Origin of the sequence: Mesorhizobium sp. B2-9-1, assembly GCF_006439455.1 — a bacterium.
Taxonomy (GTDB): Bacteria; Pseudomonadota; Alphaproteobacteria; order Rhizobiales; family Rhizobiaceae; genus Mesorhizobium.
Window position 1 is genome coordinate 169,437 of record NZ_VFTP01000005.1, and the last position, 57,671, is coordinate 227,107.

Below are 57,671 nucleotides of genomic sequence, written 5' to 3' on the forward strand. Positions count from 1 at the left end.
CCGGAAAAGGTCTTTGTCGAGGAAGACGGCACCCGGGACGCTCAGCGCGAAGTGCTGGACCTGCTCGTCGCGCATCTCGAAGCCGCGCATCCCGGCACGCACCGCCGCAGCGGAGTGGACGTCGAGCCGATCGGTTTCGAGACGGCAAGCGACAGGCTGCCTCCTGCCCTGCGCGAGGCGCCGCTGGCTAAGACTTCGCTGCTCGTCCAGGAAGATCTGATCCTGATGCGTCGCGACGAGCGCGGCTGGCGGCTCGCCGCCGGCTCGCTCTGCTTCCCTTCGTCCTGGTCGCTGCAGGAGAAATTCGGCAAGCCGCTGCAGGAGATCCACGAGCCGGTGCCTGGATTCGGACCCGGCACGCGGCCGGCCGAGCTCATCAACCGTATGTTCGACGGCCTGCAGGGCCAGGCGGTCGAGCGCTTCAACTGGTCGATCCAGGCCGGCGATGCGCTCTATCATCCGCTCTCCAATGTCGAGCGCACCGACCGCGCCACGAACCGCCCGAGCCGCTTCGCAGACGGCGATGTCGACGCCCACGCCTTCATCCGCGTCGAACGCCAGACGTTGCGCAAGCTTCCCTTGTCGCGCGACATCCTCTTCACCATCCGCATCCATCTCGATCCACTCAAGCTGCTCATCCGCCATCCTGACCGGGCAGCCCTCGCCGTCTCCTTCGCGGAGCAGCTCCTGGCCCTCGACCAGCAACAACTTGACTATAAGGGTCTGACCGCGGACCGGGACCGGCTGGTCGAATTCCTCAGCGGCATGGCCTGCACGCCTTAACCAAGGTGCCAGCCTGGCCTGGCCGGCGGTTGGTGCTTTTCGCTGGTTTATGACAATGATCTGTGGTGTAGCGCTTGGCCGTCGGGCAAAGGGCCCCGGTTTTGCGCGTGTTTGAAGGAGTGTGCGAAAAAATGGCGAACGAAAACTGGCCCGTTTACGGTGAAATAACCGGCCCTGTCGTGATGATCGGCTTCGGCTCGATCGGACGGGGAACGCTGCCGCTGATCGAGCGCCATTTCAAGTTCGACAAGTCGCGCATGACGGTCATCGACCCGCGCGACACCGACCGCAAGTTGCTCGACGAGCGCGGCATCGCCTTCATGCAGGACGCGGTGACCGAGAAGAATTACAAGAAGCTGCTGACGCCACTTCTGACCAATGGCGGCGGCCAGGGCTTTTGCGTCAACCTGTCGGTCGACACCGGCTCGGTGGACCTGATGAAATTATGCCGCAAGCTCGGCGTGCTCTACATCGACACCGTCGTCGAGCCGTGGCTCGGCTTCTATTTCGACGCCGAGGCCGACAACGCCAGCCGCACCAACTACGCGCTGCGCGAGGCGATGATCAAGGAAAAGCAGGACAAGCCCGGCGGCCCGACGGCGGTCTCCACCTGCGGCGCCAATCCCGGCATGGTCTCGTGGTTCGTCAAGAAGGCGCTGGTCAACCTCGCCACCGATCTTGGTCTCGAGTTTTCGGAGCCCGCGCAGGAAGACCGCGAGGCCTGGGCCAGGCTTATGAAGAAGGCCGGCGTCAAGGGCATCCATATCGCCGAGCGCGACACCCAGCGCACCAAGAAGCCGAAGCCGATGAACGTGTTCTGGAACACCTGGTCGGTCGAAGGTTTTATCTCGGAGGGCCTGCAGCCGGCCGAGCTCGGCTGGGGCACGCATGAAAACTGGATGCCGAAGAACGGCAAGAAGCACAAGCACGGCTCCAAGGCCGCAATCTTTCTGGAACAGCCCGGCGCCAACACGCGCGTGCGCAGCTGGTGCCCGACGCCCGGCCCGCAATACGGCCTGCTGGTGACGCATAACGAGTCGATCTCGATCGCCGACTTCTTCACCGTGCGCTCGAAGAAGGGCAAGGTCCAATACCGCCCGACCTGCCACTACGCCTACCATCCCTGCAACGACGCCTTGCTGTCGCTGGACGAGATGTTCGGCGCCGCCGGCAAGCCGCAGCCGGTTCACCACGTGCTCGACGAGAACGAGCTGGTCGACGGCGTCGACGAGCTCGGCGTGCTGCTCTACGGCCATGACAAGAACGCCTATTGGTACGGCTCGCAGCTGTCGCTGGCCGAGGCGCGCAAGCTCGCCCCGTACCAGAACGCCACCGGCCTGCAGGTCACCTCGGCGGTGCTCGCCGGCATGGTCTGGGCGCTGGAGAACCCGACTGCCGGCATCGTCGAGGCCGACGAGATGAACTACCGGCGCTGCCTCGACGTGCAGTCGCCCTACCTCGGCCCGGTCAGGGGCTACTACACCGACTGGACGCCGCTGGACAATCGGCCGGGCCTCTTCCCGGAGGACCTGGACAAGGACGACCCGTGGCAGTTCCGCAACATCCTGGTCCGATAGCAGCCGGACCTGCCGGAGCAATTCGAGCAAAAGTGTGAAACGGTTTTCCGTCTGGATTTGCGTGAAAACAAGGGGATAGGACGGCTCGCCGTTTCCGTGAAACGGTGGAGACGCTCTCCCTCGCCGCCTTGCAATCGCCCGGAAATCGGGCGATTGAGTATCGGCGGACTGAGGAGAGGATTTTCAAAATGACCATTGCGCGCAAACTGCTTTCAGCAGGCGCCGCGGCAAGCCTTCTGGCTGCGGCCGCCTGCACCACCACCGGCCCCGCGGACCAGCCCTCGATGGCGGCGCCGAAGGGCGTCGAGGGCAACTGGATCGACGCCAAGGGCACCGGCCTGTCCACCTTCGCGGCCGGCAGCTTCACCACCGTCGCCACCGATACCGGCCAGAAGCTGTCGGAAGGCAGCTACACCATGACCGGAGCGACCTCGGTCGAGATCCACGGCACCTCGCTGATCCGCCAGACGCCGGTCAGCTTCAACTGCCTGATGATCTCCACCAGCCAGCTCAACTGCACCAGCGCCAGCGGCCAGAATTTCGTGCTAACGCGCCGGGCTTGAGAGTTCGCAAATCTTCAGCTGACAGGGCCGGCGGCGCAAGCCGCCGCCCTTTTTGTGCCGGCAAACATCTCCCTGATTTGTGCTTGCATCGACCGGAACCCGATGTGAACATGACCGGAGCTGACTGTTATTTTCCAGTCAAGCGAGGGCGTTAAGCATATTCGAAGTCAGCTTATCCGGGAGACGAAGATGAAGAAGATTGCCGCGATCCTAGCCCTGTCGGCATCGGCGCTCGGCCTGTCGGCGGGCGTGTCTTTTGCCGACTACACGCTGAACATCCTGCATTTCAACGATTGGCACAGCCGCATCGAAGGCAACAACAAATACGAGTCGACCTGCTCCGCCGACGAGGAGACCAAGGGCGAATGTATCGGCGGCGCCGGCAGGCTGGTCACGGCGATCGTCCAGGAACGCAAGAAGCTCGAAGGCCAGAACCTGCTGCTGCTCAATGCCGGCGACAGCTTCCAGGGATCGCTGTTCTACACCACTTACAAGGGCGCCGTGGAAGAGGAATTCCTCAATCAGATCAAGCCCGACGCGGTAACGCTCGGCAACCACGAGTTCGACGACGGCGAGACCGCTCTGGTTCCCTACCTTGACAAGGCGAAATTCCCGATCGTCAGCGCCAATGTCGTCCCCAACGACAAGTCCGGCGCCAAGGACAAGATCAAGCCTTCGATCGTCCTCGAGATCGGCGGCCAGAAGATCGGCATCGTCGGCGCTGTCACCAACGACACGCCCGAACTCGCCTCGCCCGGCCCGAACATCGCCATTACGGACGACGTCAAGTCGATCACGGCCGAGGTCGAGAAGCTCAAGGCGCAAGGCATCAACAAGATCATCGCGGTCACCCATATCGGCTACAGGCGCGAGCGCGACGTCATAGCGAAAATCCCGGATGTCGACGTGGTGGTGGGCGGCCACAGCCACACCCTTCTGTCGAACACCGATCCGAAGGCCGAGGGCCCCTACCCGACGATGGTCGACAACCCCGACGGTTACAAGGTGCCGGTCGTGCAGGCCGCGTCCTATTCGAAATATCTCGGCGAGTTCAAGGTCGTGTTCGACGACAACGGCGTCGTCAAGGAGGCAAGCGGCGCGCCGATCTATCTCGACAAGTCGATCACCCCCGATCCCGCCGTTCTTTCCCGCATCAAGGAGCTCGGCGCGCCGATCGAGGCGCTGAAGAACAAGGAGGTGGCCGAGACCACCAAGGCCATCGACGGCAGCCGCGAGAATTGCCGCGCGCGCGAATGCGAGATGGGCAATCTCGTCTCCGACGCCATTCTCGACCGCACCAAGGGCCAGGGCGTCGAAATCGTCATCTCCAATGGCGGCGGCCTGCGCGCCTCGATCGACCAGGGCACGGTGACCATGGGCGAGGTGCTGACCGTGCTGCCATTCCAGAACACGCTGGCTACTTTCAAGATCTCGGGCAAGGACCTGGTTGCGGGCCTTGAAAACGGCCTCAGCCAGATCGAGGACGGCGCCGGCCGCTTCCCGCAGGTTGCCGGCATCAAATATTCCTTCGACAGATCCGTCGCGCCCAATGCCGGCCGCGTCAAATCGGTCGAGGTGATGGAGAACGGCGCCTGGACGCCGATCAGCCCGGACAAGCAGTACCTCGTCGCCACCAACAACTACGTCCGCCAGGGCGGCGACGGCTACAAGGTTTTCGCCGACAAGGCGACCGACGCCTATGACTACGGCCCCGGCCTGGAGCAGGTGGTGGCCGACTATCTCGGCGCCCACCGCCCCTACACGCCGAAGCTCGACGGCCGCATCACCGAGCTTGCGGCAACGGCGGCGGCGGCCAAGCCGGCCAAGCCCGCGGAACCGGCGAAGCCTGCCGAGACCGCTCCCGCCACCCAGGCGCCCGCGGCCGGGGCAGCAAAACCAGCCGAGACGTCGCCGGCAAGCGGCGAACCCGCCATGCCGGCTCCGCCTTCCGGTTCCAGCGACATTGCCGGCACGCCGCCGGCCGTTTCTACTGAAACCGCTCCGGCCGCGCCCACCGAGACCGCGCCCGCGGCGCCGGCCGCGGAACCGGCAAAGCCCGCCGAGACCGCCCCGGCAACGCCTGCTCCCGCAGCCGAGCCGGCCAAGCCGGCGCAGGCAACGCAGGCCGAAGCGAAACCGGCCGAGACCAGCCACACCGTTGCCGCCGGCGATACCTATTGGGACTTGGCCAAGAAAGCCTATGGCGACGCAACCAAGTGGAAGCTGATCTCCGAAGCCAACAAGGATTATAAGCCGCGTCGCCTGCCGCTCGGCGCGACGCTGACCATCCCGCCGGCCACGAATTAGCCGGTCATCCGGACCCATGACACCCGCCCGGTTGCCCGGACGGGTGTTCCTTTTTCAGAACGTAACGCGGTAAGGTGCGGCCAGACGCAGCATTGAAAACCGGCAGGGCATCGCTAGTTTCCGCGGCGCTACCGGAGACTGTTGATGACTCTTGCCAATCCCACCGATGCCAAAGCCGCAAAGGCCACCGGTCCGCTGTCCGGCGATGCCGCGCCGGTCAGGCCGGGCAAGATCGGCGTCATGCTGGTCAATCTCGGCACGCCCGACGGCACGGACTTCAGGCCGATGTGGCGCTACCTGCGCGAATTCCTCTCCGATCCGCGCGTCATCGAGCTCAACAAGGCGATCTGGTATCCGATCCTGTATGGACTGGTGCTGACGACCCGGCCGAAAAAATCCGGCGCCAACTACGCCCGTATCTGGAACCTGGAGATGAACGAGTCGCCGCTGCGCACGTTCACCCGCGCTCAAGGCCAAAAGCTGGCCGCCGCACTTGCCGATCTGCCCGATGTGGTGGTCGACTGGGCGATGCGCTACGGCGATCCCTCGACGGCAAGCGTCACTCAGAAGCTGGTCGACCAGGGCTGCGACCGCATCCTCACCTTTCCGCTCTACCCGCAATATTCGGCGACGACGACGGCGACCGCCAACGACCAGCTGTTCCGTGCGCTGATGAAGATCAGGCGCGCGCCGGCGATCCGCAGCGTGCCGCCCTATTATGACGAACCGGTCTATATCGACGCGCTTGCGCGTTCGATCGAGCAGCACCTGGCGACCCTCGACTTCGTGCCGGAGGTGGTGATCGCCTCCTATCACGGCATCCCCAAGCCCTATTCCGACAAGGGCGATCCCTACGGGGCGCATTGCCTGGAGACCACGCGGCTGCTGCGGGCAAGGCTCGGCTGGGACGAGAAGAAGTTCATCGCCACCTTCCAGTCGCGTTTCGGCGCGCAGGAATGGCTGCAGCCTTACACCGATGTCACCGTCGAGCAACTGGCCAAGGACAGCGTGAAATCGATCGCCATCGTCAATCCCGGTTTCTCCGTCGACTGCATCGAGACGCTGGACGAGATCGGCCGCGAGGCGGCCGAAACCTTCCATCACGCCGGCGGCGAGAATTTTGCGCATATCCCCTGCCTCAACGACAGCGCCGAGGGCATGGCGGTCATCGAAGCGCTGGCGCGACGCGAGCTTTCCGGCTGGGTGTGACCGGTTTCACCGGCTAATGCATGTCGTCCAGAAGTGTGCAGCGGTTCTGGGACAACGACATGCATCAAGACAAAGACCTAAAGCGCGTCGACTGAACCCCTTTCAGCGCGACGCGCTTTAGCTAGAAACCGGTGCGCAAAAGCCTTCGCTAACCAATATTCCCGATCACCTGATTGTAACGCTGCGGAAACACACTTAAGTGATTCCGTGAGGTCGCCGCCTTTTGAGGGAGAAACGAAATGGGCTTCAGCGGTTTCGATATTGCCATCATTGTTCTTGTCTTCCTGGTCATCATCCTTCTTTTCAAAGGCATCAAGACGGTGCCGCAAGGCTATAATTACACGGTGGAACGCTTCGGCCGGTACACCAAGACGCTGACGCCTGGCCTGAACATCATCAACCCCATCTTCGAGCGCGTCGGCGCCAAGATGAATATGATGGAGCAGGTGCTCGACGTGCCGACGCAGGAGATCATCACTCGCGACAACGCCATCGTCGGTGTCGACGGCATCGCCTTCTACCAGATCCTCAACGCCGCGCAGGCCGCTTATCAGGTGGCCGGGCTGCAGAACGCCATTCTCAACCTGACCATGACCAACATCCGTACCGTCATGGGCTCGATGGACCTCGACGAATTGCTGTCCAACCGCGACGCCATCAACGAGCGCCTGTTGCGCGTCGTCGACGAGGCGGCGCATCCGTGGGGCATCAAGATCACCCGCGTCGAGATCAAGGACATCAATCCGCCGGCCAATCTGATCGAATCGATGGGCCGCCAGATGACGGCCGAGCGCAACAAGCGCGCCCAGATCCTGGCCGCCGAAGGCCTCAAGCAGTCGCAGATCCTCGAGGCCGAGGGCCGCAGGGAAGCTGCCTTCCGCGACGCCGAGGCGCGCGAGCGCTCGGCCGAAGCGGAGGCCAAGGCGACGCAGGTCGTGTCGGAAGCCATCGCCAAGGGCGACGTGCAGGCGCTCAACTACTTCATCGCCCAGAAATACACCGAGGCGCTGACCAGGATCGGCTCGGCCACGAACAGCAAGGTGGTGCTGATGCCGCTGGAAGCCTCGTCGCTGATCGGAACGCTCGGCGGCATCGGCGAGATCGCCAAGGAAGTTTTCAGGAGTGAAGGTACGGCCGGCGCGCAGCGGCAGGCCGCACGCCCGCCGCTGGTTCGGCCGAACGAAAACTGAGATCATAGGAGGCTGCTCCCATGTTCGACCGTATCGTTTCCGAACTCGGCCCGTGGAACTGGATGGTTCTGGGCTTCGTGCTCCTGGTGATGGAGATCGTCGCGCCGGGCGTCTTCATGCTGTGGATCGGCATCGCCGCGCTCATCGTCGGCGCCGTGTCGCTGGCGATATGGGACGCCGCTTTCTGGATCTGGCAGGTGCAGGTGCTGGCGTTCCTGATCCTGTCGCTGATCTCGGCTTTCGTCGGCAAGAAACTGATGGCCGGCCGCCACGACGATGCCGACCAGCCGCTGCTCAACCGCCGCGGCGCGCAGATGGTGGGCAAGCTGGCGACGCTGGCCGAGCCCATCAAGGACGGCCGCGGCCGCATCAAGCTCGGCGACACGCTGTGGCGCGTTTCCGGCCCTGACCTGCCTGCTGGCACGCAAGTGCGCGTTGTCGGCGCCGCCGACACAGACCTGGAGCTGACGGTCGAGGCGGCCTGAACCGAGATAGGTATCGGACGGGCTGAGACTAAGGCAATTCCAGGAAAAGTGCGTGGCTAGGCTGCGCCAATGCGCAGCAGGTCGTGGAAGTGAACCACGCCCACCGGCATTTTGTCTTTGGTCACGACCAACGCGCCGATATTGTGCTCGTTGAGCATGGCAATCGCCGTGCCCGCCAGCGTCTGCGGATCGATCGTCTTGGGCGTGCGGGTCATGACCTCATCGACGGTCACGTCGGCCAGATTGCGATGCAGATTGCGTGCAACGTCGCCGTCGGTGACGATCCCGACCAGTTTGCCGTTCGCATCGACGATGCAGACGCACCCGACTTTCTTCTGCGACAGCGTCATCACCGCTTCCGGCATCTTGGTGCCGAGCAGGGCGAGCGGCACCTGATCGCCGGTCCGCATGATCTCCGACACCAATGTCAGGTTGGCGCCAAGCTGCCCGCCGGGGTGCAAGGTTCGGAAGTGATCCGGCGTGAAGCCCCGCGCTTCGAGCAGAGCGATGGCCAACGCGTCGCCCAGCACGAGTTGGAGAAGCGTCGATGTCGTCGGCGCCAGCCCGTGCGGACAAGCCTCGGGCACGACCGGCAGCAGCAAAACCACATCGGCCGCACGCGCCAGCGCCGAGCTCTCGCCGGAAGTAATGGCGATCAGCGGGATGGAAAAACGCCTCGAATAGGCGACGATGCCCATCAATTCCTTGCTTTCGCCCGACCAGGACATGGCGATTATGGCGTCGTCCTTGGCGATCATGCCGAGATCGCCGTGATTGGCCTCGGCCGGATGGACGAAAAAGGCTGGCGTGCCGGTCGAGGCAAGCGTCGCGGCGATCTTGGCGCCGATATGGCCGCTCTTGCCGACGCCGGTGACGATGACGCGGCCCTCGATCCGCGAGATCAGGTCGATCGCAGCGGCAAAAGGCTCGGTCAGCCCGTTTGCGAGCGCGGCGGCCAGGGCCGCCACGCCGGTCTGCTCCGTGGCCACCGTTCTCAGCGCCGATTCGATCGCGGCCTGCCTGTCCGGCTGCTTTCTTTCTGGGGACCCCGCATGCATGGAGCAAGCGATTAGCGCTTTGCCGCGCCCCTGTCCAACGGAATTGCCTTCAACCTCCGATTGGGGAGCTCTGAGGCGGCTCTCTCAACCCTCCGTTAACCATCCGCATTTACGGTTCGGTAAGTATGGCGCAACCGCGCCGCGCAAGCAGTGGTGACGATGTCCGGGGGCCAGCCTGAAACGAAAATCGGTCGGAAAGGCATTGCCGTTGCAGCACTGCTGCTGACGGCAAGCGCGCTTGCCTTGTTGCATCCCGCGCCGGCATTCTCGCAGGAAACCGAGCTGCGCGGCGAGGTCTCCGATTCTGCCATACTCGCCGACCAGCAGCGCAAGGCCAGGCAGTTGCGGGCGCAGGGATCGCAGGGTCAGACCCCGCCCGCCGCCGCTGCCGTCCAGGATACGGCATCGACGACCTACCAGCCGTCAAGCCCCGGCGCCGTTCCCGATGACGATCAGACGGCGGGCGCGACGGACAGCATCTTCGACCAGCCGCAGGCAACGGACGATCAATTGGCCGACACGAAGGCCCCGGTAAAACGCCGCCGGCCCTCGACCGCGAATCAGCGCGCTCGCGACGCCAAGGCCGGCACCAAGACCGCCGACAAGAAGAAGGCCAAGAAGAAAACCGGCGAAGCGACGGACAGCACGACCACCGCAGCGACCGCCGGCACAGTCAGCCGGACCGACGCCACCGCCACCGGCGATGAGGACGGCAGCAACCGCCGTGCCGTTACCATCGACAGCGTCGACAAGCAGAAGCTGGACCCCGGTCAGGAACGCACCGCATCCATCGAAGGCCTGAAAGTCAAGCCGGAGGATGACCCCTTCGCCGCGCCGGGCGTCAAGGTCGGCACCTTTCTCTTCCGGCCGACGCTCGAGCAGGGCTTCACCGCGACCTCCAATGCCGATTCCAGCAGCACCGGCAAATCGGCGGTTCTGTCCGAGACGGCGCTGCGCTTCACCGCGACTTCCGACTGGCGTGAGAATTCGGCTTTGATCACCGGCTACGGCCAGTTTCGCAACACCGTCTCTGGCCAGAAGATCAACGACGCGCAGGGCCGTATCGAGGGCCAGCTCAATATCGACCTCGACAACGAGCTGCGCGCCATTGCCAAGCTGGGCTATGAGGCCGCGCCAGAATCGGCCTCCTCGCCGGATGCGATCGCCGGTGTCACCCAACAGCCGCTGCGCCAGACAGTCGACGGCAGCCTTGGTCTCGAAAAAACTGTCGGCAAGATGCGCTACGCGCTGACCGGCGCGGTCTCGCATGATTTCTACGGTGATGCCGAGCTCTCCGACGGCACCACCGTTTCGCAGAAGGATCGCGATTCCACGCTCTATACCGCGACCTTGCGCACCGGTTACGAGATTTCGCCGGCGCTGACGCCGTTCACGGAAGTCGAGGCCGGGCGGCGCCTCTATGACCTGCGCGTCGACACCGACGGCTTCGAGCGATCCTCGACCAGGCTTGGCGCGAGCGCCGGCCTCGAGCTCGACATGGGCGAGAAGCTGTCGGGCGAATTTTCCGTCGGCTGGCTGCGCGAGGCGATCGACGACAACCGCCTTCCGGCGGTAGCGGGTCCGAGCATCGATGCCGATCTCAAATGGTCGCCCGAGCGCGGCACCACTATAGGCCTGACCGGCAGGACCAGCGTCGAAACAACCACGACGGCCAATGAGAGCGGCGATATCCTCTACTCCGGCCGTCTGACCGGGGAGCGCCAGATTCGCGCCAATCTGACGGCGAACTCGGCGCTCGGCCTCGACTGGCGCGATTACACCGGCTCCGACGGCCACGATTTGATCCTGAGCGCCGAGGCCGGACTGACCTGGTGGCTGAACCGCTATGCCGGGGTCACCACCAGGGTGAGGACGGAGAAGCTGACCAGCAACCTGCCTGGCCGAGACTATACGACCAACAGCGTCTATCTCGGCCTGAAGGTCCAGCGCTGAAGAGCAGCAACGGCCCAAGCCTATGCCGAGATTCAGGTCAGGCCGAGTCGAGAACGGTGGGTTCCGAGAACCGGCCTACGCCGGCCGAAGCCCTTATAGAGCGGACACACTTTATGAGGCTTCGGCCAGCGAAGCCCGGAGCGGAGCGTACTCAAAGTACGTGAGCACCGGAAGCGCAGGAACCTGCCGTTCGCAGACCGGCCTCACCTGAATATCGGCATAGGCTAAGACGCTGCGCCGCGCCGCTCTGCCGGCTGCACCTCGTCCAGCAGCGTTCGGATGACGCCGGCCATGCTTCCGTTCATGTCGCTGCGCCAGAGCGCGAAGGCGACATTGGCCTCGACGAAACCTTCCGGCGAGCCGCAATCGAAGGTGCGCCCCTTGTAGTGATAGCCGTAGAAGGCCTGCTGTTTCTCCAGCTTCAGCATCGCGTCGGTCAGCTGGATCTCGTTGCCGGCGCCGCGTTCCTGGCTTTCCAGGATGCCGAAGATTTCCGGCTGCAGGATGTAGCGGCCGTTGATGAAGAGGTTGGAGGGCGCGGTGCCCTGCTTCGGCTTCTCCACCATGCCGGTGATGCGGAAGCCGTGATGCGTGTCCTCGCCACGGCCGACAATGCCGTATTTATGCGCCTCGGCCGGATCGCATTCCTGCACGGCGATGATGTTGTTGCCGGTCTCGGCATAGAGCTCGACCATGTCCTTCATGCAGCTCTTTTCCGACTGCATGATCATGTCCGGCAGAAGCAGGGCGAACGGCTCCTCGCCGACCAGCTCGCGGGCGCACCAGACGGCGTGGCCGAGGCCCATCGGCACCTGCTGGCGCGTGAAGCTCGTCTGTCCCGGCGCCGGCTGCAGCCGCTGCAGGCGGGCGAGCTGATCGTCCTTGCCGCGCTGGGCAAGCGTGTCATACAGCTCGAACTGGACGTCGAAATGGTCCTCGATGACCGCCTTGTTGCGCCCGGTCACGAAGATGAAATGCTCGATGCCGGCCTCGCGCGCCTCATCGACCACATATTGGATGACCGGCCGGTCGACGACGGTCAGCATTTCCTTCGGGATGGCCTTGGTGGCCGGGAGAAACCGCGTGCCGAGGCCGGCGACCGGGAAAACTGCCTTGCGAACGCGCTTCATGCTGACACCCCCTGCGTTTCGGCCAATTATCCGCTCGGCAGCACGCTCCGCAATCCCCCCAAACATTTTCACGGCGGAATCATTTTCACGCCGGAATGTCGGATTAAGGGCGAACAGTGAACGTGTGAGCTAAAAGCCGCGACATCTCTTTTCGTTCCCTGCGGCACCTATGGTAAACCAAATGCTAACCCGGTTCGGCGTTGAATGATCCTTCCTGATGTGACGAAGGAGGAAATGATGTCCGTTCGCAACACCGCGAGGCGCCTGACGGCACTGGCGACGGCCGCCGGCCTCACGCTGGCCTTGCTGCCCGCCGGACCCGCTTTCGCCGATGCCGGATTCCGCCAGTGGGTCTCGGATTTCCGCGCCACCGCGGTGGCAGGCGGCGTTTCGGGCGCGGTCTACGACCAGTCGATGAGAGGCGTCGAGCCCGACCCGGTCGTGCTGGAAAAGGCCCGCACCCAGCCGGAATTCACCGCGCCCGCCTGGGATTATTTCGACAACCGCGTGCACGACCAGGCAGTCGCCAACGGCCAGGCGATGGCGAAGAAATGGAGGCCGTGGCTGGATCGCATCGAGGCGCGATTCGGTGTCGACCGCAACATCCTTTTGGCCATCTGGTCGATGGAATCGAACTATGGAGAGACGCTCAAGCGCGACGACATCATGCGCAACGTCGTCCGCTCGCTGGCGACGCTTGCCTATGGCGATCCGAAGCGGTCGAAATATGCCCGCACCCAACTGATCTCGGCCTTGAAGATCCTGCAGACCGGCGACATCGACGAAAGCCATCTGATGGGCTCCTGGGCAGGCGCGATGGGCCAGACCCAATTCATCCCCACCAGCTACCAGCGCTATGCGGTCGACATGGACGGCAATGGCAAGCGCGACATCTGGAGTTCGATCCCCGACGCGCTGGCGACCTCCGCCAATCTGCTCAAGAAGAACGGCTGGCAGGCCGGCAAGACCTGGGGCTATGAGGTCTCCATACCGGCCGGCAAATTGCCCGGCGGCGCAAAAACGATCGGCCAATGGCAGGCGCTCGGCGTCGTCAGGGCCAGCGGCAAGCCGTTCAAGAACCTGACCGACAAGGCGACGTTGAAAGTGCCGGACGGCCGAGGTGGACCCGCCTTCCTGATGATCAGGAATTTCTCTGTCATCAAGGCCTACAACAACGCCGACAAATACGCTTTGGCCGTCGGCCTTCTGGCCGACGAGATCGCCGGCGGCACCGGCCTGGTGCAGGACTGGCAGCGGCCTTTCACCAAGCTCAGCTTCGAGGAACGGCAGGAACTGCAGAAGCGGCTTTCAGATCACGGCTATTATGACGGCAAGTTCGACGGCAAGATCGGCGATGGCTCTAAAGCCGCCATCATGGCCTACCAGGCCAAGGTCGGCTTGAACCAGGATGGCTATCCGAGCCTGGAAGTGCTCAAATGGCTCCGCAAGCAGTAGAGCCTGGGGAAGCGCCAGCATCCTCTCAAAGACGGCAAGGATGCTATAACGCTTCGGCTTGCGCATGACTTTCCCACGTCTTCCGGTCATGCGCCAAGGTATGGAGAGATGTTTGGTTTCGGTTGCGCGTATCAGGCAGGGCATTCGCCGGGCGCCGATCCTGATTCTCGCCCTGGCCGTGCTCGTCGTCACTGCCGCCGGCGCCTTCCACGCACCGGCATTCGCGCAGGAGGAAAGCCGCGGCTGGTCGTTGCGTGACCTTCTGTTCCCGCGCCGCAGCGAACGCGTCGAGCCACCGTTCGAAATCCAGAAATCAAGGCCGAAACCGAAGAAGAAATCCAAGCCGCGCCCGCCGGCCGAGCCGGAAACGCCGATCGTCGAGAAGACGAACGACGCCCGTGTCGTGCTGGTGGTCGGCGATTTTCTGGCGGGCGGGCTGGCCGAAGGCCTGGACACCGCCTTTGCCGACAATCCCGCCGTCAGGATCGTCGCCCGCGCCAACGGGTCGTCGGGCTTCGTTCGCGACGATTTCTATAACTGGCCGGTCGAGATCAAGTCGCTGATCGAGACCGAGAAGCCGTCGGCCGTGATCGTCATGCTGGGCTCCAACGACCGCCAGCAGATGCGGGTCGGCGAGGTGCGCGAGCAGCCGCGCTCGGAGAACTGGACCAAGGAATACGAGCGCCGCGCCGATGCGCTCGGCAAGGCCGTCCAGGACACCAAAGTGCCGTTCCTATGGGTCGGCATGCCGGCCTTCCGCGTGTCGAAGATGAACTCGGATATGCTTGCCTTCAACGACATCTACCATTCGGTCGCCGAAAAGCATGGCGGCGAATTCGTCGATGTCTGGGACGGCTTCGTCGACGAGAACGGCGCTTTCGTCACCTCCGGCCCGGACATCAACGGCCAGCCGGTTCGGCTGCGTTCCGATGACGGCATCAACGTTACCAAGGCCGGCAAGCGCAAGCTCGCCTTCTATACGGAAAAGCCGCTGGCGAAGATCCTGGGCTTGGCGGCGCCGGGAAGCGTCACGACTGTGTCGGCGCCGGCCGGCGCTCCGGTCGAGGCGCCGAAGCCGGCCGCGGCGCCCGTCATCGTCGACCGCACCGCGCCGATGCTTCTCGGCGACCCGGCGCTCGACGGCGGCACCGAGCTGCTCGGCGCCGCGCAGCCGGCCAGGGCCGATCCGAACCTGCCAGGCGAAAAACTGATCGTCGAAGGCAAGGCGCCCGCCGCCTCGCCCGGCCGCGCCGACGATTTTTCGTGGCCGCGGAAGACGCAGCCGGCGACAGCAGCCGTCGAGTCGAACCCCACGCCCGCCAGCCCTTAATCGACGTCCATCGGATTCGTCGGGATATCCGTTAAGGAGATCACCCTTAGATCGTCCTGCGCGAAAGCGATTTCACGCCAAGCCGAACAATGGCATTGTTCTATTCCGCTGGAATTACAGGGGGGCGAACATGTCGGCGACGGGCTATGCCTTGCTTGGCTTCGTAACTTGGACCCTCCTCCTGCTTGTCTGGATGGAGATTCTGCGCACCCAGCTTGTGGTGACTGGCCGCATCCCAGCAAATGCCTTCACGCCGGATAACGCAGGTCTTTCGCCCTTTTTGCAGCGGCTTACGCGAGCCCACGCCAATTGCATTGAGGGACTCCCGATATTCGGAGGCCTCATGGGCGTGGCCATGATGACTTCGCGGACGGGGATCACCGACCCCCTTGCTTACTGGTTTATCGCCGCGCGGCTAATCCAGTCGGCAATTCATCTGGCGTCGACAAGTCCAAACGCGGTCAAGGCTCGATTTTCCGCGTTCGCGGTCCAGATGGCCATCGGCCTCTACTGGGCGGTAAAGCTGCTGGTCAGTTAGGCGCTTCAAGAAGCTAGAGCATGATCCCGAGAAGTGGGAACCGGTTTTCGGATAAAGATCATGCTCCAACAAAGAGTTAGACCGCGATGGCGATTCAACGAAACGCCATCATGGTCTAACGGCTGACTGCTTTGAAGCCTTACCGCGGCAGCACCGTCGATCCCATCAGCGCCTCGTCGATCGAGCGCGCCGCCTGGCGGCCCTCGCGGATCGCCCACACCACCAGCGACTGGCCGCGGCGCACGTCGCCCGCCGCATAGAGCTTGTCGACGCTGGTCCTGTAGTCGCGATCATTGGCCTCGACATTGTTCGAGCGGCGGCTGTCTGTGACGACCTTGATCTTGCCGTCGAGCTCCTTCATCAGGCTGTCGCCCGCCGGACCGGCGAAGCCGATGGCGATGAAGGCGAGATCGGCGCGGATGACGAACTCGCTGCCGGCGATCGGCTTGCGCTTGTCGTCGACCTCGCAGCAGCGCACACCGGTCAGCTGGCCTTCCTCGCCGATGAACTCGAGCGTCGCCACCTGGAATTCGCGCTCGGCGCCCTCGGCCTGCGAAGAAGACGTGCGCATTTTCGTTGCCCAGTAGGGCCAGACGGCAAGCTTGTCTTCCTTCTCCGGCGGCTGCGGACGGATGTCGAGCTGCGTCACGCGCACCGCGCCCTGGCGGAAGGCGGTGCCGATGCAGTCGGACGCGGTGTCGCCGCCGCCGACGACCACGACATGCTGGCCACCTGCAATGATCGGATGCGAGGGCCAGGCCACCGACTGGATCGGCTCGCCGCCGACGCGGCGGTTCTGCTGCACCAGATAAGGCATGGCGTCATAGACGCCGCTGAGATCGCTGCCCGGAATCCCGGCCGGACGCGGCGTCTCCGAACCGCCGCAATAGAGCACGGCGTCGAATTCCCCGAGCAGATCGGCCGCTTTCATGTCGACGCCGACATTGACGCCGCAATGGAAGGTCACCCCCTCGCCTTGCATCTGCTCGATGCGCCGGTCGATATAGTGCTTCTCGATCTTGAAGTCCGGTATGCCGTAACGCATCAGCCCGCCGGGGCGGCTCTCGCGCTCATAGACGTGCACGTCGTGCCCGGCGCGGCCGAGTTGCTGCGCCGCCGCCATGCCGGCCGGGCCGGAGCCGATGACGGCAACCCGTTTGCCGGTCTTCTTCTCCGGCGGATAGGGCCGGATGTGGCCGGTCTCGTAAGCCTTGTCGGCGATCGCCTGCTCGACCGTCTTGATGGCGACCGGAATGTCCTCGAGGTTCAGCGTGCAGGCTTCCTCGCAGGGCGCGGGACAGATGCGGCCGGTGAACTCCGGGAAATTGTTGGTCGAATGCAGGTTGCGGATCGCGTTGTCCCAGTCGCCATTGTAGACGAGGTCGTTCCAGTCCGGGATCTGGTTATGGATCGGGCAGCCGGTCGGCCCGTGGCAGAACGGAATGCCGCAATCCATGCAACGCGCGGCCTGTTTCTCGACTTCCTTGTCCGACATCGGCAGCGTGAATTCACGGAAGTGCCGGACGCGGTCCGAGGCAGGCTGGTACTTGTGCACCTGCCGGTCGATCTCGAGAAAGCCTGTTACCTTGCCCATAGTCCAGTCCCTGCTGTCCGAAGGCACGCTTTTGTCGCGCACCCGTTAACCCCATAAGGCTGCCATGGCAACCTTCGTTCCGAGGTCGGGATTGTTGGTGAGGATGCCGGCCGGAAAGTCATCTTCCCGGCCGTGCCCGAAACCTATTCCGCCGCCACGCTCATGCGCATGCGTTCCATCTCGATCAGCGCGCGGCGATATTCCACCGGCATGATTTTCCGGAATTTCGGCCTAAAATTCTGCCAGTCGTCGAGGATCTCGCGGCCGCGCACCGAACCGGTGAAATGCACGTGGTTCGAGATCAGCTGGTAGAGCCGCTCCTCGTCGTGGCTGGTCATGTCGCCGGAGACGTCGACGCGGCCCTTGTGGTCGAGGTCGCCGCCGTGATGGAGCAGCTTCTCCATCAGGTCGTCCTCTTCCGGGACCGGCTCCAGCTCGACCATCGCCATGTTGCAGCGTTCGGCGAAATCGCCCTTCTCGTCCAGCACATAGGCGACGCCGCCCGACATGCCGGCCGCGAAGTTGCGCCCGGTCTTGCCGAGCACGACGACGATGCCGCCGGTCATGTATTCGCAGCCGTGGTCGCCGACGCCCTCGACGACCGCCGCCACGCCGGAATTGCGCACCGCGAAACGCTCGCCGGCGACGCCGGCGAAATACGCCTCGCCTTCGGTGGCGCCGTAGAGCACCGTGTTGCCGACGATGATCGAGTCCGCCGCGACGATCTTGGCCTCTTGCGGCGGCCGGATGACGATGCGGCCGCCCGACAGGCCCTTGCCGACATAGTCGTTGCCGGCGCCGACCAGCTCGAAGGAGACGCCGCGCGCCAGGAAGGCGGCGAAGGACTGGCCGGCGGTGCCGGTCAGCTTCACCTTTATCGTGTCCTCGCGCAGGCCCTTGTGCTTGAAACGCTTGGCGACGTCACCCGACAGCATGGCGCCGACAGAGCGGTCGACATTGCGGATCGGCAGCTCGATGGTGACCGGTTGTTTGGCGTCCAGCGCCGGCTTCGCCAGCTCGATCAGCTTGCGGTCGAGCACGTCGTCGATCGGATGCTTCTGCCGCTCGGTCCAGTGCAGCGCCTCATGCGGCACGTCCGGCTTGAAGAACATCTTCGAGAAGTCGAGCCCGCGCGCCTTCCAGTGTTGGATGACGTCGCGCTTTTCCAGGAGATCGGTGTCGCCGATGATCTGGTCGATATGGGTGAAGCCCATGTCGGCAAGCAGGCCCCGCACCTCTTCCGCCACGTAGAAGAAGAAGTTGATGACGTGCTCGGGCGTGCCCTTGAAGCGCTTGCGCAGCACCGGGTCCTGCGTCGCCACGCCGACCGGGCAGGTGTTGAGGTGGCACTTGCGCATCATGATGCAGCCGGCCGCGATCAGCGGCGCGGTCGAGAAGCCGAACTCGTCGGCGCCGAGCAGCGCGCCGATGATGACGTCGCGCCCGGTGCGCAGGCCGCCATCGACCTGCAGCGCGACGCGCGAGCGCAAGCCGTTGAGCACCAGCGTCTGGTGCGTTTCGGCGAGGCCCATTTCCCACGGGCTGCCGGCATGCTTGAGCGAGGTCAGCGGCGAAGCACCGGTGCCGCCGTCATAGCCGGAGATGGTGATGTGGTCGGCGCGCGCCTTGGCGACGCCCGCCGCGACCGTGCCGACGCCGACCTCCGACACCAGCTTGACCGAGACGTCGGCCGCCGGATTGACGTTCTTCAGGTCGTAGATCAGCTGCGCCAGATCCTCGATCGAATAGATGTCGTGATGCGGCGGCGGCGAGATCAGGCCGACGCCGGGCGTCGAGTGCCTGACCTTGGCGATGGTCGCGTCGACCTTGTGTCCGGGCAACTGGCCGCCCTCGCCGGGCTTGGCGCCCTGCGCCACCTTGATCTGCATGACGTCGGAATTGACCAGATATTCCGCCGTGACGCCGAACCGGCCGGAGGCGACCTGCTTGATCGCTGAGCGTTCCGGATTCTTGCCGCCGCCGGGCAGCGGCAGATAGCGGTCGGCCTCTTCGCCGCCCTCGCCGGTGTTCGACTTGCCGCCGATGGCGTTCATGGCGCGCGCCAGCGTGGTGTGCGCTTCCCGGGAGATCGAGCCGAACGACATCGCCCCGGTCGAGAAGCGCTTGACGATCTCGGCCGCCGGCATGACGTCCTCGATCGCGACCTTCTTGCGGCCGGTCTCTTCCGCTGTTCTGATCTTGAACAGGCCGCGAATGGTCTGGGCGCGCGCGGTCGCGCTGTCGATCTGCGCCGAATAGTCCTTGAACGTGTCCCATGAGCCCTGCCGCACGGCGTGCTGCAGGCTGGCGACGGCATCGGGCGACCACATATGCGCCTCGCCGCGCATGCGGAACATGTATTCGCCGCCGACCTCGAGATTGTTGCGCAGCACCGGATCGCTGCCGAAGGCGTCGCTGTGGCGGCTGAGCGTCTCGGTAGCGATCTCATCCAAGCCGACGCCTTCGATCAGCGTCGCCGTGCCGGTGAAATACTTCTCGACGAAGTCCGACTTCAGCCCGATGGCGTCGAAGATTTGCGCGCCGCAATAGGACTGGTAGGTCGAGATGCCCATCTTGGACATCACCTTGAGAATGCCCTTGCCGATCGACTTGATGTAGCGTGAGACCACCTCGTATTCGTCGACCTCTTCCGGCAGCTCGCCGCGCTTGTGCATGTCGAGCAGCGTGTCGAAGGCGAGATAGGGATTGATCGCCTCGGCGCCGTAGCCGGCCAGGCAGCAGAAGTGATGCACCTCGCGCGGCTCGCCGGATTCCACCACGAGGCCGACCGAGGTGCGCAGGCCCTTGCGGATCAGGTGATGGTGCACGGCCGCCGTCGCCAGCAGCGAAGGAATGGCGATGCGGTCCGGGCCGACCTGGCGGTCGGACAGGATGATGATGTTGTAGCCGCCGGCGACCGCTGCCTCCGCGCGCTCGCAGAGCCGGTCGATGGCGCCCTGCATGCCGGCGGCGCCCTCATTCGAACCATAGGTGATGTCGATCGTCTTGGTGTCGAACCTATCCTCGGTGTGGCCGATGGAGCGGATCTTCTCCAGATCGCCATTGGTCAGGATCGGCTGGCGCACCTCGAGCCGCTTGCGGCGCGACGTGCCGACCAGGTCGAAGATGTTCGGCCGCGGCCCGATGAACGACACCAGGCTCATCACCAGCTCCTCGCGGATCGGGTCGATCGGCGGGTTGGTGACCTGGGCGAAATTCTGCTTGAAATAGGTGTAGAGCAGCTTCGACTTATCCGACATCGCCGAGATCGGCGTGTCGGTGCCCATCGAGCCCACCGCTTCCTGGCCGGTGGTGGCCATCGGCGCCATCAAAAGCTTGGTGTCTTCCTGCGTGTAGCCGAAGGACTGCTGGCGATCGAGCAGGCTGACATCCTTGCGCAGCGCGCGCGGCTCGACCGGCTTCAGATCTTCGAGGATGAGCTGCGTGTTGGCGAGCCAGGTCTTGTAGGGGTGCCTTGTCGCGATCTCCGACTTGATCTCCTCGTCGGAAACGATGCGGCCCTTGGCGAGGTCGATCAGCAGCATGCGGCCGGGCTGCAGCCGCCACTTCTGCACGATCTTTTCCTCCGGCACCGGCAGCGCGCCGGCCTCCGACGCCATGATGACGCGGTCGTCGTCGGTGACGATGTAGCGCGCCGGGCGCAGGCCGTTGCGGTCGAGCGTGGCGCCGATCTGGCGGCCGTCGGTGAAGACCACCGCCGCCGGTCCGTCCCACGGCTCCATCAGTGCCGCATGGTACTCGTAGAAAGCCTTGCGGTCGGCGTCCATGAGCTTGTTGCCGGCCCAGGCTTCCGGGATCAGCATCATCATGGCGTGGGTGAGCGAGTAGCCGCCCTGGAACAGGAACTCGAGCGCGTTGTCGAAGCACGCCGTGTCCGACTGGCCTTCATAGGAGATCGGCCAGAGCTTCGAGATGTTGTTGCCGAACAGCTCGGAATCTACCGAGGCCTGGCGCGCCGCCATCCAATTGTTGTTGCCGCGCACGGTGTTGATCTCGCCATTATGCGCGACCATGCGATAGGGATGCGCCAGCTTCCATGACGGGAAGGTGTTGGTCGAGAAGCGCTGGTGGACGAGGATCAGCGCCGTCTCGAAACGCGGATCCTTGAGGTCATTGTAATAAGCGCCGACCTGATAGGCCAGGAACATGCCCTTGTAGACGATGGTGCGCGCCGACAGCGACACGCAATAGGCGCCGATGTCCTTGTTGTCGTTCTCGGCATAGATGCGGCCCGAGATCACCTTGCGCAGCAGGTAAAGCCGCGCCTCATACTCCTCGTCGTCCGTGATGTCGGCCGTGCGGCCGATGAACACCTGCCGATGGAAGGGCTCCGACGCCACGATATCCGGCGCCTTCGACAGCGACGAATTGTCGACCGGCACGTCGCGGAAGCCGATAAGCGGCAGCCCTTCCGACTGCGCCGATTCGGCGATGATCTCTTCGATATGGGCGCGCAGCGCCGCGTCTTGCGGCATGAACCAGTGGCCGACGCCGTATTGACCGGCCGGCGGCAGTTCGATGCCCACGACCGCCATTTCTTCGCGGAAGAAAGCGTCCGGAATCTGCACCAGCAAGCCGGCGCCGTCGCCGACCAGCGGGTCAGCGCCGACGGCTCCGCGATGGGTGAGGTTTTCCAGCATCGCCAGACCGTCCTCGACGATCCGGTGCGACTTCACGCCCTTCATATTGGCGATGAAGCCGACGCCGCAGGCGTCGTGCTCGTTGCGCGGATCATAGAGGCCCTGCGCGGTCATGCCGTTGGCGGTTCGCAGCCCTTTGGCCAGGACGGTATTTTTAACGGCTGCCGCTTTCGTCTGCGCGGCCTGGCCGTTAATCGCAGATGGCGTCAGTTCCGTCATCGTCCTATCCTCCGTTCTCCACCTTGGCCCTGACTGTCTCAGGGCGCTGGTTTGCCTTGGGAAGCGAGAGTGCTTCCCCTTCATGTTGCTGCACGTCTCGCGAAATCCATCGAACCATACGGCCATACGCCCGGTTCGCATCCGGTATCGTACAGGCCAGAGCCGGGCCGTCTACCCGCCGCTCGCGACAATGGCCGGAATGGCAGCAATGATACGCCAGTCCGGCCTGTTTTGTGCGACAAAATAAGACAGCACTACTGTCCTAAATTTTTTATGGCAGAAATCAGGCAGCCGCACAAGACCGATTCACAAAAAACTTGGGCGTGCTGCGACACAAACTTTCGTGACAGGCGCCGCAAACGCAAGCTTTGGTCAAGGCACCTTGGCGCCGATTGCTGGCTTCACCGCTTTGCCGGCGATTGGCCCTTGCGCTTCGACCGCCGAAGCGGTCAAGTCCCGCCGCTTTTGCCAATCACGATATGGACCTCTCGATGTTCTTTGCATCCGACAACTGGGCGGGCGTCAACCCCGACATTTCGGCCAACCTGTCGCGCCATGCCGCCGGCACCGCGACCGCCTATGGCGACGGCGATCTGGACCGCGCCGTCTATCGCCGCTTCAGCGAGATCTTCGAGCGTGAGGTGCAGGTCTTCTTCGCCGCGACCGGCACCGCGGCCAACGCGCTTTCGATGGCTGCGTTGAACCGCATCGGCGGCGTCGCGCTCTGCCATTCCGAGGCGCACTTGAATGTCGACGAGTTCGGCGCGATGGGTTTCTACACCGGCGGCGCGCGCATGGCGCCGGTGGCGGGACCGCTGGGGCGCATGACCCCGGAGGCTCTCGACCGGACCATCAAGCGATACTCGCAGGACCTGGCCCCCGCCGGCCAGCCGATGGCGGTCACCGTGACCCAGGCGACCGAGGTCGGCACGGTCTACAGCGTCGACGATGTCAAGGCGATCGCCGAGGTCAGCCGCCGCCACAAGCTGCCGCTGCACATGGACGGCGCGCGCTTCGCCAATGCGATTGCCGCGACCGGCGTCAGCCCGGCCGAAATGACCTGGAAGAGCGGCGTCGACCTCATCTCCTTCGGCGGCACCAAGAATGGCTGCTGGATGGCCGATGCGGTCGTGGTTCTCAATCCGGATGTCGGCAAGGATCTGCGCCTGCTGCGCCAGCGCGCCGGACAGACTTTTTCCAAGGCCCGCTTCATCTCGGCCCAGTTCGAGGCCTATTTCACCGACGATCTGTGGTTGAGGATGGCAGGGCACGCCAATGCGATGGCCGCGCATCTGGCCGAGACGATCGAGGATGCGCCGGCCGGCAAGCTCGCCTGGCTGCCGCAGGCCAACGAAGTGTTTGCCATCCTCGGTCGGGCCACCGCGGAAAAGCTGCAAGCGGCCGGCGCCAAATTCTACGAATGGGGCGTGCCGCAGGGTTTCGATGGCCATCTCGGCGACAATGAAGCGATCTACCGCTTCGTCGCCAGCTTCGCCACCACGACGCAAGAGATCGACCGTCTCGGCGAGTTGCTTGGCTGAGCTTGCGGCGCTCGGGAGCAGCATGACAGAAGCCTCATTGCGGCGACTGAGGCCTATATCCGAAAGCTGCTTTCCTGCCGGCAGGATCCCGATTTGGCCACGCTCGATTTGAGGACTTTTGCGGCTGACATATTCGCCGCGACGGCGGCTGAGTATTTCGCGCCATACGAAGCCGTTCACCGACAGAACGTCGAAGCGGTCGTCGCGGAAAAGAAGGGTAGGCTTGCGCCCCGATCAGGCGAGCAAGGGCCGCAGCAGCAACTCGACGCCGAGCAGGACCAGAAAAATCAGGAACCAGCGGCGAAAAGTTGCCGGACTGATCTTCCGGCGCAGGATTTGCCCCAGCCACATGCCGAGCAGGGCCGGCAGCACGGCAAGCGAGGACATCGCCAGATGCCCCGCCTCGAACGCGCCATGCGAGGCAAGGCCCAGCGCCAGGGCGATCGTCGACACCGTGAAGGAAAGACCGAGCGCCTGGATCAGGTCGTCGCGGCTCAAGCCCAGCGCCTGGATGTAAGGCACGGCAGGCACCACGAAGACGCCGGTGCCGCCCGTGACCAGGCCGGTGAGAAAACCCACGACCGGCGACGACCAGCGCTCGGTTTTCTCGGGAACGACAGGCTGCCGCGCGAGCAGACTATAGGCGGCATAGACGATCAACGCCGCGCCGAGGCCGGCGGTCGTCCATTTGACATTGTCGCTGGCGAGCAGCCGCGAGCCGGCGACCGTGCCGATCAGAATGCCCGCCATCATCAGCCAAAGCCGGCGCAGGATCGCCGAAAAACTCGGGCCGGCGAAAAGCTGCCAGACATTGGTGACGAAGGACGGAACGATGAGCAGCGAGGCGGCCGTCACCGGCGGCATGATGGTGCCAAGCAATCCCATGGCCAGGGTCGGCAGGCCCATGCCGGTGACGCCCTTGACGATACCGGCGAGCAGGAAAGTGATTGCAACGGTGGCGGTCAACAGCAGCGAAAAATCGGACATCGCCCTTCATGATCCGCCGCTGCGCGCTTCAAAAGAGCCACACAGGCCCGTCGCCGGTGGCACAAAAAAAGCGGCGCCTCGCGGCGCCGCTTTCGTCTCGGGAGGGAGACGTTGTCTACTACCGGCCCCGCGGGTTACGCGGCGGCCTTGGTTTCGATCTGCTTGGCCTTTTCCGCGGACGAGGTGATCGCGATCTTGCGCGGCTTCAGCTCCTCGGGAATGTTGCGCTTGAGGTCGACGAAGAGCAGGCCGTTCTTCAGCGTGGCGCCTTCCACTTCGACGTGGTCGGCCAGCTGGAAGCGGCGCTCGAAGGACCTCGAGGCGATGCCGCGGTAAAGCAGCTCCGAACCCTCGCTGCTGTTCTCTTCCTTGCGCTCGCCCTTGACGGTCAGCACGTTGCGATGGGCTTCGATCGAAATCTCGTCTTCCGAGAAGCCGGCAACGGCCATCGAGATGCGATAGGCGTTCTCGCCCGTGCGCTCGATATTATAGGGCGGATAGGTCTGCGCGGTCTCGGGCTGGCCGAGCGAATCGAGCATGGTGAACAGCCGGTCGAAGCCGACGGTCGAACGATAAAGCGGGGAAAAATCAACGTGACGCATGAGTGTTCTCCTTTTGAGCAACATGGTTTGCGTATGACCCGTTGCGAAACCCTCGAAAGGCGTTCCGGATAGGCCAGCGGCCCCGACATCGGCGGCCACAACCTTCATTTGGGAAGCTCAAAAAGCCATTTCAAGGTTTTCCTTTGTCGCAATGCAGCCACGTTCATGAACGGTGGATGAACCACCGCTTCGGCCTCCGTTCAGTCATGCGGCATTAGGCTTCGGTCAAGTTCGAGCAATTCCAGGAAAAGTGAAGCGGTTTTCCGTCCGGAATTGCGTCAAGACAGAGAGACAAGCGGCGCCTCCTTCCCTGCGCCGCGACGAGGCCGAACCGGGTGCAACGTCCCTTCCTCCCGGGTCGACAGAGGCCGGAAGTGCACCGCAGGCACTTCCGGCCTTCCCCGCACTACAGCGCCGCGCGTCCTCTGGACGCGCTAAGGACGCTGTAGCACTTTTGATTTCGCGCATGATCCTTTCCGAAAATCGATTCCGATTTTCGGGGTCATGCGCGGCGACCGCGCAAATCCTCGCAACGCCTTTGCTTTTGCCGCCTGGCCGTCTATCACCATGCCGACGCCTCGCCCGTCCGGGCAAAGAACAAGCAACGACGCCGCATGACGGATCTTTTCCATCTGACCGAGGACAATCCCGCACCGCAGAATGCCGCGGGCGGCTTCTTCACCACACGCGACGGCAAGAAGATCCGCTACGGCGTCTTTGCCGCTGTCAGCCGCCCGCTGCAGGGCACGGTGGTTCTGCTGACCGGGCGCAACGAATGCATCGAGAAATATTTCGAGACCATCCGCGATCTCGCCGATCGCGGCTTCGGCGTCGCCATCCTCGACTGGCGCGGCCAGGGCGGTTCCAGCCGCCTGCTGCGTGACCGCCAGCGCGGCTATGTCCGCAGCTTCCGCGACTATACGCGCGATCTCGAGCAATTCTTCGAGGAAATTGTGCTGCCCGACTGCCGCGGCCCCTATTACATCCTCGCGCACTCCACGGGCGCGGTGATTGCGCTGCTTGCCTCGCCGTCCATGGTCAACCGGGTGCGGCGCATGGTGCTGCTGGCGCCTTTTCTCGAGGTGCCGGACCTGCCGGTCTCGATCGCCACGGTCCGGCGCGTCTGCGCGGTCTTTTGCGCGCTGGGTCTCGGCCGGCTCTATGCCGCGCTCGGTCCGCGCCCGAAAGTGCCGCCCGCTTTCGAGGTGAACAAGGTGACCTCGGATCCTGTGCGCTACCGGCGCAATGTCGGAATCTACGAGGCCTGGCCGCAGCTCGCGCTCGGCGGCCCGACCATCCGCTGGCTGAGGGCCGCCGCCGCAGCCGCGAAAGCCGTCAGCGATCCGGATTTCATGGCAAGGGTGAAGGTGCCGATGCTGATCGTCGCCGCCGGCGCCGACCGGGTGGTCTCGACCAAGGCGGTGGAGGCCTATGCCAGGAAACTGCGCGTCGGCTCGCTGTTGATGATCGACGGTGCGCAGCACGAGATCCTGCAGGAGAAGGACATCTACCGCGAGCAGCTCCTGGCCGCTTTCGACGCCTTCATCCCCGGCATGGGTGATGCCACTTGACGCTCGGTGGTGGGCGGCCGCCGCCGGCGACGCCTTACGGCCGGCACAGGAGCTTCACGGCCGGTGGGTTCGACCTCGCCGCTCGGCCCACAAATCTCGGCTGAACGCGGCCGGCGTGGTCACCTGCATAGTCATTGCAGATCCTGCAGCAAACGCGGGCGGAACCGGCTTGACTGAAGGCGCGCTCGCCGCTCGGCGACTCCTCGTTTCCGCCAAGGCACGGAGCGCTAGATACCTTCCGGCGCCATGCGCCAGCCGACAAGGACCGGGAGGAGGAACGGACATGAACGCATCGCTGTCACGTCAGGGGCATCGCCTGTTGCAGATCGGCGTCGCCCTGCTGCTGTTTTCGTCATTTGAAGGATTTGCAATCCCGTACCTTGCCGCACCGCGCCTGGGGCTGTCGGCGCATACGCTCAGCGGCTTGGAGGCCGTTCTCCTGCTGGCGCTGGGTCTCCTTTGGGAAAGGCTCAACCTCAGCGCCGCCACATCGCGGGTTGCGTTCTGGCTTCTGATCTATTCGGCTCTTGCCATTCTGGCCGCCTACGTGATGGCGAGCGTCTGGGGCGCCGGCAACGAGACGATGCCCCTGGCAGCCGGAGCCTTCCACGGCAGCGCCTTTGAGGAGACGGCGATCAAGGGCATCGGGTATTCGTCGGCGCCAACCGGCCTCATTGCATTCGCGCTCATTCTGTGGGGCTTGCGCCTTGCAGAGCCTTCGTCAACCGAGAGCTAGAGCGCGCCGCAGTCTTGCATTCGGTTTTGCATGAAACGGTCTCTTGGGCCGCCTGGTGCTCAGCCGCGCAGCGCCGCCATCGCTGCCGCGTGAAGCTCGGGCGTCGCTGCCGCCAGTATATCGCCGCCCTTCTCCGCCGGCCCACCTTCGAAAGTGGTGATGACGCCGCCGGCCTTCTCGATGATCGGGATCAGCGCGACGATGTCGTAGGGCTTCAGGCCCGGGTCGGCGACGATATCGATGCTGCCGGCCGCCAGCATGGCGAAGGCGTAGCAATCGGTGCCGTAGCGGGCGAGCTGCACCTTTGTCTCGAACTGGTCATAGCGCTTGCGCGCATCGCCCTGGAACAATGCCGGCGTGGTCGTGAACAGCGTCGCTTGCGCGAGCTCGGTCGTCTTGCGGGTCGCGAGCCGGCGCGGGCCGCCCGGTCCTTCATAATGCGACCCGGAAGCGTTGGCGTAGAACAGCTCGCCGGTGAAGGGTTGCGACATCATGCCGGCGACCGCCTCGCCATCGACGGTCAGCCCGACCAGCGTTCCCCACACCGGGATGCCGGAAATGAAGGCGCGGGTGCCGTCGATCGGGTCGATCACCCAGACATGCCGGCTGGCGAGGTTTTGGCTGCCATGCTCCTCGCCGAGGATGCCGTGCTCGGGATATTCGGACGAAATCAGCGCCCGGATCGCGCGCTCGGCTTCGCGATCGGCCTCCGTTACCGGATCGAAGCTTCCCGCAAGCTTGTTGGTGACCGCCCCCTGGCTGCGGAAGCGCGGCAAGGTTTCGGCGGCGGCGGCATGCGCGATGCGCCGCATGAAATCGGTGCTGATATCCAAGTCGCTCTCCCCCATCGCGGCCGTTGCCGGCCGCCTGTTTCTCGCGGAACAGGCGCGCTGAAGACCGGTCAGACGCCCGTTTTCTGTTGCCCGAATGTCACATCTGAGCCGCCGAAGCGGAATTTCCACATCATATTGAATTAAAAAAGCCCGCTGTCGATTGACATTTGTGCGGCGCACAATAATTTTGTCATCGGACAGGTTTTCCTGTCCATGCCCTCCTTGGGCGTTTCCTCCCTAGACTTCGACCGTGTCGTGAAAACGATGCGGTCTTTTTTTCAGGCAATTCCGGGAAAAGTGTGAAGCGGTTTTCCGTCCGAAATTGCGTATAGAAGAACTGGGCGCGCCGACCGCGCCGTCATTCCGCCGCCAGCGGCAAATCGACGAAATGATGGTCGGGCATCGACATCAGGTCGGCCGAGAAGCGGGTCAGGTCGCAGGCCAAAGCGTCGAAGCCGGCCGATTTCTGGAACGTCCGCTCGTCCATGTAAAGCCCGCGATTGACCTCGATCTGCAACGCATGCAGATGCCGCGCCGGCCTGCCATAATGTTCAGTGATGAACCCTCCCGCATAGGGCTTGTTATGCGCGACGGTGTAGCCCATGCGGACAAGCAGGCTAATCGCCATCTCGGTGAGCGCCGGCGAGGCCGAGATTCCGAACCGATCGCCGATGATGAAGTCGGGCCGCACGCCGTTGTCGCCGACGCGTATGCTGGCCGGCATCGAGTGGCAGTCGATCAGCACGGCATAGCCGAACCTGGCATGCGTTCTGGTCAGGAGCCGCTTCAGCGTCTCGTGATAAGGCTTGTACACCGCTTCGATGCGCGCCACCGCCTCAGCCAGCGGCAGGCGGCCGGGATAGATATCAAGGCCTTCGCCGACAAGCTTCGGCACCGTGCCCAGCCCGCCGGCGACACGCGCCGAACGGATGTTGCAGAAAGACGGGACCGGCTCCGCGAACATGCGCGGATCGAGTTCCCACGGCTCGCGGTTGACGTCGAGATAGGCGCGCGGAAAATTGGCCGCCAGCAGTGGCGCGCCGAGCGGCACGGCGCCGCCGAAAAGCTCCTCGACATAGCAGTCCTCCGACCGGCGGATGGCGTTGCGGTCAAGCCGCGCCATGGCCAGGAAGCGCTCCGGATAATGGCGGCCGCTATGCGGTGAGTTGAACAGGAAGGGGACGCGCTGTTCGGCGCCCGATCGGATTTCGAAGGGTGGGACGACCGAAAAATCCTCGGCTGCCGTTTTCAATTTGCACGAACCAGGAAACAGCACTGCATCATGACGTAAAACTTGCCACCTTGCGTGCGGCATGTCCAGCATTTCAGGCGACGAAACCGCAGCTTGAACCGGATGCGGGACGCCCTTCATTCACTTGATGTTTACCGACACATCCTCATATACAGCATGGTTAACAGCCTTGCCCGGCGGCAGGCTTGAGGCGGGTGATTCGGACGGGATATGATGGCACGCATTCTGCTGGCGGAAGACGACGATGATATGCGCCGCTTCCTCGTCAAGGCGCTGGAACGCGCCGGCTACCAGGTAAGCGATTTCGACAATGGCGCCAGCGCCTATGAGCGGCTTCGCGAAGAGCCTTTCTCGCTGCTCCTTACCGACATCGTCATGCCGGAGATGGACGGCATCGAGCTTGCCCGCCGCGCCACCGAGATCGACCCGGACCTCAAGGTGATGTTCATCACCGGCTTTGCCGCGGTCGCGCTCAATCCGGATTCCAAGGCGCCCAAGGACGCCAAGGTGCTGTCGAAGCCTTTCCACCTGCGCGATCTCGTCAACGAGGTCGAGAAGATGCTGCAGGCGGCCTGAGCCACTTCGGCAGGCATCGACGATGCGCCGCGCCGATGCGACAAACACAAGCCGTCTTTCCGCATTCCCGCTATTGACGCGCCGGATCAAAAGTGGTGTATGCGCGGCTTCGGATGGGCGTGTAGCTCAGCGGGAGAGCACTGCATTGACATTGCAGGGGTCACAAGTTCAATCCTTGTCACGCCCACCATCCTTCCAATAAGTTAGATGTCTGGCGAGCACAGAACCCTGTGCCTGACTGTCTGGCTGCACTGCAGCTCGCGATTACCCGAGACTTCTTCGAACGAGCACAAACGTTTCGCCCAAGACGGCGAGCCCGTGGACGACGTAGCCCTTGCCGAGCAGCCCAGATATGCCCCGTCCTGCCCGGTAACCCCGGTGACAAGGGCGACTCTGTCTGCCAGCGCGACTTTGTCCGCCATTGCCATGTGCGCCCGTGCCTATTTTTCGGCAAGCGAATACGATTTGCCGGCGGAACGCAAATCCCGCACCGGGGCCGGCTTAAACGCCCGCGACCGCCAGCAGGGTCTTCATCCTGGCGATGGCAAGATCGGGGTCGGCCAGCAGCCCGGCCTGGTCGGAGAGCCGGAAGACATCCGCGTAGTGGCATATGCCGCGCGCCGACTGCATGCCGCCCACCATTGTGAAGTGGTCCTGATGCCCGTCCAGCCAGGCCATGAAGACGATGCCGGCCTTGTAGTATTCGGTCGGCGCCTCGAAGATTTTTCGCGACAGCGGCACGGTCGGCGCCATCAGCGCGTCGTAGCCGGCCTTGTCACCCTCTGCCAGCTTCGCCAGCGCGGCATTTGCCACCGGCGCGATGGCGTCGAAGATGCCGAGCAGCGCGTGCGAGTGTTTCCTGCCGTCGCCGGCAATCAGTTCGGGATAGTTGAAATCGTCGCCGGTGAACATCACCACCCCGTCGGGCAGCCGGTTGCGCAGCAAGATCTCCTTCTCGGCGTCGAGCAACGATATCTTGATGCCTTCGACCTTGCCCGCATGCCGCTCGATGATGGCGACGACAGTGTCGAGCGCGGTATCGAAATCGTTGCTGCCCCAATAGCCCTTGAGCGCCGGATCGAACATGTCGCCCAGCCAGTGCAGGATGACCTTGCCCGATGCCTGGGAAAGCATGCGGTCATAGACGCGGGCGTAATCGTCCGGCCCTTTTGCCACCGCGGCCAGTGCGCGGCTCGCCATCATGATTGCCTTGCCGCCCTCGCCTTCGATGAAGGCGAATTGCTCTTCATAGGCGCCGATGACGTCGTCGAGCGTCTTGGCCGCCGCCGGCGCCAGGTGATCGGTCCCCGCCCCCGAGGCGAGGTCGGCGCCCGGCACCGTTTTGGCTTCCGCGATCGAGCGGCGGATCAGCTCCCTGGCGCTCGCCCAGTCGAAACCCATCCCGCGCTGAGACGTGTCCATGGCTTCGGCGATGCGAAAGCCGAGCCGCCACAAATGATGACGGAACGCCATCGTCCTGTCCCAGTCGACCGCCGGCCGCGACCACGGATCGGTCATGGCGATGGGATCGGCAACGACATGGGCGGCGGCATAGGCGATACGCGAAAAGCGTGCGCCCTCGATCGGTTCGACCGGTTTGCCGACGAGCCGGTAGCTGACCCGGTCGCCGTTTGCCGCAGGCAAGGTGATGTCCATGGTACTCTCCCGTTGCCGTCGCTATAAATGGAACGTTCCAATAAATCAAGAATCTTTATGGCTCCGCAGATCCAGGCTGGAACACACCGTGCCCTCCTGGAGGTATCCTTGCATTTGCTGAGGTTTTGAACCGCTTCAATCAATTTTTCGATTTTCGTCGCAATCGCAATTGACTCGGATTTGGATCGATGATTAGAACGTTCCAATAAATTTTGCCAAAACTGGGAGGACGCGACGAGGATGGCCAGCCGGGCCAAGGCGACGATCCTGGACATCGCCCGCGAGGCCGGCGTGTCCAAATCGACGGTGTCGCTCGTGCTGCAGGGCAGCGGGCTGATCCGGCCTGAAACCGCGACCAAGGTGCGCAAGGCGATCGAGGATGTCGGCTATGTCTACAACCGCGGCGCCGCCAATCTGCGCAAGGCCCATTCCAATGTCATCGGCATGGTGATCAACGATCTCACCAACCCCTTTTTCGCCGAGCTTGCCGTCGGCATGGAGCGCGTCTTCCAGGCGGCGGGCGTCGTCCCCTTCATCGCCAACACGGCGGAAAACCCGGTGCGTCAGGAAGAGGTGCTGAAATCGCTGATGGAACAGGGCGTCGCCGGCCTGATCGTCTCGCCGGCGCGTGGCACGTCGCCCGGCACCTTCCGCCGCATCGAGACGGCCGGCGTCCCGATCGTCTTCACCATGCGCAGGTTGCCGGACAGCCGTATTCCGGTGATCGCGCCGGACAATCATCGCGGCGCGGTGCTTGCCGCCGAACATCTGATCCGCAGGGGTCATCGCCGCCTGGCCTTCTTCGGCGGTTCATCCGATCTCGTTGTTTATCAGGAGCGCCTGGGCGGCTTCCTCGAAGCCTGCGAAACGTTCGGCATCCCGGCTCCGGACCGGCTGATCGTCGAGGGCGAGACGAACCGCAAGGGCGGCATGGCCTGCCTGGAGACGGCCCTTGCCGTGCCGCGACCACCGACCGCAGCGCTGTGCTTCAACGATGCGGTAGCCTTCGGCGTCATGCTGGCATTGCGCAAACGCGGTCTCGAGGCAGGCGCAGACTTCGCCGTCGTCGGCTTCGACGATGTCGCCGAGGCCGAGCACTACAGCCCGGCGCTGACCAGCGTCGCCGTCGACACCGCGGGCCTCGGCGAGCGCGCGGCGCACGTCATGCTGAAGATGATCCAGTCGCGCACCACGCGCGCCGAGAACCATATCGGTGCCGTCAGCCTGGTCGTGCGGGAAAGCAGCGGCCCGGACCGCAACAGCCAGGTGGGAGACGCGGCGTGAGCGTGCGATGGGGACTGATCGGCGCCAGCACGATCGCCAGACAGTTCGTGATCGATGCCATCCGCGCGCAGGCCGACGGCGAGGTCGCCGCCGTGATGAGCTCCAGCCCGGAACGGGCCGAGACCTATGCGAGGGAAACCGGCATCGCACGCGCCGTCTCGTCTCTCGACGCGCTGCTCAACTCGGACATCGACGCCGTCTACATCTCGACCACCAACGAATTGCATCTCGAGCAGGGGCTTGCCGCGATCAAGGCCGGCAAGCATGTGCTGTGCGAGAAGCCGCTGGCGCTGACCAGCGCCGATGCGCGTGAGATGGTCGTCGCCGCGAAAGCTGCCGGTATCGTCTTCGGCACCAATCACCATCTGCGCAATGCCGGCGCCCACCGCGCCATGCGCGAGGCGATTGCCGCCGGCCGCATCGGCAAGCCGATCGCCGCACGCGTCTTCCACTCCGTCTACCTGCCGGAGAACCTGCAGGGCTGGCGCATCGCCAGGCCTGAGGCCGGCGGCGGCGTTGTGCTCGACATCACCGTGCATGATGCCGACACGCTGCGCTTCGTGCTGGACGACGACCCCGTCGAGATTTCGGCCTTCACGCAAGCCGCCGGCATGGCCGGCGGCGGACTGGAGGACGGCGCCATGTGCATCTGGCGTTTCGGGTCGGGCGTGATTGCCCAGTCGCATGAGGGCTTCACCACGAAATTCGCCGGCACCGGCTTCGAGGTGCATGGCTCGGAGGGCTCGCTGATCGCCGCCAATGTGATGACGCAAAAGCCGGTCGGCTCGGTGCATCTGCGCAGCGCGAGCGGAGAAGAAGAGCTGAGCTTCGATCGCGAGGATCTCTACACCCGCTCGTTGCGCCACTTCCATGCCGCGATCCGCGGCGAAGGCCGGCCTGCAGCCACCGGCGAGGACGGCGTCTGGTCGTTGGCGTCGGCCGAAGCAGCACTGCAATCGTCGAACACCGGCAAGGCCGTCGCCATCGACCCGCAACTTGGGGGCCTCGCGTGAGCAAGCTCGTCTCGGCGGCCCATGCCGCCAGCCTGATCAAGGACGGCATGGTCGTCTCGGTGTCGTCGTCGAGCGGGCTCGGCTGCCCGGATGCCGTGCTTGCCGCGATCGGCGAGCGTTTCGACGCGGAAGGCCATCCGCAGGCAATCACCACGCTGCATCCGATCGCCGCCGGCGACATGTACGGCATCAAGGGCATCGACCATCTCGCCAAGCCGGGCCTGCTCAAGCGCACGCTCTGCGGCTCCTATCCGTCCGGCCCCTCCTCTGCCGAGCCGCCGCAGATCTGGAAGATGATCGGCGACAATTCGATCGCCGCCTACAACGTGCCGTCCGGCATCCTGTTCGACATGCATCGCGAGGCCGCCGCCAAACGTCCCGGCGTGCTGACCAAGGTCGGCCTCGACACCTTTGCCGATCCGCGCCACCAGGGTTGCGCCATGAACGCCGCGGCCAGCGAGCCGATCGTCTCGGTTGAGCAGTTCGACGGCGAGGAATGGCTCTATTTCCGCGCCATCGTGCCGAACGTCTCGATCATTCGCGCCACCACGGCCGACGAGCGCGGCAATCTCACCTATGAGCATGAGGGCGCCTATCTCGGCGGACTGGAGCAGGCGCTGGCTGCCCGCAACAATGGCGGCATCGTCATTGCGCAGGTCAAGCGCGTGGTCGAGAACGGCACGCTGAAGCCGCATGACGTGCGGGTGCCAGGCGTGCTGGTCGACCATATCGTGGTGGCGCCCGACCAGTTGCAGACGACGCAGACGCCTTATGACCCGGCGATCTCCGGCGAGATCTTCCGGCCGCTGTCGACCTTCCGCACGCCGGAGATGAACATCCAGAAGGTCATCGCGCGGCGCGTCGCCATGGAATTGCGCGACGGCATGGCCGTCAACATCGGCTTCGGCATCTCGGCCAACGTGCCGCGCATCCTTCTCGAGGAAGGCCAGCACGGCAAGGTCACCTGGGTGATCGAGCAGGGCGCGGTCGGCGGCGTGCCGCTGCTCGACTTCAAGTTCGGCTGTGCCTCCAACGCCGAGGCGATCATGCCCTCGCCGCACCAGTTCATCTATTTCCAGGCCGGCGGCTTCGACGCCTCGCTGCTGTCCTTCCTGCAGATCGACCGGCACGGCTCGGTCAACGTCTCGAAGCTCTCGGCGCGGCCGCATGTGACCGCCGGCGCCGGCGGCTTCGTCGACATCACCGCGCGGGCGAGGAAGATCGTCTTTTCCGGCTTCTTCAATGCCGGCGCGAAACTCTCGCTGGCGAACAGCGCCATCCGCATCGACCAGGAAGGCAAGATCAAGAAGGTGGTCGCAGAGGTGGAGCACATCTCCTTCTCCGGCAAGCGGGCGGTCGCCCAGGGGCAGGACATTACCTATGTCACCGAGCGCTGCGTGATGAAGCTGACGCCGGACGGGCTGATGGTCACGGAACTCGCGCCCGGCATCGATCTCGAGCGCGATGTCTTGGCGCAGTCCGAGATCCCGCTCGCTGTGGCGAACGACCTCAAGGTCACGCCTGCGGCGCTCTATCACGACCGACCGATCGGCTTGTCGCTCAATGGCGGCGCTTCGCTCGGAGGCGCGCATGGCTGAGGGTCTCGTCACCTTCGAAAAGGACGGCGCCGTCGGCATCGTCACGCTGCGCCGGCCGGAAAAGTTCAACGCGCTCGACATCCCAATGCTGCGCGCGCTCGAGGCGGCGCTTGACCAAGCGGAACTGGCCGAGGGCGTTCGCGCTGTGCTTATCCGCGGCGAAGGCAAGGGCTTCTGCGCCGGCGGCGACGTCGAGGCCTGGGGCGCGATGAGTGCCGCCGATTTCCAGGTGCAATGGGTACGCTACGGCCACCGCGTCTTCGACCGCCTGGCCCGGCTCAGGCAGCCGACCATCGCGGTGCTCTCCGGCCATGCGCTGGGCGGCGGGCTGGAACTGGCGGCGGCCTGCGATTTCCGCGTCGCCGAAACGCAGATAAAACTCGGCTTCCCCGAAACCTCGATCGGCGTGGTGCCGGGCTGGTCGGGCACACAGCGCGCCGTGCGCCGTTTCGGTGCACAAATCGTGCGCCGAATGGCGATTGGCGGCGAGATTTTCCTGGCGACCGATGCGCTCGCGCACGGCATCGTCGACCGACTGGTCGAAACAGGCAAGGCTTTCGACGAAGCCAAAGCCTGGGCCGAAAAGGTCGCCGAGCGCGGTCCGCTGGCGACGGAGGCCGCGAAGCTGATGATCGGCGTTGCCGAGGGCGAGGAAGATGCGGCCGCGACCGAGGCGCTGGCCAGCGGCTTCATCGCGCTAACGGCCGACCTCAAAGCCGGCGTCGACGCCTTCAAGGCCAAGCAGAAGCCGGCCTTTTCGAGATCCTAGAGAAGACATGATGAACGCACCGCTCAACATTGCCATGCCGGCCGAGGCGTCCCACGCGCCGAAGGTCTACAAACTGTTGATCGACGGCAGGCATGTCGATGCCCGCGACGGCCGCAGCATCGAGCGCGCCAGCCCAGGCCACGGCTTCATCGTGTCCCGCTATGCGCAAGCTGGCGCGGCGGAAGTCGAGGCGGCGGTCCTGGCCGCGCACAAGGCTTTCGAGACCGGCCCATGGCCGCGCATGAAGGCATCGGAACGCGCGGCGGTTCTGCTGAAGGCTGCCGACCTGATCGAGGCACGGCTGGAAGAGATCGCCCGTCTCGACGCGCTGGAATCCGGCAAGCCGATCGCCCAGGCGCGCGCAGAGATCGGCGGCGCGATCGACATCTGGCGCTATGCCGCCTCGCTTGCCCGCACGCTGCATGGCGAAAGCTATGCCAATCTCGGCGACGCCATGCTGGGCGTCGTGCTGCGCGAACCGATCGGCGTCGTCTCGATCATCACGCCGTGGAATTTCCCTTTCCTGATCGTCAGCCAGAAGCTGCCCTTCGCGCTCGCCGCCGGCTGCACGGCGGTGGTGAAGCCGAGCGAGATGACGTCCGCTTCCACTTTCGTGCTCGGCGACGTCTTGTTGGAGGCCGGGCTGCCGGCTGGCGTCGTCAACATTCTCGCAGGCTACGGCGCCGACGTCGGCGCGCCGATGGTCAGCCATCCGCTGGTTGAGATGGTCTCCTTCACCGGCTCGACCCGTGTCGGCAAGACAACCATGGCAGCCGCTTCCGATTCCTTGAAGAAGGTCTCGATGGAACTCGGCGGTAAGAATGGCCAGATCGTCTTCCCCGACGCCGACCTCGAGGCCGCTGCGGATGCCGCGGTGTTCGGCGGCTTCTTCAACGCCGGCGAATGCTGCAATGCCGGCAGCCGCCTCATCGTGCATGAGGCGATCGCCGACGACTTCCTCAACGCGGTCAAGGCGCTGTCCCGGAAGGTCCGCGTCGGCGATCCGCTCGACGACCGCACCAAGGTCGGCGCGATGATCTCGGCCGACCATATGGAAAAGGTAGCCGGCTATGTGACGGCGGCGAAAACCGACGGCGGCAGCGTTTTCGCCGGTGGCGCGCGGCTTGCATCCAATGCCGGTCAATATCTCGATCCGACCATCATTCGTGACGTCACGGAGGATATGGCGATCGCGCGCGAGGAAGTGTTCGGACCGGTGCTGTCCGTGCTCACTTTTGAAACGATTGAAGAGGCATTGCGCATTGCCAACAACACGCCCTATGGTTTGTCTGCAGGGGTGTGGAGCGCCGGTATCGACACGTGCATGTCGGTGGCGCGCGGCGTGCGTTCGGGGACGGTTTGGGTGAATACGTTCATGGAAGGTTATCCCGAACTGCCCTTCGGCGGCTACAAGCAGTCCGGTCTGGGACGCGAACTCGGCAAACGCGCTGTCGAGGACTATACCGAGGAAAAGACTATCCAATTTCATCGCGGCCAGCGCACCGGATGGTGGGTCGGCTGAGTTGGGAGACCCCGGCGGACACCCGCCGGTTCTGTGAATGCAACAAGGGAGGTAGTACATGTTGCGCAAACTGCTTATCGGAACGGCTCTTGCGACGAGCTTTGCGTTCTCGGCGCACGCCGCGGACGTCAAGGAAGTGCAGATGCTGCATTGGTGGACGTCGGGCGGCGAAGCGGCTGCTCTGAACGTGCTGAAGCAGGATCTGGCCAAGGAAGGCTATGCCTGGAAGGACGTGCCGGTGGCCGGCGGCGGCGGCGACGCCGCCATGACCGCGCTGAAGGCGATGGTTGCGGCCGGCAATTATCCGACCGCTTCGCAGATGCTCGGCTACACCGTGCTCGATTATGCCGCCGCCGGCGTCATGGGCGACCTCACCGAGACCGCCAAGAAGGAAGGCTGGGACAAGTCGGTTCCGGCCGCCCTGCAGAAGTTCTCCGTCTATGACGGCAAGTGGGTCGCGGCCCCGGTCAACGTCCACTCCGTCAACTGGCTGTGGATCAACAAGGCGGTGATGGACAAGATCGGCGGCACCGAGCCGAAGACCTTCGACGACTTCGTGGCCTTGCTCGACAAGGCCAAGGCCGCGGGCGTCATCCCGCTGGCGCTCGGAGGTCAGAACTGGCAGGAGGCGACCATGTTCGACTCCGTCGTGCTGTCGACCGGCGGCCCGGAGTTCTACAAGAAGGCGATGAACGACCTCGATGAGGAGTCGCTCAAGTCCGACACGATGAAGAAGTCGTTCGACAACCTCGCCAAGCTCGTCAAATATGTCGACCCGAACTTCTCGGGCCGCGACTGGAACCTCGCCACCGCCATGGTCATCAAGGGCGACGCGCTGGTCCAAGTCATGGGCGACTGGGCCAAGGGCGAGTTCCACGCCGCCAACAAGACCCCGGGCACCGACTTCCTGTGCTACCGCTTCCCGGGCACCGACGGCTCGGTGATCTACAACTCCGACATGTTCGGCATGTTCAACGTGCCGGAGGACCGCAAGGCTGCCCAGGTCGCGCTCGCCACCGCCACTTTGTCGAAAAGCTTCCAGTCGGCCTTCAACGTCGTGAAGGGTTCGGTCCCGGCCCGCACCGACGTGCCTGATACCGACTTCGATGCTTGCGGCAAGAAGGGTATCGCCGACCTGAAGAAGGCCAATGAGGGCGGCACGTTGTTCGGCTCGCTGGCGCAGGGCTACGGCGCCCCGCCCGCCGTCGCCAATGCCTACAAGGATGTCGTATCGAAGTTCGTCCATGGTCAGATCAAGACCTCCGACGAGGCCGTGACCGAGCTGGTCAAGGCGATCGACGACGCCAAGTAAGCCGTTGCTTGAACTCGGGTCTCCCCCGCTTCGGCGGGGGAGGTCTCCTGTCGAAAAAGGTAAGGGAAAGACCCTGGCGCGTTTCGCGCCGGGCGGTTTCCGACCAACCGGTACTGGACGAGCCGATGAGCACAGTTGCCGAAACCCAGATCAAGCTGACGCCGGAGCATGACGCCCGTCCCGGCGCGTCGGTCCGGTCGCGGCTGCAGGATCTGTTGCCGAAGATCGTTTTGGCGCCGAGCTTCGCGGCGACGATCGTCTTCGTCTATGGCTTCATTCTGTGGACGATCTATCTGTCCTTCACCAATTCCAAGACATTCCCGTCCTATGCCGTCACCGGAGCCCGCGCATATCAGCGGCTGTGGCGCTGGACCTTCGAGAGCGACCCGCCGTCGAGCTGGTACACCTCGATCACCAATATGGGCATATTCGGCTTCCTCTACATCCTGATCTGCCTGGCGCTCGGCCTGTTCCTGGCCATCCTGCTCGACCAGAAGATCCGCGGCGAAGGCGTGCTCAGGCCGATCTACCTCTACCCGATGGCGCTCTCCTTCATCGTCACCGGCGTCGCCTGGAAATGGTTCCTCGATCCCGGCCTCGGGCTGGAACAGACGCTGCATCAGTGGGGCTGGACGAGCTTCCATTTCGACTGGATCAAGAACAAGGATTTCGTCATCTACACGGTTGTGATCGCCGGCGTCTGGCAGGCGTCCGGCTTCGTCATGGCGATGTTCCTGGCCGGCCTGCGCGGCATCGACGGCGAGATCATGAAGGCCGCGCAGATCGACGGCGCCTCCGCCTTCCAGCTCTATCGCCGCATCGTCATCCCGCTGCTGCGGCCCGTCTTCCTGTCGGCCTTCATCGTGCTCGCGCATCTGGCGATCAAGTCCTACGACCTCGTCGTCGCGCTGACCAGCGGCGGCCCCGGCGGCTCGGCCTGGCTGCCGTCCAACTTCATGTATGAGTTCACCTTCAAGCGCAACGAGATGGCGGTCGGCTCGGCCAGCGCGGTGATCATGCTGATGACCATCACCGCCATCATCGTTCCGTATCTCTATTCCGAACTCAGGGAGAAGTCGCGATGAGCGCCGTCGCTTCACCCGCCAGCCAGGCCGCAAGCGGCGCCCGTGCCAGGACATTCAACCGCATCGTCATCTACGGGCTGCTTGGGCTGTTCGCGATCTTCTATCTGATGCCGCTCTTCGTCATGCTGGTCACCTCGTTCAAGACCATGGACGAGATCCAGAACGGCAACATGCTGTCGCTGCCGCATGCGCCGACCTTCGCACCGTGGATAAAGGCGTGGAGCGAAGTCTGCTCGGGCCTGACCTGCGTCGGCATGAAGGGCTACTTCTGGAACTCCATCAAGATGGTCGTGCCGGCGGTGCTGATCTCGACGCTGCTCGGCGCGCTCAACGGCTATGTGCTGACCAAATGGCGCTTCCGCGGCCACACGCTGGTCTTTGCCATGATGCTGTTCGCCTGCTTCATCCCGTTCCAGTCGGTGCTGTTGCCGATGGCGACGATCCTCGGCAGCCTCGGCCGCTTCGGTGTCACCTTGCAGAACGCGACCGGCTTTAGTTTCGGTCTCGGCAATTCCACCGTGAACCTGGTCTTCGTCCATGTGGTCTACGGCCTCGGCTTCACCACGTTGTTCTTCCGCAATTATTACGAGGCCTTCCCCACCGAGTTGGTGAAGGCGGCACAAGTCGACGGCGCGTCCTTCTTCCAGATATTTCGGCGCATCATGCTGCCCAATTCGCTGCCGATCATCGTTGTGACGGTGATCTACCAGTTCACCAACATCTGGAACGACTTCCTGTTCGCCTCCGCCTATGCCGGGTCCGGCGACGTGATGCCGATGACGGTTGCGCTGAACAACGTCGTCAACACCTCGACGGGCGTCGTCGAATACAACGTCAACATGGCGGCGGCGATGATTGCCGCGCTCCCCACCCTGATCGTCTATGTCGTCGCCGGCCGCTATTTCGTGCGCGGGCTGATGGCCGGCGCGGTCAAGGGCTGACCACATTTGGAAGGAACGACCATGGCTTTTCTGGAAATTGATGGGCTGAAGAAGCGCTTCGGGAATGTCGAGATCCTGAAGGGCATCGATGTCGAGCTCGAAAAGGGCGGCTTCCTGGTGCTGGTCGGCCCGTCCGGTTGCGGCAAGTCCACGCTGCTCAACACCATTGCCGGCCTGGAGCAGATCACCGAGGGCGAGATCCGCGTCGACGGTCGCGCGATCAACGACCTGCATCCTTCGAAGCGTGACATCGCCATGGTGTTCCAGAGCTACGCGCTCTATCCGAACATGACGGTGGCCGGCAACATCGCCTTCGGCATGGAGATGCGCGGCGTGCCGGCGGCGGAACGCCAGGCGGCGATCGACAAGGTGGCGAAGATCCTGCAGATCGGCCATCTCCTCAAACGCAAGCCGAGCCAGCTTTCCGGCGGCCAGCGCCAACGCGTCGCCATGGGCCGGGCGCTGGTGCGCGACCCGAAGCTCTTCCTGTTCGACGAGCCGCTTTCCAATCTCGACGCCAAGCTGCGTGTCGACATGCGCATCGAGATCAAGCGCCTGCACGCCACGACCGGCACGACCATCGTCTATGTCACGCACGACCAGATCGAGGCGATGACGCTGGCGACCAAGATCGCCGTCATGCGCGACGGCGAGGTGCAGCAGTTCGGCACCCCGGCCGAAATCTACAACAACCCGACCAACATCTTCGTCGCCGACTTCATGGGCTCGCCGGCGATGAACCTGATTCCGGCCAAGATCGGCGCCAATGGCAGCGGCCTTTCGGTGGTGCTCGACCGCGAGGCGCGCCAGCCCATCGTGCTGCCGATGCCCGGCGCGCCCTCCGGTCTTGCGGCCTTCAAGGACAAGCCGGTGATCTTCGGCGTGCGCCCCGAAGCGCTGACCGACCCGGAAGGTGCGGAACGCAACGCTTCCAGCATCGCTACGGCCGACTGCCATATCGAAGTGGTGGAGCCGGCGGGATCGGACACGTTCGCCGTCACCAATCTGGGCGGCAAGGGCGTGGTGGCGCGGCTGAGGGCCGATGCGAATATCCAGCCCGGCACCAGCACGCCTTTGGCCTTCAACCTCAGCAAGGCGGTGTTCTTCGACCCGGCGACCGAGAAGCGCATTCTTTAAAGAGCTATGGCAAACCCGGATATCGTCATCATCGGCTCCGGCATCGGCGGCGCCACGATCGCCTCCGGCTTGGCCGGCAGCGGCGCCTCGATCCTGATCCTGGAGCGCGGCGAGCCGCTGCCCGCGACGCCGCATGCGCGCTCGACGCGCTCCATCTTCATCGACGAGCACTACCGGCCGAAGGAGATGTGGTGCGAGGCCGGCGGTGCTGCCTTCAACCCCGGCAACTACTACTATGTCGGCGGCAATTCGAAATTCTTCGGCGCCGTCCTGATCCGCTACCGCAAGGAGGATTTTTCCAAGCTCGAGCATTTCGGCGGCATCTCGCCGGCCTGGCCGTTTTCCTATGACGAATTCGAGCCGTGGTATTCGAAGGCCGAGCAGTTGTTTCGGGTTCGCGGCACGCTGGGCGAAGACCCGACCGAGCCGTTCCATTCGATCCCCTACGCCTTCAAGCCGGTGCCGGACGAGCCGCCGATCGCGCGCGCCCGCGCCGAGCTCAAAGCTCTCGGCCTGCATCCTGCCTCGCTACCGCTCGGCGTCGACATCGAGGCCTGGCTGAAGGACGGCAGGACGGGCTGGGACGCCTTCCCCAACACCGGCCAGGGCAAGATCGACGCTCAGACCGGACCGCTGACGGCAGCGCTTGCCGACAAGAACATCCGGCTTGAGACCGGCGCGCATGTCGACTGGCTCGAAACCGCGCCGGACGGCAAGTCGATCGCCGCCATCCATTACACCCAAAACGGCGCGCACAAGACGCTGTCGCCGAAGCTCGTCATCCTGTCGGCAGGCGCGATCAACTCGGCCGCCATCCTGCTGCGCTCGCCCTCCGCGACGGGCAACGGCCTCGCCAACAGCTCCGACCAGGTCGGGCGCAATTTCATGAACCATAATTCGAGCGCGATGCTGGCGATCGACCCGCGCCGCCGCAACGATAGCGTCTACCAGAAGACGCTGATGCTCAACGACTACTATCTGTCGGACGGCAAGGGCGGCAAGCCGCTCGGCAATGTGCAACTGCTCGGCAAGATCGACGGCAACATGCTGAAGGCCAATGTGAAGAGGATGCCGAAATTCGCGCTCGACTTCGTGGCCGGCCACGCCGTCGACTGGTATCTGATGTGCGAGGACCTGCCCGATCCCGAAAGCCGCATCATGGTCGACGGCAAAGAGATCGTCATGCAGTGGCGGCGCTCCAACATGCAGTCGCTGGATGGCCTGACCAAGGTCATGCGCGAGAACCTTCGCGCCTGCGGCTATCCGATCGTTCTGTCGCGGCCCTTCGACAAGCGCACGCCGTCGCACCAATGCGGCACCGTGAAGATGGGCAACGACCCGGCAACATCGCCGCTCGACCCCTTCTGCCGCGCCTGGGACCATCCAAACTTGTTCGTCGTCGACGGCGGCTTCCTGCCGATATCGGCCGCCGTCAACCCGGCGCTGTCGATCGCGGCGCAGGCGCTGCGGGTTGCCGACCATATCCGCAAGACGGAGCTTTCTTCATGATAGGCCGGCGCCGCCCCTCACCCGCTCCCCCCGTAAACGGCAGGACAATCGCATATGGGGTTTATCGGCGAAGGCCAACGCAAGGCCGTCATCCTCGGGCTTGTCCCGAGGATCCGCCGCCGCACGCAAATATAGCGCGACCAGTTCACGGGCTGGTAGATCCTCGGGACAAGCCCGAGGATGACGCCAAGTCATGTCGGATTATCCGAACTGCCAAAGTCTCATGCGGTTGCCCTGCCGTAAACGGGGACAAGAGGGTGAGGGGCAGCGCCGGCCTACGCGGGACCCGCCAATGACCCGCCCAGCAGCCATCGTCACCGGCGGCGCTCGGGGCATCGGCCTCGCTTGCGCCGAAGCGCTGGCGGATGCCGGCTTCGACGTCCTTGTCGCCGACCTTGCCGAGAAGCCCGCCAAGGGCCTTGCGGAGAACATCGCCGCGCGCGGCGCGAAATTCGCCTATGCCCAATGTGACATTGCCGACATCGCTGGTCATTCGAGGCTGGTCGAAGCCGCAATCAGCGCCTTCGGCCACATCGATTGCCTGGTCAACAATGCCGGCGTCGGCGCCGTTGTGCGCGGCGATCTGTTGGAGCTGAAGCCGAAGAATTTCGATCGCGCTCTGGATATCAACCTGCGCGGCACGGTGTTCCTCAGCCAGGCCGTCGCCAAAGCGATGCTCGCAACACCGGGCGCCCATGCCAGATCGATCATCACCATCACCTCGGTCAGCGCCGCCATGGCTTCGCCGGAACGCGCCGACTACTGCATCTCCAAGGCCGGCTTGTCCATGTGGGTGAAGAACCTGGCGCTGCGGCTTGCACCAGAAAATATCGGCGTGTTCGAGGTCCGGCCAGGCATCATCCGCACCGATATGACGGCGGGCGTTTCCGCCAAATATGACGCGCTGATCGAGGACGGCCTGGTGCCGGCAAAACGCTGGGGTGAGGCCGGCGACATCGGCGCCGTCGTGGCCGCGCTTGCCTCAGGAAAGTTCGCCTTTTCGACCGGATCGGTCATCGATGTCGACGGCGCGCTCTCCGTGCCGCGCTTGTGAGGAACCATGGCTGACTACATCATCGTCGGCGCCGGTCCGGCCGGCTGCGTTCTCGCCAACCGGCTGAGCGAGGATCCTTCCAATTCCGTCCTGCTTCTGGAGGCCGGCGGCAAGGACTGGCATCCGCTGATCCACATGCCGGCGGGCTTTGCCAAGATGACCAAGGGCATCGCCTCCTGGGGCTGGTCGACAGTGCCGCAGGGGCATATGAAGGACCGCGTCTTCTGGTACACGCAGGCCAAGGTCGTCGGCGGCGGCTCGTCGATCAACGCCCAGATCTACACGCGCGGCAATGCCCGCGACTATGACGCCTGGGAGAAGGAAGAGGGGTTGGCCGGCTGGGGCTATCGCGATGTTCTGCCCTATTTCAAGCGCGCCGAGAACAACCAGCGCTTCGCCAACGATTTCCATGGCGACCAAGGGCCGCTCGGCGTCTCCAACCCGATCTCGCCGCTGCCGATCTGCGAGGCCTATTTCCGCGCCGGGCAGGAAATGGGCATACCGTTCAATCCGGATTTCAACGGCGCCAGCCAGGAAGGTGTCGGCTACTATCAGCTGACCCAGAAGGATGCGCGGCGTTCATCGGCCTCCGTGGCCTATCTGAAGCCGATCCGCAGCCGCAAGAACCTGACGGTCAGGACCGATGTGCTCGTCACCCGCGTCGTCGTCGAGAAGGGTCGCGCCGTCGGCGTCGAGATCGCCGACAAGCCAGGCGGTGAGAAGATCATATTGCGCGCCGAACGCGAGGTGATCGTCTCGTCGGGCGCCATCGGCTCGCCAAAACTCCTCATGCAATCCGGTATCGGCCCCGCGGACCATCTAAAGTCGGTGGGCGTCACGCCCGTGCATGACCTACCCGGCGTCGGCTCCAACATGCAGGATCATCTCGACCTGTTCGTCATCGCCGAATGCACCGGCGACCACACCTACGACAATTACGCCAAGCTGCACCGCACGATGTGGGCCGGCTTGCAATATCTGCTGCTCAAGAAGGGCCCCGTCGCCTCGAGCCTGTTCGAGACCGGCGGCTTCTGGTACGCCGACCCGACCGCCGCCTCGCCCGACATCCAGTTCCATCTCGGCCTCGGCTCCGGCATCGAGGCAGGCGTCGAGAAGCTGAACAATCCGGGCGTGACACTGAACTCCGCCTTCCTGCGCCCGCGCTCGCGCGGCACGGTGCGGCTGAAGAGCGCCGACCCGGCCGACCACCCGCTGATCGATCCGAACTACTGGTCCGATCCTTACGACCGCGACATGTCGATCAAAGGGCTGAGGCTGGCCCGCGAGATCATGCGGCAAAAGGCGCTGCAGCCTTATGTGCTGCGCGAGGTGCTGCCCGGCCCTGCACTGCAAAGCGACGCGCACTTCTTCGACTACGCTTGCCGCTCCTCCAAGACCGACCACCACCCCGTCGGCACCTGCCGCATGGGGCATGATGCGATGGCCGTAGTGACGCCGGATTTGAGGCTGCGCGGCATCGAAGGTCTCCGCGTCTGCGACGCCTCGGTGATGCCGCGCGTTCCCTCCTCCAACACCAATGCGCCGACGATCATGGTCGGCGAAAAGGGCGCCGATCTCATCCTCGGCCGCGAGCCGCTGCCGCCGGCCGTGTTCAAGGGCAACCAGGCGGCATGAGGCGTCAACGATGATCCGGCATTGCGTCTTTGTCCGCTTTCGCGACGACGTTCCTGAAACCGAGCGCGCGGCGATTCACGCCGATCTCGAAGCCTTGCGCGCCATTATCGCCGGCATGGATAAGGTGCAGTTCAGCGCCAATGTCAGCCCGGAGCCGTTCGGGCGCGGCTTCGGCCACGGCTTCACCATCGACTTCCGCGACGCTGCGGCGCGTGACGCCTATCTCGTGCACGAGGCGCATCAGCGCGCCGGCGCGCGCCTTGTCGCCGCGCTTGAAGGCGGCACTGAGGGGCTGATGGTCATCGATCTCGAGCATGAATCCGAAAAGTGGGAACCGGTTTTCGGAAAAGATCATGCTCCAACAAAGAGTTAGATTGGGGCGACGATCCAACAAGGATTCACGCGACATGCCGTAGGTCTTTGATTTTACTCATGTCTTTGTCCCGAAACCGCTGCACGCGTTGCAGGCTTTCGGAAGATACTTTAACACGAAAGCCGTCAATCGAGCGCGTCTAGGTCGATGACCTGGCCAACAGCGCCTTGCAACGATGCCGCTGCCGCGGCGCCCGAGAAGTTGGCGCGCAGCGCACCCACCGGGTCGCGGTCGCGGCCAAGGGCCAATCGACAGGTCGGGGTTGCCCGGCCGTTGACTTCGATCAGATGGGCGGTTCCTTCTTCGTCGAGAATGAAGTCGATCCCAACGAGACCCGTCAGCCGTAATTGCTCCATGACCTTGCTGGCGGCCTGGAGTATCCCGGGATGGTCGATCACGCGAACTGTCTTCGCAGGACCGTTCCTGCATCGGCTTTCCAGCACCTCCACTGCCACCGCGGCTAACACTTTTCCGTCAACGACAGCGAGCGCGACGTTGGCGTCGCGTCCGGCCACATAGGCTTGTGCGTGCACAAAGGGCTTGCGGCCACGCCACAGATCCCGCAGTGAGCTGAGGTCGGCGTTCACGATCGCCCGTTTGAGGGCGCGGAAGAGGCTCGGACGGCGCGATAGGCAGCGCCACAGATGGGCGGCATGCGCCCTGTCACGGGCGATGGCCACTCCGCGGCCACCCCAACTGCGGTCGGTTTTCAACACGATCGGCAGACCGTATGCGTTAATCCATTTGTCTAGCTCGGCAGGATCGCCGATACGTTGCGTCGGTGGCGCCTTGACCCCGGCAGCAAGCGCAATTTCGATCATCTCGGAGCGGGAGAGGTCCGGCCACGCACTTCGGCAGCTGTCGCGGATATTCCTCACCAGGTCCAATGCGGGCTCGTCACAGGGGACTACAAGATCCGGATTAACGCGCGCGATGAGTGTCCTAAGCGCGCGCTCTGGATGTTGCCACGGCATGCGGTACGACGCCAAGCCCGGCTGGCGCCGCATCGGATGCCGTCTTGGACAAAGCGCCACGACTCTGAAGCCGCCCCGCGCGAGGGCCGCGACGACGCCGACGGTCATTGGCCAGCGGAAGGTCGTGACGACGAGGGCGAGAGGCCGATGAGCGGTACCCTCCGGCCCCAAATGCTTGTCGACCAATCCTGCGAGCCGCTCGATCGACGTTGTGGCCCGCACAAGGTCGAGATGGTCGCCGGCGACTTCCTCGACGACAAGCCCATAGCTTCTCGCACGCCAGAGATCGGCCGGTCGACAGCCGAACATGGTGGGATCGCCAGCGCTGAGCAGTATCAGAGCACCGGGATAGAATGGAGGATCGTAGGCGCGCAATGCGGCCATATTGGCGTCTGCGAGCGTCTCCGGTGTCGGTTCGTCAACTGGCGGCGCCGAGCTCCGCCATCTCGACTGGAGCCTTTGTGCCAACCGCCGGGCGCGGAAGGTCAATTCGCGAAATGCAGGGCCGGGCAACCGCCAGCCGATCTGGACCAGTTGGGCCTTGGTCCTGCGGACCTGCCCGAACCACCATGCCTTTCCCGGCCAGAACCGCTGGTCGTAATATGCATCGATCAGGATCGGCGGCGCCACCTTCTCGCCCGCATGTTTCAGTTGCCGAGCAACTTCCACCGCGACGAGGGCTCCGAAGGAGTAGCCAACCAGCCGGTAGGGGCCGTGTGGCTGGACCGTACGCAAGGCAGTAACCGCCGAGGCGGCGAGGCGACCAAGAGCATTGCTGCTCCCGGTCTGGAACAAGTAGGAGAGGCCGAAGATACGCCCTGGCATCGCCAGCCGCTCTGCCAGCCGGGCCAGCTCGCGGGCGTGTCCACCCAAGCCCGGGAAGAAAAACACCGTATCGGCGGCTGTGCCGTCGCGCAGGAGCTCCAGCGGCAAGGCTGCCGGGCGAGTCTCTCCAGCTGAGATAAACCGGTCCGACTCATACTCGATGACGGCAGCGTCACTCATATTCAGGCTGCCTGGGCGCTCTGCTGTCCGCGACGCCGACATTTCGGCGTACGCGGGTTGTCTCCAGGTGTTGCACAATCCGGCGAGCCGTGTAGTCGGCGCCGGCAACGAAACGCATAAGAGGGCCGAAGCTGCTGGCCGCAGCCAGTCCCGTCGCGTAGAGGCCGGGAGCCGAAGTCTCGAAATCGTGCGACAGGATCGGCACGCCGGCCACATGGCGGATTGCTCCTCGCAGCGACTTGTCTAGAAATTGCAGACGTTCGATCTGCGGCCAATAGCCGGTTGCAGCGATGACATGATCGACGTCGAGGGTTTTCGATTTGCCGGATGCATCGCCCAGCTTCAGCCGCACGCCGTTCCCGGTGGGCGCCGCGCCTTGCAGATGATGGCCGGCCAGGACCTCGGCACCTCCCAGCACCTTGCCGCGGAGATACCATGCGGAGGACGGCCCGAGATGTCGGCGCAGGATGTTCAGCCGCAAGCGAGCCGGGAGGAGGCGATAAATCTGCGGCAGGTCGCTCGCAAGGCGGGACCGCCAACCAGGTCCAAGTGGCGACGAGGGATGCGTCAGCCGCCCTAGGAGCGGCGGCTCACCGGCAGTGGGCTCAGAAGCAAAACGGATTCGATCCGCCCGGGTCACGATCTTCGGGCGAGCGCCTGCGTCGATCAGCGCAGCGGCCAGATCGACTGCCGACGCGCCTGCGCCGACAATAGCGATATCGCGCCCAGCGAAGCGATCCATATTGCGGTGGTCGGCGCTGTGACTGGCCAACGATGCGGGAAGGTCCGCCAGTTCTCTCGGCGCCACCCTGAAATGCGTGACGCCGACGGCCAGCACGACGCGCCGGGCCAGCACCGTCTGACCTTCCTCGGTTGTCAGCCTGAACCCATCGCCGCTGCGTCCGATATGACTAACGTTCACGGTTTCCAGGTGAGGGACGAAGCGTCGCTGGAAGTCCAGTCCGTAGGCAACAAAGGTCTCGAGCGACACCGGCTCACCCTTGTCGCCGTAGGGAATCCCTCTGGTACGGCAGAACTCCCCGAGGGTCGACCCGGGACCCGGCGCCGACAGGTTGGACGCGAAGCCGTCCGACTTGAGCTTCATGCCGGCCGGCATGGCCGTGCACCAGGTCTGAAGCGGATTTCCAAAGACCCGCAGGCTTCGGCCCGCTGTGATGACGTTTGCCGCGACGGATAGCCCATAAGGGCCCGCCCCCACGACAGCAACATCCACGCTCGACGCCCCCATCTCACCGCTTCTCCCAGTCTGTGTTGCCGAAGAGACTGTCGGCGCGATGCCGCCATCCGGCTGCCACCGCAACCCACCGGTGGCCTTCCTTAGACTCGTGGCTGCGGGTCTGATTGCGAGAGCCGCCGCGTCCCGCGTGTCCTAAGCGATTGCGGAGTAGACCGCCCGGTTCCGGTAGGGAGTCAGAATGATTGTTGAAAGGTAGGTGAGCCGCCACGAGATCCGCCGTTGCCGAGACAAAATCCAGCTGGGCATTAGTAACAGCACAGATCGGAGTAGAGTAGGGGTAGCTCCCTACACCGTTAGTCTGTCTCACCCCTATCCGGCAGCAGAAAACGCAGGAGAGAAGTAAGATTTTAGGTCCCTAGGTCGGCGGTGCTTCGCGCCGCCCAGCGACTTGTGCGACGGAGTCCTCGAGCGCCGATGCCCAACAAGGGGTCGAGGCTTGGCACAGACTATTGCGACGAGCACCGGGTCGTCAGTGCGACTGACGCGCCTCCGGCAAGACTAACCAGCGGTATCAGCCATAGGTTGAACAAGGGCAGATATGAAAACAGGGGCGGCAGAAGCAACAATCCCGCGAACAGGCCGGCAAGCAGGCAAGCTGTTTGCCCGGCCGAGCGCCACCAGCTCAGAATGGCGATTGCCGTCATCATCCCGAGCATTGCCGCCCGCAGCGGGATTATCGTATCCTCTTTGTCGGACATGCGTATGCGGTCGGCCGCCCTTGGACGCTCGTGTTCCGTCGCCCTGCCGATTCCATCGCCGCGCATCACCGCCTTTATCTCCTCTCGGGTCAGCGCCAGTGAGTAGATTCGCGCGTCGTCAATGGAACCAGCAAACGCATAGCCGTCGGCGTCCCGGCGCTGCCCCACCGCAACACCCGCGCGCGCGCTGCGCTGTTGTGGCGTTATGGTGCCAAGAAGATCGCCATTGTCCAGTTCGCCATCGAGGTAGACGTCCAGGGTCCGGGCCGCAGCATTATATACGCCCGCGATATGGTACCAGGCGCCAAGGGCCAGAGGAGTGGCCCCGTACCGGGCCATGAGTTCCCCGTGCGAGTTGGTGAGCTTGAAGCCGATCGTGCGGGGCCCTCGGTCCACGGTCGTGTCCAGTTGGTAGCCGGCGTCTCCGCCGAATTGCGATATTACCGCCGCGTCATTTGCCGGAAACTTTGACGAATTGATCCAAGCGGTGATCGTCATGCTGCCGGCGAGCCGCAACGGTGTGGATTGCTGGAGATCGATTGAGTCGGTTGCACCATCGAAAGCGGCCGCACCATTCAGAACGCCCGAGACTCGCTTGGGCGGGTTGTGGAATCTTCCATTCAAGCCGTGTCCGGAAGAATCCCCTGCGGTGTTTCCGCCCGGCTCGTCGAATTTCCAATGAGCCTCGAGTGTTCCCGGCGATGTGAATCCTCGCGTATTGATAGGATTTGCCGCTGGAACCAAACCCCAGATCACGATCGCGCACGCCCCGATAGCGCCTCCCCATCCCGTCCACCGGTTCAAAGCGAGTTCTGGGGGCCGAAGCTCGCAATAGGTGCCGATGCCGGCTCCCAGCGCAGCGCCGATGGTGTTGGCGAGAATATCCGCTCCGGAAGGGTCGCGATACATCATCACGAGCTGGCTGACTTCCGCGGTCGTTGATAGCAAGGCTACCGCAACTATTGCTTGCAACCGGCCCAGCCTGGCGAAAACCAGCCCCACCGGCACAAATCCCAAGACATTTGCTACGAAGTCGCCAGGATAAGCCCTGAAGTCCAGCGTTGCGTGGCCGAGGTCCCGCATCTCCACGGGAACCGCGATAGCAGCTAGAGTGAGCAGCAACACTGGGGCCCACAATGCAACTCGAAGATCGGGATTGGACCCTGTCACGAAAGCCCGTCCGCTCACGCCCTCATATGTCAAGGCGTTTACGGGATTGTCCAGAGGCAGACCTTCACGAGATATCAGCCTTGCGACCAAGTGCCTCTCACCCGTTCGTATACTGTCAAGTAACAAGAATTGGATGGGAAGAGTTCGAATGCCTGACTTCGAGTCCTTGTTGATTGCGTCTCGGCGGCGCGCGGGAACAGGGTTCCTTTTCGGAATTGCGCAAAACAAAGACTTACAGCGGTTCGGCGATTCCGTGAAACGCTGAACCGCTCCAGCGTTTACGGAAATGTGACCGCCGGTCCTCGAAAACCGGCAAACCAGCTGTTCTCTTTTGCACCTGGTGGAACATATCCTTGCGCCTGGTGGAACATATCGTGGCCTTTGGGGGATGCAAAAGGAGGACTGCCTTGACCCTCACCACCGAGCAGAAGAAAACCGTAACCGCATCGTTCCTCGGCTGGACGCTCGACGCTTTTGATTTCTTCCTTCTGACGTTCCTGCTCACCGATATTGCCGCTGAGTTCCAGACTGACGTGCCGGCGGTCTCCAAAGCACTGTTCCTGACGCTGGCGACGCGCTTCATCGGCGCGTTCTTCTTCGGCATGCTTGCCGACAGATACGGCCGCAAGCCCATTCTGATGCTCAATATCGTCAGTTATTCGGTGATCGGCGCTTTAGCCGCCTTCTCGCCCAATCTCGGCATATTCCTGGCGCTGCGTGCCCTGTTCGGCATCGCCATGGGAGGCGAATGGGGTCTGGGCAGCTCGCTTGCCATGGAATCCATTCCGCCGAGCGCGCGCGGCACGGTCTCGGGCATTCTGCAATGCGGCTATCCGGCCGGCTATCTGCTGGCCGCGGTTGTCTACGGGCTGCTCTACGGGCAGAAGATCGGCGACTTTACCTTCGGTTGGCGCGCCATGTTCCTCCTGAGCTTCCTGCCGGCGCTGGTTGTGCTGTTCATCCGCTCGCATGTACCGGAATCGCCGGCGTTCGTCGAAGGCCGCGCCCAGGCACGGCCCGGCCTTTTGGAAACGCTGCGGAAGCACTGGCGGATCGCGCTCTACGCCGTGGTGCTGATGATGTTCTTCAACTTCTTCAGCCATGGCACGCAGGACCTTTATCCCACCTTCCTGAAGAAGCAGCACGGCTTCGACACGCACACGGTGAGCTGGATCACCATCGTCGCCAATATCGGCGCCATCGTCGGCGGCCTGGCCTTCGGCGCGCTGTCCGAGAAGATTGGCCGCATCAACGCCATCACGCTCGCTTGTGTGATCGCCCTGCCGGCAATCCCGCTCTGGGCCTACACGACCACGCCCTTCATGCTGGCGATCGGCGCCTTCATCATGCAGGTCGCGGTGCAGGGCGCCTGGGGCGTCATCCCGGTGCATCTCAACGAATTATCGCCGGGCTCGGTGCGGGCGACCTTGCCCGGCTTCATCTACCAAGCCGGCAATCTCGCCGCTTCCTATGGCGGCCCGTATCAGGCCGGCATCGCCGAAGCGCCGGGAGGCAGCTACGGCTATGCGCTGGCCCTGTTTGCCGGCGTGGTCGCCGTCTGCATCATCGTCGTCATCCGCTTCAGTCCGGAAAAGCGCGGCCAGGTGATGACCGTCCTCGGTTGAGGGTCTGTCTTCAACCCATTCTGAGCGCCGCGACGCCGGCAACGATGCCGAGCGCCGCGGCCGCGCGCCAGACGGTCATCTTCTCGCCCAGCGCCAGCACCGAGATCAGCATGGCGAACAGGATCGAGGTCTCGCGCAGCGACGCGACCGAGGCGATCGGCGCCTTGGTCATTGCCCACATCACGATCCAATAGGCCGCGCCGCTGAGCACCCCGGTGAACAGCCCGGCCTTCCAGTCGCGCGCCAGCACAGGCAGCGACCGCGGCCCGCGAAAGAAGATGCACAGCAAGAGCGCCCACGTCGCATCGCAGACGAACAGCCAGGCCGCATAGCTTTGCGCGGTTGCCGCCAGCCGCGCGCCGCTGCCGTCGGAGAGTGTGTAGCTGGCGATGAAGATCGATGTGCCGAGCGCGAAGCCGACCGCGCGCAGATTGAGCTTCTCCAGATGCGCCCCGCCCCGAAACGACATGACCAGCGTGCCCGCCGACAGAAGCACGATGCCGAGGATGGCGAACGGCGCCGGGACCTCGCCGATCAGGACGATGCCGCCGAGCGCCGAGAGCAATGGTGCGGTGCCGCGCGCCAGCGGATAGGTCTGGGCGAAATCGCCGGCCTTGTAGGCGCCGATCAAGAAAGTGCGGTAGCCCATGTGGAAGATCACCGAGACGAAGATGTAGGGCCAAACTTCGGCCTTTGGCACCTCGACGAAGGGAAGCGCGACCAGCGCCGCAAAGCCCATGCCGAGCGTCATCAGTGTGATCGACAGGAAGCGGTCGAGATGCACCTTGACCAACGCGTTCCAGATCGCATGCATGGCCGCCGCCGAAAGCACCGCCAGGACGACGAACAGCGTCATGCCTGTTTCACCTGCCCGCCAGGCCTGAGGCGATGCCCGGCATTTCCAGATCGATATCGATCCTGAGCGGGAAATGGTCGGACGCCACCTCGCCGATATCGGCGCTCACAGAACGCACCCGCCCGGCCAGCATGCCGCCGACGAAGCAATGATCGAGCCGTCCTTTCGCCAGCTTGCCGTCGATGATCTTTTCGTGCGTATGGAAGTCCGGCCTCGGCTCGCTGGCGACGGCTGCGGCATCGACGAAGCCGTCGATATAGGCAGCGCCGCGATGGTAGGGCGTATTGCCGACGATGCGCCGGTATTCGGCGCTGCCCGGCTCCATGTTGAAGTCGCCCAGCCAGATCGCCGCCAACGGATTCTCCGGTTCCGGCTGGCCGTTCGACCAATTGCGCTGCGGCTCGTCGTCGACGCCGCTCCAGGGGCCGCCGTCGGACGGCGCGCGGCGATGCTCGGCAAGCAGATAGTCTATCTGCTCCAGCCGCTCCTCGGCCGCGATGTGAGCGAGATGCAGCGAGAAAAAACGCACTGGCCCCGCCGGCGTGCGGATCATGCATTCCAGCGCCGCGTTGCGGGTGTTGAGCGGTCTCAGCGTGCGCCGCAGCGGCAAAGTGTGCAGGCGCGACCAGACGATCGGCAGCTTCGACAGCACCATCGTGCCGAACTGCCGTCGGCGGTTGACGACGCGGCCATCCCGCTTCTCGCTGGCATCCATGTCGAAGGCCGGGCCGTAGGCCCAGTAATAGCCGGGCAGCAAGCTGGACAGGATCTCGGGCTGGTCGTCCTCGTTGCTGCGCTGCCAATGCCGCTCAACTTCTTGCAGCGCGACGATATCGGCGCCGTCCACCAGCCTGGCGCAGCGGCTGAGATCGTAGCGCCCGTCGCTGCCGTAGCCATACTGGATATTGTAGCTGATCAGCTTCATTGATTAACCGGCTCACTTCTAGTGATCGCAGTAGCGCCCCGCCCCTTGCGTTGCAATGGACCGGCGGGGCAAGCGGAATAGTCCAGTGGAAATCGGCGAACCGGCGCTCTAATACGTCGTCAGCGGCTGGAAGCTTCCGGCGGGCGACGCCGCAAGTTCCGACCAGTCGATCTCCTCCTCCAGCCGGTGATAGGCCTCGTCGCCGATCGTGCCGTTGCTGCGCAGTTCCTCCAGCGTGTCACGCTGCCGCTTGATGGCATAGAGGCGCAACCGGTCGTATTCCGTCGCGGCCTGCGCGTCGTCGGGATTTTCGGCGATCCGCCGCTGCGCCTCGTACTGCTCGCGCACGACGGCGGCAGCCGACGAGGTCTTGCGGCTCAGCACATCGAGCGCGGCCTGCATGATGGCGACGCGCGCCTCGGCCACCTCGCGATCGATCGTCGTATCGCGCGGGAAATTGAGCCAGCGCAGCAGGACCTTCAGGCTCATGCCTTGCAGCACCAGCGTGCCGAGCACGACCGCGAAAGCGGCGAGCACGATCGGGTCACGCCCGGGAAAGCCGGCCGGCAAGGCAATGGCGGCGACCAGCGTCACCAGCCCGCGCATGCCGCACCAGCCGACAAGCACGGCACCGGCAAATGTCGGCGCATCCTGCTTTTCTTCCTCGCTGTCGTTGCGGGCAAACCATCGGATGATCGCGACATATCCCGCCACCCAGACGAGGCGCGCCACGACGACGACGGCAAGAACCGTCGCGGCGAAGACGAATGCCTCGCCTTGCCCATCGCCGGCAAGCCGGCCGATAATCGACCGTGCCTGCAGGCCCATCAGCACGAACGCCAGCACGTTGAGCACGAACACCGCCGATTCCCAGACCGAATAGGCGCTGACGCGGCGTCTTGCCGACATGCGGCGCGGCGTGGTGCGCGCGATGGTGATGGCATAGACGACGATGGTGATGATGGCGGAGAGGCCGAGCTTGTCGGCAATGATCCAGACGGCGAAGGTTCCGGCGAACTGCACCACGGTGCTGCTTGCCGCGTCCTCGATGCGTGTCAGCGTGAGCCGCGACGCTCGGCCGAACAGATAGCCGGCGATAACACTGCCGACCGTCGCAAGCAGGATGACGGGCACTGCGTCTTTGAGCATGAGCGTGCCGATGGCGGCTGAAACCGATATCCGGTAGATCAGCAGCGCCGTGGCGTCGTTGAGCAGGCTCTCGCCCTGCAGGATCGCAGTCAGACGGTGCGGCACCTTGAACTGATTGAGCACCGCGCTTGCGGCGACCGCGTCCGGCGGCGCGACGATGGCGCCGAGCGCGATCGCCGCCGCGATCGGCAGGCCGGCCATCTGCCAGCCGACAAAGGCAACGACCAACGCGGTGAAGACGACCGCGCCAAGCGCCAGCAGGGCAAGCGACAGCCGGTAGCGCTTCAGGTCGCGCAGCGAGGTGTCATAGGCGGCATCGAGCAGCACCGGCGCGATGAACAGCGCCAGCGCCAGTTCCGGATCGATCTCGATCGTCGGCGCGCCCGGTACGAAGGCAAGCCCAACTCCGGCAAGCGCCAGCAGCGATGGGTAAGGTACCTCCAGCCATCGCGATACCGCCGTCAGCGCGACGGCGATGAGAAGCAGGATCAGGGTAAGTTCGAACAGCGCCATGGCTTATCGTAGCGATGGAACCAGGCGTTTGGCACTGCAAAAGTGATGGTGAATGGTGAATGGGTATCATCAGAAGATCTCGAGCACGTAAAGTGCTGATCGCCGTTCACCATTTACTATTCACCATTCACTCTTTCCCTAATGCAAAACCAGCATATCGCCGGACGAGAACGAAATGTCCGCCTTGTCGCCTACGACGGGCGGCGGCGTCGTGGAATTGTTGAAGGTATCGAGCGATACTGTGTTGCCGCCGATGCCGACGCGCACGCGTATGACTGAGCCAAGGAAATGCACTTCGGCGATCTCGCCCGAAAGGCTGGTGTCATGGCCGGGCTGGCGCCCCAGCGAGATGGCTTCAGGCCGCAGCGCCAGCGACAGCGTGTCGCCTGACTTCGAACCGTTGAGCTTGCCTTTCAGCGAGACTTCCTGCGAGTTGACTTGCACCTTGCCGGACGCGGCG

45 protein-coding genes and 1 tRNA gene (2 of these 46 cut by a window edge) are annotated in these 57,671 nt (G+C 64.0%); 30 read left to right on the forward strand and 16 right to left on the reverse strand.

What is annotated here, in order from left to right:
* From FJW05_RS12865 to FJW05_RS12895, 7 genes are all read left to right on the forward strand, one after another.
* Positions 1 to 783: the 3' portion of a DUF3445 domain-containing protein gene (locus FJW05_RS12865; RefSeq protein ID WP_140632406.1), read on the forward strand. It extends 174 nt beyond the left edge of the window; 783 of the gene's 957 nt are visible here — the last part of the coding sequence; its start codon lies beyond the left edge, outside the window; the stop codon is at positions 781 to 783.
* 131 nt (positions 784 to 914) lie between these two features.
* Positions 915 to 2,360, forward strand: a complete 1,446-nt coding sequence (locus tag FJW05_RS12870; protein ID WP_140632407.1) for a homospermidine synthase — start codon at positions 915 to 917, stop codon at positions 2,358 to 2,360.
* 188 nt (positions 2,361 to 2,548) lie between these two features.
* Positions 2,549 to 2,923, forward strand: coding sequence for a hypothetical protein (locus FJW05_RS12875; RefSeq protein ID WP_140632410.1), 375 nt, complete (start codon positions 2,549 to 2,551; stop codon positions 2,921 to 2,923).
* A 189-nt stretch (positions 2,924 to 3,112) separates the two neighbouring features.
* Positions 3,113 to 5,230, forward strand: coding sequence for a bifunctional metallophosphatase/5'-nucleotidase (locus FJW05_RS12880; RefSeq protein ID WP_140632413.1), 2,118 nt, complete (start codon positions 3,113 to 3,115; stop codon positions 5,228 to 5,230).
* A 144-nt stretch (positions 5,231 to 5,374) separates the two neighbouring features.
* Complete coding sequence (hemH, locus tag FJW05_RS12885; RefSeq protein WP_140632416.1) at positions 5,375 to 6,439, forward strand: ferrochelatase; 1,065 nt, start codon at positions 5,375 to 5,377, stop codon at positions 6,437 to 6,439.
* Between the two features lie 239 nt (positions 6,440 to 6,678).
* Positions 6,679 to 7,629 carry an SPFH domain-containing protein gene (locus FJW05_RS12890; RefSeq protein WP_095766330.1) on the forward strand — a complete coding sequence of 317 codons (951 nt, stop codon included), beginning with the start codon at positions 6,679 to 6,681 and terminating at the stop codon, positions 7,627 to 7,629.
* Between the two features lie 20 nt (positions 7,630 to 7,649).
* Entirely contained in the window at positions 7,650 to 8,114 is a 465-nt protein-coding gene (locus FJW05_RS12895) for an NfeD family protein (protein ID WP_140632419.1), read from the forward strand.
* Between the two features lie 56 nt (positions 8,115 to 8,170).
* Here the strand turns inward: FJW05_RS12895 and FJW05_RS12900 are convergent, their stop codons facing one another.
* Positions 8,171 to 9,172, reverse strand: coding sequence for a KpsF/GutQ family sugar-phosphate isomerase (locus tag FJW05_RS12900; RefSeq protein WP_140541855.1), 1,002 nt, complete (start codon positions 9,170 to 9,172; stop codon positions 8,171 to 8,173).
* A 159-nt stretch (positions 9,173 to 9,331) separates the two neighbouring features.
* Between FJW05_RS12900 and FJW05_RS12905 the strand changes: the two genes are divergently transcribed.
* On the forward strand, positions 9,332 to 11,125 hold the full coding sequence (locus tag FJW05_RS12905; RefSeq protein WP_140632422.1) for an outer membrane beta-barrel protein: 1,794 nt from the start codon (positions 9,332 to 9,334) through the stop codon (positions 11,123 to 11,125).
* Positions 11,126 to 11,349: 224 nt separating this feature from the next.
* Here FJW05_RS12905 and galU read toward each other — a convergent pair whose 3' ends face one another.
* A complete protein-coding gene (gene galU / locus FJW05_RS12910) occupies positions 11,350 to 12,255 on the reverse strand; it encodes a UTP--glucose-1-phosphate uridylyltransferase GalU (RefSeq protein ID WP_140632425.1) in 906 nt (301 codons plus the stop codon).
* 237 nt (positions 12,256 to 12,492) lie between these two features.
* Here galU and FJW05_RS12915 point away from each other — a divergent pair, with 237 nt between their 5' ends.
* The 3 genes from FJW05_RS12915 to FJW05_RS12925 all read left to right on the forward strand — a co-directional run bounded on the left by FJW05_RS12915 (position 12,493) and on the right by FJW05_RS12925 (position 15,578).
* Complete coding sequence (locus FJW05_RS12915) at positions 12,493 to 13,710, forward strand: lytic murein transglycosylase (protein WP_140632428.1); 1,218 nt, start codon at positions 12,493 to 12,495, stop codon at positions 13,708 to 13,710.
* A 112-nt stretch (positions 13,711 to 13,822) separates the two neighbouring features.
* Entirely contained in the window at positions 13,823 to 15,040 is a 1,218-nt protein-coding gene (locus tag FJW05_RS12920) for a DUF459 domain-containing protein (protein ID WP_140632431.1), read from the forward strand.
* 130 nt (positions 15,041 to 15,170) lie between these two features.
* Positions 15,171 to 15,578: an MAPEG family protein gene (locus FJW05_RS12925; protein WP_140632434.1), complete on the forward strand. Its 408-nt coding sequence runs from the start codon at positions 15,171 to 15,173 to the stop codon at positions 15,576 to 15,578.
* A gap of 139 nt (positions 15,579 to 15,717) precedes the next feature.
* Here FJW05_RS12925 and FJW05_RS12930 read toward each other — a convergent pair whose 3' ends face one another.
* Positions 15,718 to 17,172, reverse strand: a complete 1,455-nt coding sequence (locus FJW05_RS12930; protein ID WP_140541860.1) for a glutamate synthase subunit beta — start codon at positions 17,170 to 17,172, stop codon at positions 15,718 to 15,720.
* A gap of 143 nt (positions 17,173 to 17,315) precedes the next feature.
* Positions 17,316 to 22,052: a glutamate synthase large subunit gene (gene gltB / locus FJW05_RS12935; RefSeq protein WP_140632437.1), complete on the reverse strand. Its 4,737-nt coding sequence runs from the start codon at positions 22,050 to 22,052 to the stop codon at positions 17,316 to 17,318.
* A 491-nt stretch (positions 22,053 to 22,543) separates the two neighbouring features.
* On the opposite strand from gltB, the gene FJW05_RS12940 reads away from it, so the two are divergent.
* Positions 22,544 to 23,593: a low specificity L-threonine aldolase gene (locus FJW05_RS12940; RefSeq protein ID WP_140632440.1), complete on the forward strand. Its 1,050-nt coding sequence runs from the start codon at positions 22,544 to 22,546 to the stop codon at positions 23,591 to 23,593.
* A 234-nt stretch (positions 23,594 to 23,827) separates the two neighbouring features.
* On the opposite strand, the gene FJW05_RS12945 is transcribed toward FJW05_RS12940, so the two are convergent.
* The gene (locus FJW05_RS12945; RefSeq protein WP_140632443.1) at positions 23,828 to 24,580 is read right to left on the reverse strand and encodes a sulfite exporter TauE/SafE family protein; all 753 of its coding nucleotides are present in this window, start codon (positions 24,578 to 24,580) and stop codon (positions 23,828 to 23,830) included.
* Positions 24,581 to 24,714: 134 nt separating this feature from the next.
* Positions 24,715 to 25,182, reverse strand: a complete 468-nt coding sequence (locus FJW05_RS12950) for an Hsp20 family protein (protein ID WP_140632446.1) — start codon at positions 25,180 to 25,182, stop codon at positions 24,715 to 24,717.
* Between the two features lie 614 nt (positions 25,183 to 25,796).
* Between FJW05_RS12950 and FJW05_RS12955 the strand changes: the two genes are divergently transcribed.
* Both FJW05_RS12955 and FJW05_RS12960 read left to right on the forward strand, forming a co-directional pair.
* Positions 25,797 to 26,753 carry an alpha/beta hydrolase gene (locus tag FJW05_RS12955; protein WP_140632449.1) on the forward strand — a complete coding sequence of 319 codons (957 nt, stop codon included), beginning with the start codon at positions 25,797 to 25,799 and terminating at the stop codon, positions 26,751 to 26,753.
* A 283-nt stretch (positions 26,754 to 27,036) separates the two neighbouring features.
* On the forward strand, positions 27,037 to 27,489 hold the full coding sequence (locus FJW05_RS12960; protein ID WP_140632452.1) for a hypothetical protein: 453 nt from the start codon (positions 27,037 to 27,039) through the stop codon (positions 27,487 to 27,489).
* 59 nt (positions 27,490 to 27,548) lie between these two features.
* Here FJW05_RS12960 and hisN read toward each other — a convergent pair whose 3' ends face one another.
* Both hisN and FJW05_RS12970 read right to left on the reverse strand, forming a co-directional pair.
* Positions 27,549 to 28,322 (reverse strand): histidinol-phosphatase, encoded by a 774-nt coding sequence (hisN, locus tag FJW05_RS12965; protein WP_140632455.1) that lies wholly within the window; start codon positions 28,320 to 28,322, stop codon positions 27,549 to 27,551.
* Positions 28,323 to 28,680: 358 nt separating this feature from the next.
* Complete coding sequence (locus FJW05_RS12970) at positions 28,681 to 29,637, reverse strand: N-formylglutamate amidohydrolase (RefSeq protein ID WP_140632458.1); 957 nt, start codon at positions 29,635 to 29,637, stop codon at positions 28,681 to 28,683.
* Between the two features lie 150 nt (positions 29,638 to 29,787).
* On the opposite strand from FJW05_RS12970, the gene FJW05_RS12975 reads away from it, so the two are divergent.
* Entirely contained in the window at positions 29,788 to 30,150 is a 363-nt protein-coding gene (locus FJW05_RS12975) for a response regulator (protein WP_006199474.1), read from the forward strand.
* Positions 30,151 to 30,265: 115 nt separating this feature from the next.
* Positions 30,266 to 30,340: transfer RNA gene (locus tag FJW05_RS12980), tRNA-Val, on the forward strand.
* Positions 30,341 to 30,651: 311 nt separating this feature from the next.
* Here FJW05_RS12980 and FJW05_RS12985 read toward each other — a convergent pair.
* Positions 30,652 to 31,806: a dihydrodipicolinate synthase family protein gene (locus FJW05_RS12985; protein ID WP_140632461.1), complete on the reverse strand. Its 1,155-nt coding sequence runs from the start codon at positions 31,804 to 31,806 to the stop codon at positions 30,652 to 30,654.
* Between the two features lie 240 nt (positions 31,807 to 32,046).
* On the opposite strand from FJW05_RS12985, the gene FJW05_RS12990 reads away from it, so the two are divergent.
* The 13 genes from FJW05_RS12990 to FJW05_RS13050 all read left to right on the forward strand — a co-directional run bounded on the left by FJW05_RS12990 (position 32,047) and on the right by FJW05_RS13050 (position 47,038).
* Positions 32,047 to 33,090 (forward strand): LacI family DNA-binding transcriptional regulator, encoded by a 1,044-nt coding sequence (locus tag FJW05_RS12990; protein WP_140632464.1) that lies wholly within the window; start codon positions 32,047 to 32,049, stop codon positions 33,088 to 33,090.
* Positions 33,087 to 34,103 carry a Gfo/Idh/MocA family oxidoreductase gene (locus FJW05_RS12995; protein ID WP_140632467.1) on the forward strand — a complete coding sequence of 339 codons (1,017 nt, stop codon included), beginning with the start codon at positions 33,087 to 33,089 and terminating at the stop codon, positions 34,101 to 34,103. Before FJW05_RS12990 ends, FJW05_RS12995 begins: the two co-directional genes overlap by 4 nt.
* Positions 34,100 to 35,701 carry an acyl CoA:acetate/3-ketoacid CoA transferase gene (locus tag FJW05_RS13000; RefSeq protein WP_140541871.1) on the forward strand — a complete coding sequence of 534 codons (1,602 nt, stop codon included), beginning with the start codon at positions 34,100 to 34,102 and terminating at the stop codon, positions 35,699 to 35,701. Before FJW05_RS12995 ends, FJW05_RS13000 begins: the two co-directional genes overlap by 4 nt.
* Positions 35,694 to 36,470, forward strand: coding sequence for an enoyl-CoA hydratase/isomerase family protein (locus tag FJW05_RS13005; protein ID WP_140632470.1), 777 nt, complete (start codon positions 35,694 to 35,696; stop codon positions 36,468 to 36,470). The genes FJW05_RS13000 and FJW05_RS13005 overlap by 8 nt, the downstream gene beginning before the upstream one ends.
* A gap of 10 nt (positions 36,471 to 36,480) precedes the next feature.
* Entirely contained in the window at positions 36,481 to 37,992 is a 1,512-nt protein-coding gene (locus FJW05_RS13010; RefSeq protein ID WP_140632724.1) for an aldehyde dehydrogenase family protein, read from the forward strand.
* Positions 37,993 to 38,050: 58 nt separating this feature from the next.
* Positions 38,051 to 39,304 (forward strand): ABC transporter substrate-binding protein, encoded by a 1,254-nt coding sequence (locus FJW05_RS13015; protein ID WP_140632473.1) that lies wholly within the window; start codon positions 38,051 to 38,053, stop codon positions 39,302 to 39,304.
* A gap of 125 nt (positions 39,305 to 39,429) precedes the next feature.
* Positions 39,430 to 40,389, forward strand: a complete 960-nt coding sequence (locus FJW05_RS13020) for a sugar ABC transporter permease (protein WP_140541874.1) — start codon at positions 39,430 to 39,432, stop codon at positions 40,387 to 40,389.
* A complete protein-coding gene (locus FJW05_RS13025) occupies positions 40,386 to 41,330 on the forward strand; it encodes a carbohydrate ABC transporter permease (RefSeq protein WP_140541875.1) in 945 nt (314 codons plus the stop codon). The genes FJW05_RS13020 and FJW05_RS13025 overlap by 4 nt, the downstream gene beginning before the upstream one ends.
* 21 nt (positions 41,331 to 41,351) lie before the next feature.
* Positions 41,352 to 42,467, forward strand: coding sequence for an ABC transporter ATP-binding protein (locus FJW05_RS13030; RefSeq protein ID WP_140541876.1), 1,116 nt, complete (start codon positions 41,352 to 41,354; stop codon positions 42,465 to 42,467).
* Positions 42,468 to 42,473: 6 nt separating this feature from the next.
* Positions 42,474 to 43,976 carry a GMC family oxidoreductase gene (locus tag FJW05_RS13035; protein WP_140632476.1) on the forward strand — a complete coding sequence of 501 codons (1,503 nt, stop codon included), beginning with the start codon at positions 42,474 to 42,476 and terminating at the stop codon, positions 43,974 to 43,976.
* A gap of 292 nt (positions 43,977 to 44,268) precedes the next feature.
* Complete coding sequence (locus FJW05_RS13040) at positions 44,269 to 45,030, forward strand: 3-ketoacyl-ACP reductase (RefSeq protein ID WP_140632479.1); 762 nt, start codon at positions 44,269 to 44,271, stop codon at positions 45,028 to 45,030.
* A 6-nt stretch (positions 45,031 to 45,036) separates the two neighbouring features.
* Entirely contained in the window at positions 45,037 to 46,665 is a 1,629-nt protein-coding gene (locus FJW05_RS13045) for a choline dehydrogenase (protein WP_140632482.1), read from the forward strand.
* A 10-nt stretch (positions 46,666 to 46,675) separates the two neighbouring features.
* Positions 46,676 to 47,038 carry a Dabb family protein gene (locus FJW05_RS13050; protein ID WP_140541880.1) on the forward strand — a complete coding sequence of 121 codons (363 nt, stop codon included), beginning with the start codon at positions 46,676 to 46,678 and terminating at the stop codon, positions 47,036 to 47,038.
* Between the two features lie 125 nt (positions 47,039 to 47,163).
* Here FJW05_RS13050 and FJW05_RS13055 read toward each other — a convergent pair whose 3' ends face one another.
* The 3 genes from FJW05_RS13055 to FJW05_RS13065 all read right to left on the reverse strand — a co-directional run bounded on the left by FJW05_RS13055 (position 47,164) and on the right by FJW05_RS13065 (position 52,098).
* Positions 47,164 to 49,017 (reverse strand): thioesterase domain-containing protein, encoded by a 1,854-nt coding sequence (locus FJW05_RS13055; RefSeq protein ID WP_181164930.1) that lies wholly within the window; start codon positions 49,015 to 49,017, stop codon positions 47,164 to 47,166.
* Positions 49,010 to 50,266, reverse strand: coding sequence for an NAD(P)-binding domain-containing protein (locus tag FJW05_RS13060; RefSeq protein ID WP_140632488.1), 1,257 nt, complete (start codon positions 50,264 to 50,266; stop codon positions 49,010 to 49,012). Before FJW05_RS13060 ends, FJW05_RS13055 begins: the two co-directional genes overlap by 8 nt.
* Before the next feature lie 455 nt (positions 50,267 to 50,721).
* A complete protein-coding gene (locus tag FJW05_RS13065) occupies positions 50,722 to 52,098 on the reverse strand; it encodes a LamG-like jellyroll fold domain-containing protein (RefSeq protein WP_140632491.1) in 1,377 nt (458 codons plus the stop codon).
* A 452-nt stretch (positions 52,099 to 52,550) separates the two neighbouring features.
* Between FJW05_RS13065 and FJW05_RS13070 the strand changes: the two genes are divergently transcribed.
* Positions 52,551 to 53,768, forward strand: coding sequence for an MFS transporter (locus FJW05_RS13070; RefSeq protein WP_140632494.1), 1,218 nt, complete (start codon positions 52,551 to 52,553; stop codon positions 53,766 to 53,768).
* A gap of 10 nt (positions 53,769 to 53,778) precedes the next feature.
* Here the strand turns inward: FJW05_RS13070 and FJW05_RS13075 are convergent, their stop codons facing one another.
* From FJW05_RS13075 to FJW05_RS13090, 4 genes are all read right to left on the reverse strand, one after another.
* Complete coding sequence (locus FJW05_RS13075; protein ID WP_140632497.1) at positions 53,779 to 54,624, reverse strand: EamA family transporter; 846 nt, start codon at positions 54,622 to 54,624, stop codon at positions 53,779 to 53,781.
* A 7-nt stretch (positions 54,625 to 54,631) separates the two neighbouring features.
* A complete protein-coding gene (locus FJW05_RS13080) occupies positions 54,632 to 55,549 on the reverse strand; it encodes an endonuclease/exonuclease/phosphatase family protein (protein WP_140632500.1) in 918 nt (305 codons plus the stop codon).
* Positions 55,550 to 55,657: 108 nt separating this feature from the next.
* On the reverse strand, positions 55,658 to 57,211 hold the full coding sequence (locus FJW05_RS13085) for a sodium:proton antiporter (protein WP_140632503.1): 1,554 nt from the start codon (positions 57,209 to 57,211) through the stop codon (positions 55,658 to 55,660).
* Between the two features lie 138 nt (positions 57,212 to 57,349).
* Positions 57,350 to 57,671 carry the 3' portion of an ABC transporter ATP-binding protein gene (locus FJW05_RS13090; RefSeq protein ID WP_140632506.1) on the reverse strand. 743 nt of this gene lie beyond the right edge of the window, so the window shows 322 of its 1,065 coding nt (coding positions 744-1,065); the start codon falls outside the window, past its right edge — the gene reads right to left on this strand; it ends in the stop codon at positions 57,350 to 57,352.

Coding starts and splice junctions, on each gene's coding strand:
- FJW05_RS12870 (WP_140632407.1), top strand. CDS start 915: ATGGCGAACGAAAACTGGCCCGTTTACGGTGAAATAACCGGCCCTGTC.
- FJW05_RS12875 (WP_140632410.1), top strand. CDS start 2,549: ATGACCATTGCGCGCAAACTGCTTTCAGCAGGCGCCGCGGCAAGCCTT.
- FJW05_RS12880 (WP_140632413.1), top strand. CDS start 3,113: ATGAAGAAGATTGCCGCGATCCTAGCCCTGTCGGCATCGGCGCTCGGC.
- hemH (WP_140632416.1), top strand. CDS start 5,375: ATGACTCTTGCCAATCCCACCGATGCCAAAGCCGCAAAGGCCACCGGT.
- FJW05_RS12890 (WP_095766330.1), top strand. CDS start 6,679: ATGGGCTTCAGCGGTTTCGATATTGCCATCATTGTTCTTGTCTTCCTG.
- FJW05_RS12895 (WP_140632419.1), top strand. CDS start 7,650: ATGTTCGACCGTATCGTTTCCGAACTCGGCCCGTGGAACTGGATGGTT.
- FJW05_RS12900 (WP_140541855.1), bottom strand. CDS start 9,172: ATGCATGCGGGGTCCCCAGAAAGAAAGCAGCCGGACAGGCAGGCCGCG.
- FJW05_RS12905 (WP_140632422.1), top strand. CDS start 9,332: ATGTCCGGGGGCCAGCCTGAAACGAAAATCGGTCGGAAAGGCATTGCC.
- galU (WP_140632425.1), bottom strand. CDS start 12,255: ATGAAGCGCGTTCGCAAGGCAGTTTTCCCGGTCGCCGGCCTCGGCACG.
- FJW05_RS12915 (WP_140632428.1), top strand. CDS start 12,493: ATGTCCGTTCGCAACACCGCGAGGCGCCTGACGGCACTGGCGACGGCC.
- FJW05_RS12925 (WP_140632434.1), top strand. CDS start 15,171: ATGTCGGCGACGGGCTATGCCTTGCTTGGCTTCGTAACTTGGACCCTC.
- FJW05_RS12930 (WP_140541860.1), bottom strand. CDS start 17,172: ATGGGCAAGGTAACAGGCTTTCTCGAGATCGACCGGCAGGTGCACAAG.
- gltB (WP_140632437.1), bottom strand. CDS start 22,052: ATGACGGAACTGACGCCATCTGCGATTAACGGCCAGGCCGCGCAGACG.
- FJW05_RS12940 (WP_140632440.1), top strand. CDS start 22,544: ATGTTCTTTGCATCCGACAACTGGGCGGGCGTCAACCCCGACATTTCG.
- FJW05_RS12945 (WP_140632443.1), bottom strand. CDS start 24,580: ATGTCCGATTTTTCGCTGCTGTTGACCGCCACCGTTGCAATCACTTTC.
- FJW05_RS12950 (WP_140632446.1), bottom strand. CDS start 25,182: ATGCGTCACGTTGATTTTTCCCCGCTTTATCGTTCGACCGTCGGCTTC.
- FJW05_RS12955 (WP_140632449.1), top strand. CDS start 25,797: ATGACGGATCTTTTCCATCTGACCGAGGACAATCCCGCACCGCAGAAT.
- FJW05_RS12960 (WP_140632452.1), top strand. CDS start 27,037: ATGAACGCATCGCTGTCACGTCAGGGGCATCGCCTGTTGCAGATCGGC.
- FJW05_RS12970 (WP_140632458.1), bottom strand. CDS start 29,637: ATGCCGCACGCAAGGTGGCAAGTTTTACGTCATGATGCAGTGCTGTTT.
- FJW05_RS12975 (WP_006199474.1), top strand. CDS start 29,788: ATGGCACGCATTCTGCTGGCGGAAGACGACGATGATATGCGCCGCTTC.
- FJW05_RS12985 (WP_140632461.1), bottom strand. CDS start 31,806: ATGGACATCACCTTGCCTGCGGCAAACGGCGACCGGGTCAGCTACCGG.
- FJW05_RS12990 (WP_140632464.1), top strand. CDS start 32,047: ATGGCCAGCCGGGCCAAGGCGACGATCCTGGACATCGCCCGCGAGGCC.
- FJW05_RS13005 (WP_140632470.1), top strand. CDS start 35,694: ATGGCTGAGGGTCTCGTCACCTTCGAAAAGGACGGCGCCGTCGGCATC.
- FJW05_RS13010 (WP_140632724.1), top strand. CDS start 36,481: ATGAACGCACCGCTCAACATTGCCATGCCGGCCGAGGCGTCCCACGCG.
- FJW05_RS13015 (WP_140632473.1), top strand. CDS start 38,051: ATGTTGCGCAAACTGCTTATCGGAACGGCTCTTGCGACGAGCTTTGCG.
- FJW05_RS13020 (WP_140541874.1), top strand. CDS start 39,430: ATGAGCACAGTTGCCGAAACCCAGATCAAGCTGACGCCGGAGCATGAC.
- FJW05_RS13025 (WP_140541875.1), top strand. CDS start 40,386: ATGAGCGCCGTCGCTTCACCCGCCAGCCAGGCCGCAAGCGGCGCCCGT.
- FJW05_RS13030 (WP_140541876.1), top strand. CDS start 41,352: ATGGCTTTTCTGGAAATTGATGGGCTGAAGAAGCGCTTCGGGAATGTC.
- FJW05_RS13035 (WP_140632476.1), top strand. CDS start 42,474: ATGGCAAACCCGGATATCGTCATCATCGGCTCCGGCATCGGCGGCGCC.
- FJW05_RS13040 (WP_140632479.1), top strand. CDS start 44,269: ATGACCCGCCCAGCAGCCATCGTCACCGGCGGCGCTCGGGGCATCGGC.
- FJW05_RS13045 (WP_140632482.1), top strand. CDS start 45,037: ATGGCTGACTACATCATCGTCGGCGCCGGTCCGGCCGGCTGCGTTCTC.
- FJW05_RS13050 (WP_140541880.1), top strand. CDS start 46,676: ATGATCCGGCATTGCGTCTTTGTCCGCTTTCGCGACGACGTTCCTGAA.
- FJW05_RS13055 (WP_181164930.1), bottom strand. CDS start 49,017: ATGAGTGACGCTGCCGTCATCGAGTATGAGTCGGACCGGTTTATCTCA.
- FJW05_RS13060 (WP_140632488.1), bottom strand. CDS start 50,266: ATGGGGGCGTCGAGCGTGGATGTTGCTGTCGTGGGGGCGGGCCCTTAT.
- FJW05_RS13075 (WP_140632497.1), bottom strand. CDS start 54,624: ATGACGCTGTTCGTCGTCCTGGCGGTGCTTTCGGCGGCGGCCATGCAT.
- FJW05_RS13080 (WP_140632500.1), bottom strand. CDS start 55,549: ATGAAGCTGATCAGCTACAATATCCAGTATGGCTACGGCAGCGACGGG.
- FJW05_RS13085 (WP_140632503.1), bottom strand. CDS start 57,211: ATGGCGCTGTTCGAACTTACCCTGATCCTGCTTCTCATCGCCGTCGCG.